At 73.1% G+C, this 54930-nt stretch carries 62 protein-coding genes and 4 tRNA genes (2 of these 66 running past the window's edge); 30 read left to right on the forward strand and 36 right to left on the reverse strand.

What is annotated here, in order from left to right; genetic code table 11:
* Both JN535_RS08130 and JN535_RS08135 read right to left on the reverse strand, forming a co-directional pair.
* On the reverse strand, window positions 1-451 hold the 5' portion of the coding sequence (locus JN535_RS08130) for an ArsR/SmtB family transcription factor (RefSeq protein WP_205204902.1). The gene continues 227 nt to the left of window position 1, outside the view; the window shows 451 of its 678 coding nt (coding positions 1-451); the start codon lies at window positions 449-451; the stop codon falls past the left edge of the window.
* 44 nt (window positions 452-495) lie between these two features.
* Window positions 496-1233, reverse strand: a complete 738-nt coding sequence (locus tag JN535_RS08135; RefSeq protein ID WP_205204904.1) for a phosphatase PAP2 family protein — start codon at window positions 1231-1233, stop codon at window positions 496-498.
* A 221-nt stretch (window positions 1234-1454) separates the two neighbouring features.
* On the opposite strand from JN535_RS08135, the gene JN535_RS08140 reads away from it, so the two are divergent.
* From JN535_RS08140 to JN535_RS08150, 3 genes are all read left to right on the forward strand, one after another.
* Window positions 1455-1595, forward strand: a complete 141-nt coding sequence (locus JN535_RS08140; protein ID WP_205204906.1) for a hypothetical protein — start codon at window positions 1455-1457, stop codon at window positions 1593-1595.
* A gap of 139 nt (window positions 1596-1734) precedes the next feature.
* Window positions 1735-2427: an oligoribonuclease gene (gene orn, locus JN535_RS08145; RefSeq protein ID WP_205204908.1), complete on the forward strand. Its 693-nt coding sequence runs from the start codon at window positions 1735-1737 to the stop codon at window positions 2425-2427.
* Window positions 2428-2502: 75 nt separating this feature from the next.
* Window positions 2503-2578 (forward strand) — tRNA-His (locus JN535_RS08150).
* Between the two features lie 109 nt (window positions 2579-2687).
* On the opposite strand, the gene JN535_RS08155 is transcribed toward JN535_RS08150, so the two are convergent.
* The gene (locus tag JN535_RS08155) at window positions 2688-3329 is read right to left on the reverse strand and encodes a LysE family translocator (RefSeq protein ID WP_307868423.1); all 642 of its coding nucleotides are present in this window, start codon (window positions 3327-3329) and stop codon (window positions 2688-2690) included.
* 217 nt (window positions 3330-3546) lie between these two features.
* Between JN535_RS08155 and JN535_RS08160 the strand changes: the two genes are divergently transcribed.
* The 4 genes from JN535_RS08160 to JN535_RS08175 all read left to right on the forward strand — a co-directional run bounded on the left by JN535_RS08160 (window position 3547) and on the right by JN535_RS08175 (window position 6757).
* On the forward strand, window positions 3547-4380 hold the full coding sequence (locus JN535_RS08160; RefSeq protein ID WP_205204916.1) for an ABC transporter ATP-binding protein: 834 nt from the start codon (window positions 3547-3549) through the stop codon (window positions 4378-4380).
* A complete protein-coding gene (locus tag JN535_RS08165; protein ID WP_205204918.1) occupies window positions 4377-5018 on the forward strand; it encodes an ABC transporter permease in 642 nt (213 codons plus the stop codon). Before JN535_RS08160 ends, JN535_RS08165 begins: the two co-directional genes overlap by 4 nt.
* A complete protein-coding gene (locus JN535_RS08170; protein WP_205204920.1) occupies window positions 5015-5749 on the forward strand; it encodes an ABC transporter permease in 735 nt (244 codons plus the stop codon). Before JN535_RS08165 ends, JN535_RS08170 begins: the two co-directional genes overlap by 4 nt.
* 90 nt (window positions 5750-5839) lie before the next feature.
* Complete coding sequence (locus tag JN535_RS08175; protein ID WP_205204921.1) at window positions 5840-6757, forward strand: ABC transporter substrate-binding protein; 918 nt, start codon at window positions 5840-5842, stop codon at window positions 6755-6757.
* A gap of 97 nt (window positions 6758-6854) precedes the next feature.
* On the opposite strand, the gene JN535_RS08180 is transcribed toward JN535_RS08175, so the two are convergent.
* The 11 genes from JN535_RS08180 to JN535_RS08230 all read right to left on the reverse strand — a co-directional run bounded on the left by JN535_RS08180 (window position 6855) and on the right by JN535_RS08230 (window position 19814).
* Window positions 6855-7778 carry an ATP-grasp domain-containing protein gene (locus JN535_RS08180; RefSeq protein WP_205204922.1) on the reverse strand — a complete coding sequence of 308 codons (924 nt, stop codon included), beginning with the start codon at window positions 7776-7778 and terminating at the stop codon, window positions 6855-6857.
* 63 nt (window positions 7779-7841) lie between these two features.
* The gene (locus tag JN535_RS08185) at window positions 7842-9422 is read right to left on the reverse strand and encodes a dihydrolipoyl dehydrogenase family protein (RefSeq protein ID WP_205204923.1); all 1581 of its coding nucleotides are present in this window, start codon (window positions 9420-9422) and stop codon (window positions 7842-7844) included.
* Between the two features lie 53 nt (window positions 9423-9475).
* Entirely contained in the window at window positions 9476-10042 is a 567-nt protein-coding gene (locus JN535_RS08190; protein ID WP_205204924.1) for an AAA family ATPase, read from the reverse strand.
* 172 nt (window positions 10043-10214) lie between these two features.
* Window positions 10215-11861 (reverse strand): solute symporter family protein, encoded by a 1647-nt coding sequence (locus JN535_RS08195; protein ID WP_205204925.1) that lies wholly within the window; start codon window positions 11859-11861, stop codon window positions 10215-10217.
* Entirely contained in the window at window positions 11858-12208 is a 351-nt protein-coding gene (locus JN535_RS08200) for a DUF485 domain-containing protein (RefSeq protein ID WP_205204926.1), read from the reverse strand. The genes JN535_RS08195 and JN535_RS08200 overlap by 4 nt, the downstream gene beginning before the upstream one ends.
* Before the next feature lie 185 nt (window positions 12209-12393).
* Window positions 12394-13203, reverse strand: coding sequence for a tRNA (guanosine(46)-N7)-methyltransferase TrmB (gene trmB / locus JN535_RS08205; RefSeq protein WP_205204927.1), 810 nt, complete (start codon window positions 13201-13203; stop codon window positions 12394-12396).
* A 61-nt stretch (window positions 13204-13264) separates the two neighbouring features.
* Complete coding sequence (locus JN535_RS08210) at window positions 13265-14575, reverse strand: TrpB-like pyridoxal phosphate-dependent enzyme (protein WP_205204929.1); 1311 nt, start codon at window positions 14573-14575, stop codon at window positions 13265-13267.
* A 460-nt stretch (window positions 14576-15035) separates the two neighbouring features.
* The gene (locus tag JN535_RS08215; protein ID WP_205204931.1) at window positions 15036-18839 is read right to left on the reverse strand and encodes a metallophosphoesterase; all 3804 of its coding nucleotides are present in this window, start codon (window positions 18837-18839) and stop codon (window positions 15036-15038) included.
* A 218-nt stretch (window positions 18840-19057) separates the two neighbouring features.
* A tRNA-Lys gene (locus JN535_RS08220) sits at window positions 19058-19130 on the reverse strand.
* Window positions 19131-19255: 125 nt separating this feature from the next.
* Window positions 19256-19331: transfer RNA gene (locus JN535_RS08225), tRNA-Lys, on the reverse strand.
* A 102-nt stretch (window positions 19332-19433) separates the two neighbouring features.
* Window positions 19434-19814 carry a GroES family chaperonin gene (locus tag JN535_RS08230; RefSeq protein ID WP_374100488.1) on the reverse strand — a complete coding sequence of 127 codons (381 nt, stop codon included), beginning with the start codon at window positions 19812-19814 and terminating at the stop codon, window positions 19434-19436.
* Window positions 19815-19888: 74 nt separating this feature from the next.
* Between JN535_RS08230 and bcp the strand changes: the two genes are divergently transcribed.
* The gene (gene bcp / locus JN535_RS08235; protein ID WP_205204933.1) at window positions 19889-20365 is read left to right on the forward strand and encodes a thioredoxin-dependent thiol peroxidase; all 477 of its coding nucleotides are present in this window, start codon (window positions 19889-19891) and stop codon (window positions 20363-20365) included.
* Between the two features lie 97 nt (window positions 20366-20462).
* Window positions 20463-20544, forward strand: a tRNA-Leu gene (locus tag JN535_RS08240).
* 260 nt (window positions 20545-20804) lie between these two features.
* On the opposite strand, the gene trxA is transcribed toward JN535_RS08240, so the two are convergent.
* Window positions 20805-21188, reverse strand: coding sequence for a thioredoxin (gene trxA / locus JN535_RS08245; RefSeq protein WP_205204935.1), 384 nt, complete (start codon window positions 21186-21188; stop codon window positions 20805-20807).
* Window positions 21189-21318: 130 nt separating this feature from the next.
* On the opposite strand from trxA, the gene JN535_RS08250 reads away from it, so the two are divergent.
* From JN535_RS08250 to JN535_RS08270, 5 genes are all read left to right on the forward strand, one after another.
* Window positions 21319-22776, forward strand: a complete 1458-nt coding sequence (locus JN535_RS08250; protein ID WP_205204937.1) for an MFS transporter — start codon at window positions 21319-21321, stop codon at window positions 22774-22776.
* On the forward strand, window positions 22742-24355 hold the full coding sequence (locus JN535_RS08255; protein ID WP_307868425.1) for a pyridoxal phosphate-dependent decarboxylase family protein: 1614 nt from the start codon (window positions 22742-22744) through the stop codon (window positions 24353-24355). Before JN535_RS08250 ends, JN535_RS08255 begins: the two co-directional genes overlap by 35 nt.
* A 41-nt stretch (window positions 24356-24396) precedes the next feature.
* Complete coding sequence (locus JN535_RS08260) at window positions 24397-24966, forward strand: NUDIX hydrolase family protein (protein ID WP_047233227.1); 570 nt, start codon at window positions 24397-24399, stop codon at window positions 24964-24966.
* Window positions 24963-25625 carry a Pr6Pr family membrane protein gene (locus JN535_RS08265; RefSeq protein WP_307868429.1) on the forward strand — a complete coding sequence of 221 codons (663 nt, stop codon included), beginning with the start codon at window positions 24963-24965 and terminating at the stop codon, window positions 25623-25625. The genes JN535_RS08260 and JN535_RS08265 overlap by 4 nt, the downstream gene beginning before the upstream one ends.
* Before the next feature lie 125 nt (window positions 25626-25750).
* A complete protein-coding gene (locus tag JN535_RS08270; RefSeq protein WP_205204939.1) occupies window positions 25751-26293 on the forward strand; it encodes a flavodoxin family protein in 543 nt (180 codons plus the stop codon).
* A 33-nt stretch (window positions 26294-26326) separates the two neighbouring features.
* Here JN535_RS08270 and JN535_RS08275 read toward each other — a convergent pair whose 3' ends face one another.
* On the reverse strand, window positions 26327-27961 hold the full coding sequence (locus JN535_RS08275) for an ABC-F family ATP-binding cassette domain-containing protein (RefSeq protein WP_205204941.1): 1635 nt from the start codon (window positions 27959-27961) through the stop codon (window positions 26327-26329).
* Between the two features lie 110 nt (window positions 27962-28071).
* On the opposite strand from JN535_RS08275, the gene JN535_RS08280 reads away from it, so the two are divergent.
* A complete protein-coding gene (locus tag JN535_RS08280) occupies window positions 28072-28521 on the forward strand; it encodes a DUF3054 domain-containing protein (RefSeq protein ID WP_205204943.1) in 450 nt (149 codons plus the stop codon).
* Here the strand turns inward: JN535_RS08280 and rdgB are convergent.
* The 6 genes from rdgB to clpS form a co-directional block, all read right to left on the reverse strand.
* Window positions 28510-29193 (reverse strand): RdgB/HAM1 family non-canonical purine NTP pyrophosphatase, encoded by a 684-nt coding sequence (rdgB, locus tag JN535_RS08285; protein ID WP_205204945.1) that lies wholly within the window; start codon window positions 29191-29193, stop codon window positions 28510-28512. The genes JN535_RS08280 and rdgB overlap by 12 nt on opposite strands.
* A complete protein-coding gene (rph, locus tag JN535_RS08290) occupies window positions 29190-29960 on the reverse strand; it encodes a ribonuclease PH (protein WP_205204953.1) in 771 nt (256 codons plus the stop codon). The genes rdgB and rph overlap by 4 nt, the downstream gene beginning before the upstream one ends.
* Window positions 29961-29990: 30 nt before the next feature.
* The gene (locus JN535_RS08295; protein WP_205204955.1) at window positions 29991-30821 is read right to left on the reverse strand and encodes an MBL fold metallo-hydrolase; all 831 of its coding nucleotides are present in this window, start codon (window positions 30819-30821) and stop codon (window positions 29991-29993) included.
* Window positions 30821-31624: a glutamate racemase gene (gene murI, locus JN535_RS08300; protein WP_205204957.1), complete on the reverse strand. Its 804-nt coding sequence runs from the start codon at window positions 31622-31624 to the stop codon at window positions 30821-30823. Before murI ends, JN535_RS08295 begins: the two co-directional genes overlap by 1 nt.
* 125 nt (window positions 31625-31749) lie before the next feature.
* Window positions 31750-32427, reverse strand: a complete 678-nt coding sequence (locus tag JN535_RS08305) for a DUF2017 family protein (RefSeq protein ID WP_205204959.1) — start codon at window positions 32425-32427, stop codon at window positions 31750-31752.
* Window positions 32424-32711, reverse strand: coding sequence for an ATP-dependent Clp protease adapter ClpS (gene clpS, locus JN535_RS08310; RefSeq protein ID WP_307868531.1), 288 nt, complete (start codon window positions 32709-32711; stop codon window positions 32424-32426). The genes JN535_RS08305 and clpS overlap by 4 nt, the downstream gene beginning before the upstream one ends.
* Before the next feature lie 248 nt (window positions 32712-32959).
* On the opposite strand from clpS, the gene JN535_RS08315 reads away from it, so the two are divergent.
* Entirely contained in the window at window positions 32960-34243 is a 1284-nt protein-coding gene (locus tag JN535_RS08315) for a nicotinate phosphoribosyltransferase (RefSeq protein WP_240200889.1), read from the forward strand.
* Between the two features lie 894 nt (window positions 34244-35137).
* Here JN535_RS08315 and JN535_RS08320 read toward each other — a convergent pair.
* The 10 genes from JN535_RS08320 to JN535_RS08365 all read right to left on the reverse strand — a co-directional run bounded on the left by JN535_RS08320 (window position 35138) and on the right by JN535_RS08365 (window position 45529).
* A complete protein-coding gene (locus JN535_RS08320; protein ID WP_205204965.1) occupies window positions 35138-36991 on the reverse strand; it encodes a DEAD/DEAH box helicase in 1854 nt (617 codons plus the stop codon).
* Window positions 36988-37323, reverse strand: a complete 336-nt coding sequence (locus JN535_RS08325; protein WP_205204967.1) for a DUF3039 domain-containing protein — start codon at window positions 37321-37323, stop codon at window positions 36988-36990. The genes JN535_RS08320 and JN535_RS08325 overlap by 4 nt, the downstream gene beginning before the upstream one ends.
* Window positions 37324-37493: 170 nt before the next feature.
* On the reverse strand, window positions 37494-37781 hold the full coding sequence (locus JN535_RS08330; protein ID WP_205204969.1) for a hypothetical protein: 288 nt from the start codon (window positions 37779-37781) through the stop codon (window positions 37494-37496).
* 236 nt (window positions 37782-38017) lie between these two features.
* Window positions 38018-38800 carry a glucosamine-6-phosphate deaminase gene (gene nagB, locus JN535_RS08335; RefSeq protein ID WP_205204971.1) on the reverse strand — a complete coding sequence of 261 codons (783 nt, stop codon included), beginning with the start codon at window positions 38798-38800 and terminating at the stop codon, window positions 38018-38020.
* Complete coding sequence (locus JN535_RS08340) at window positions 38800-39828, reverse strand: ROK family protein (protein WP_307868432.1); 1029 nt, start codon at window positions 39826-39828, stop codon at window positions 38800-38802. Before JN535_RS08340 ends, nagB begins: the two co-directional genes overlap by 1 nt.
* 1 nt (window position 39829) lies before the next feature.
* Window positions 39830-40750, reverse strand: a complete 921-nt coding sequence (locus JN535_RS08345; protein WP_307868533.1) for a carbohydrate ABC transporter permease — start codon at window positions 40748-40750, stop codon at window positions 39830-39832.
* Window positions 40751-40755: 5 nt separating this feature from the next.
* The gene (locus JN535_RS08350) at window positions 40756-41709 is read right to left on the reverse strand and encodes a carbohydrate ABC transporter permease (protein ID WP_205204973.1); all 954 of its coding nucleotides are present in this window, start codon (window positions 41707-41709) and stop codon (window positions 40756-40758) included.
* A gap of 153 nt (window positions 41710-41862) precedes the next feature.
* On the reverse strand, window positions 41863-43152 hold the full coding sequence (locus tag JN535_RS08355; RefSeq protein WP_205204976.1) for an extracellular solute-binding protein: 1290 nt from the start codon (window positions 43150-43152) through the stop codon (window positions 41863-41865).
* A 197-nt stretch (window positions 43153-43349) separates the two neighbouring features.
* Window positions 43350-44510, reverse strand: coding sequence for an ROK family transcriptional regulator (locus JN535_RS08360; protein WP_205204978.1), 1161 nt, complete (start codon window positions 44508-44510; stop codon window positions 43350-43352).
* Between the two features lie 131 nt (window positions 44511-44641).
* Window positions 44642-45529, reverse strand: coding sequence for a PfkB family carbohydrate kinase (locus JN535_RS08365; RefSeq protein ID WP_205204980.1), 888 nt, complete (start codon window positions 45527-45529; stop codon window positions 44642-44644).
* 149 nt (window positions 45530-45678) lie between these two features.
* On the opposite strand from JN535_RS08365, the gene JN535_RS08370 reads away from it, so the two are divergent.
* The 3 genes from JN535_RS08370 to JN535_RS08380 all read left to right on the forward strand — a co-directional run bounded on the left by JN535_RS08370 (window position 45679) and on the right by JN535_RS08380 (window position 48401).
* Window positions 45679-46662 carry a DUF4349 domain-containing protein gene (locus JN535_RS08370; protein ID WP_205204981.1) on the forward strand — a complete coding sequence of 328 codons (984 nt, stop codon included), beginning with the start codon at window positions 45679-45681 and terminating at the stop codon, window positions 46660-46662.
* Window positions 46655-47017, forward strand: a complete 363-nt coding sequence (locus JN535_RS08375) for a hypothetical protein (RefSeq protein WP_205204983.1) — start codon at window positions 46655-46657, stop codon at window positions 47015-47017. Before JN535_RS08370 ends, JN535_RS08375 begins: the two co-directional genes overlap by 8 nt.
* Window positions 47018-47276: 259 nt before the next feature.
* Window positions 47277-48401, forward strand: coding sequence for a tyrosine-type recombinase/integrase (locus JN535_RS08380; RefSeq protein WP_205204984.1), 1125 nt, complete (start codon window positions 47277-47279; stop codon window positions 48399-48401).
* Here JN535_RS08380 and JN535_RS08385 read toward each other — a convergent pair.
* Both JN535_RS08385 and JN535_RS08390 read right to left on the reverse strand, forming a co-directional pair.
* Window positions 48398-48763 (reverse strand): ImmA/IrrE family metallo-endopeptidase, encoded by a 366-nt coding sequence (locus JN535_RS08385; protein WP_374100489.1) that lies wholly within the window; start codon window positions 48761-48763, stop codon window positions 48398-48400. The genes JN535_RS08380 and JN535_RS08385 overlap by 4 nt on opposite strands.
* 95 nt (window positions 48764-48858) lie before the next feature.
* The gene (locus JN535_RS08390; protein ID WP_205204988.1) at window positions 48859-49245 is read right to left on the reverse strand and encodes a helix-turn-helix domain-containing protein; all 387 of its coding nucleotides are present in this window, start codon (window positions 49243-49245) and stop codon (window positions 48859-48861) included.
* A gap of 348 nt (window positions 49246-49593) precedes the next feature.
* Here JN535_RS08390 and JN535_RS08395 point away from each other — a divergent pair, with 348 nt between their 5' ends.
* From JN535_RS08395 to JN535_RS08430, 8 genes are all read left to right on the forward strand, one after another.
* Window positions 49594-49737, forward strand: coding sequence for a hypothetical protein (locus tag JN535_RS08395; RefSeq protein WP_205204990.1), 144 nt, complete (start codon window positions 49594-49596; stop codon window positions 49735-49737).
* Window positions 49734-49925, forward strand: a complete 192-nt coding sequence (locus JN535_RS08400; protein WP_205204991.1) for a hypothetical protein — start codon at window positions 49734-49736, stop codon at window positions 49923-49925. The genes JN535_RS08395 and JN535_RS08400 overlap by 4 nt, the downstream gene beginning before the upstream one ends.
* A complete protein-coding gene (locus tag JN535_RS08405; protein WP_205204993.1) occupies window positions 49922-50164 on the forward strand; it encodes a hypothetical protein in 243 nt (80 codons plus the stop codon). The genes JN535_RS08400 and JN535_RS08405 overlap by 4 nt, the downstream gene beginning before the upstream one ends.
* Window positions 50161-50400 carry a hypothetical protein gene (locus tag JN535_RS08410; RefSeq protein ID WP_205204995.1) on the forward strand — a complete coding sequence of 80 codons (240 nt, stop codon included), beginning with the start codon at window positions 50161-50163 and terminating at the stop codon, window positions 50398-50400. The genes JN535_RS08405 and JN535_RS08410 overlap by 4 nt, the downstream gene beginning before the upstream one ends.
* A complete protein-coding gene (locus JN535_RS08415; protein WP_205204997.1) occupies window positions 50397-51293 on the forward strand; it encodes a YqaJ viral recombinase family protein in 897 nt (298 codons plus the stop codon). Before JN535_RS08410 ends, JN535_RS08415 begins: the two co-directional genes overlap by 4 nt.
* A 4-nt stretch (window positions 51294-51297) precedes the next feature.
* Window positions 51298-52161, forward strand: coding sequence for a hypothetical protein (locus JN535_RS08420; protein ID WP_205204999.1), 864 nt, complete (start codon window positions 51298-51300; stop codon window positions 52159-52161).
* A 411-nt stretch (window positions 52162-52572) separates the two neighbouring features.
* On the forward strand, window positions 52573-52818 hold the full coding sequence (nrdH, locus tag JN535_RS08425) for a glutaredoxin-like protein NrdH (protein WP_205205001.1): 246 nt from the start codon (window positions 52573-52575) through the stop codon (window positions 52816-52818).
* Window positions 52819-52820: 2 nt separating this feature from the next.
* Window positions 52821-53279, forward strand: a complete 459-nt coding sequence (locus tag JN535_RS08430; RefSeq protein WP_205205003.1) for a single-stranded DNA-binding protein — start codon at window positions 52821-52823, stop codon at window positions 53277-53279.
* A gap of 115 nt (window positions 53280-53394) precedes the next feature.
* Here JN535_RS08430 and JN535_RS08435 read toward each other — a convergent pair whose 3' ends face one another.
* Together JN535_RS08435 and JN535_RS08440 are read right to left on the reverse strand one after the other, a co-directional pair.
* A complete protein-coding gene (locus tag JN535_RS08435; RefSeq protein ID WP_205205004.1) occupies window positions 53395-53532 on the reverse strand; it encodes a hypothetical protein in 138 nt (45 codons plus the stop codon).
* Window position 53533: 1 nt separating this feature from the next.
* Window positions 53534-53722 (reverse strand): hypothetical protein, encoded by a 189-nt coding sequence (locus tag JN535_RS08440; protein ID WP_205205006.1) that lies wholly within the window; start codon window positions 53720-53722, stop codon window positions 53534-53536.
* Window positions 53723-53858: 136 nt separating this feature from the next.
* On the opposite strand from JN535_RS08440, the gene JN535_RS08445 reads away from it, so the two are divergent.
* The 3 genes in view from JN535_RS08445 to JN535_RS08455 are tightly spaced (each overlapping or abutting the next) and all read left to right on the forward strand, a layout consistent with a single transcriptional unit that may run on beyond the window.
* Window positions 53859-54380, forward strand: a complete 522-nt coding sequence (locus tag JN535_RS08445) for a hypothetical protein (RefSeq protein ID WP_205205008.1) — start codon at window positions 53859-53861, stop codon at window positions 54378-54380.
* Window positions 54377-54763 (forward strand): hypothetical protein, encoded by a 387-nt coding sequence (locus tag JN535_RS08450; protein WP_205205010.1) that lies wholly within the window; start codon window positions 54377-54379, stop codon window positions 54761-54763. Before JN535_RS08445 ends, JN535_RS08450 begins: the two co-directional genes overlap by 4 nt.
* Window positions 54760-54930, forward strand: the beginning of a protein-coding gene (locus tag JN535_RS08455) for a hypothetical protein (RefSeq protein WP_205205012.1). It continues 306 nt past the right edge of the window; 171 of the gene's 477 nt are visible here — the first part of the coding sequence; its start codon is at window positions 54760-54762; its stop codon lies off the right edge, out of view. Before JN535_RS08450 ends, JN535_RS08455 begins: the two co-directional genes overlap by 4 nt.

Consider the following 54930-nt stretch of genomic DNA (forward strand, 5'->3'; position numbering starts at 1 on the left):
GCCACGCCCGGACGCGCGCCGCCTCCTGCTCCAGCATGAGGGTCGCGACCGCCCCCGCGGCGTGCAGGGACTCCGGGACGTCGGGGTCGAACGTCGTCTGCCGACCGCGCCCGACGGAGCGCCAGGGACGCTCCTTGCCGCGCCGCTCCGCGGGCTCGACGTACCCGTACTTGGCGAGCATGCGCAGGTGGAACGAGCAGCTCGCGACGGACTCGCCCGTGACCTCGGCGCAGCGCGTCGCGGTGACCTCGCCCTCGTCGTCGAGCAGCGCGAGGATCCGCAGGCGCAACGGGTGGGCGAGCGCCCGGATGGTCGCCGGGTCGCTCGCGACGACCTGCCCGGGCCCGGGCCTCGGGCCGCGCGGGAGGCGTCCCGCCGGCGTCAGGTCGGGGCCGACCGGTGCGACCGGGACGTCCGGCGGGCCGGCGTGCGGGTCTGGTGGCGTGCTCATGCCGACCACCGTATTTCGCGAAAGACTTCTTGCGCAAGAGTCCTTTAGCGAGAGTCGACGGCCGCGCCGGGAGCCGCTTGACGCGCGACCACGAGGTCGCGGACGCGGCTCACCGCGACCACGACGCCGAGCACCGCCACGGCGAGCGACAGCCCCGCCAGGACGTCGGTGAGGAAGTGGTACCCGAGGTAGAGCCGGCTCAGCGCCACGGCGCCGGTCACCACCACCGACGCGGCCGCCCAGACCGCCAGGACGCGGCCGTCATGGTGGCGGTGCCACACCAGGTAGCCGCCGACGAGGACGAGCGTCGCCGCCCCGATCGTGTGCCCGGACGGGAAGGAGAACGACCGCTCCACCCCGGCGACCACCATCGACACGTCGGGCGGACGCGGCCGCGCGATCAGCGCCTTGAGCACGGTCGAGACGAGCGTCGCGAGCACCATGGCCCCCGCGAGCAGCCCGGGTTCCCACCAGGTGCCCGCGCGCCGCGCCCACACCACGCACCCGAACGCGACGAGGACGGGCAGCACGAACGGCCCGGACACGGTCGTCACGACCGTGAGGACGCCCGTCGCGACCGGCGTGCGGTGCGCGACCATCCACGCGAGCAGGGGGTCGTCGAGCCGCCACAGGTCCTCCTGGTCGCGGACCGCGTCGAGGAGGAGCGCGAATCCCGCGACGCCGACGAGCACCAGGAGCAGGCCCGGCCACACGCGCGCGAGGACCGCTCGCGCGGACCCGCCGCTCGTCGTCGCGCGCTCCACCTCGCCCCTGCGTCCCATCCCCGGAGGCTACGCACGGCGGGCCGACGGCGCAGCGCGGCCGACCGCCGTCGCCCACCGGGCACCGCCCGACGCCCGTGGCGAAAAAGGAGTGCACCACCCGCCACGACCGTGGTCGTATGGACCCACACCGCGGTGACGTCCGTCCGGTCCGTACCGGGCGGTGGAGGGTCCGGCCAGACCCACGAGCCCAACGTCACGAGAGCAGCACCATGCATCCCTTGATCACGTACGACGTGGCGGCCCTCAGCCGTCGCGAGCAGCTGCAGGAGCAGACCCTGCGCCGGTCGCAGCTGCGCCGCACCACCACCCGCGTCCCGGCGCACACCCGGCAGGCCCGCCTGCCGCGTCGCACCGCATGACGCGCACCGACCGTTCGCCGGGCCGGGGACCCTCCCCGTCAGGCGACGGCGCACCTCGCCGAAGGCCCCGACCGTCCGGACCCGTGTGGAACGGACAGTCGGGGCCTTCGTCGTGTGCACCACGGATAGGCTGGGCGCCGTGAGTCCTGTGAACGCGAACGAACGCATCGTCTGGATCGACTGCGAGATGACCGGGCTCGACCTGGGCGCCGACGCCCTCGTCGAGGTCGCCGCCGTGGTCACCGACTCCGAGCTCAACGTGCTCGGCGACGGGGTCGACGTCCTCGTCCGGCCCCCGGCCGAGGCGCTCGCGCAGATGGGCGACTTCGTCCGCCAGATGCACACGACCTCCGGCCTGCTCGACGAGCTCGACGAGGGCCTGACGCTCGCCGAGGCGGAGCAGCAGGTCCTCGACTACGTCCGCACCTGGGTCCCCGAGCCGGGCAAGGCCCCGCTGGCCGGCAACTCCGTCGGCACCGACAAGGGCTTCCTCGACCGTGACATGCCCGCGCTCATGGGCCACCTGCACTACCGGATCATCGACGTGTCCTCCGTCAAGGAGCTCTCGCGCCGCTGGTACCCGCGCGCCTACTTCTCGTCGCCCGAGAAGCACGGGGGGCACCGCGCGCTCGCGGACATCCTCGAGAGCATCGACGAGCTGCGCTACTACCGGGCCGCCGTGTTCGTCCCCCAGCCCGGCCCGGACTCCGCCACGGCCCGCAAGGTCGCCGAGCAGGTCGTCGCGACGAGCGTCGCGCGCGGCCTGACCCGGCCCGCGGACGACGACGCCGGGACCTCCGTGGCCACCGTCACAGGGTCCGCCGACTCCTGACCTCGAAAAGCGGTCCGGGAGCCCCTCCGGGACCAGGTACACTTTTCGACGGCCGGTGCTTCACGCCCGGTCATGGTGGGTATAGCTCAGCTGGTAGAGCACCTGGTTGTGGTCCAGGGGGTCGCGGGTTCAAGTCCCGTTACTCACCCCAGACGGACGAGGCCCCGGCCGCACGACGACGAACGCGGGACGCGGGGCACGGACATCTCCCCCGGCGGTGCGACGGCACCGGGGCCGACCGTAGCCGACGCCCCGGGTGCTCAGGTCGTGCGGTGCGAGGCGACGGCGAGCACGCCTCCCAGGCCGATCATCATGCCCCCGCCCGTCGCGCGGACCGCGCTCAGGCGCCGCGGCGAGGAGGCGAACCACGACCGTGCGGCTCCCGCCGCGAGCGCCCACGCGCTGTCGCAGACGAACGCGATCAGCGTGAAGACCAGCCCGAGCACCATCATCTGGGCCGGGACGCGCCCGGCGTGGAAGTCCGTGAACTGCGGGAGGACGGCGACGAAGAACACGATGGTCTTCGGGTTCGTCACCCCGACGACGTAGCCCTGCCGCACGACGCGCCACCGCGGCTCGCGCACGGGCGCGACCGCGACGTCGACGGCGCCCTCCCGCCGGTGCCGGACCGCCTGGACGCCGAGGTAGACGAGGTAGGCAGCGCCGACGAGCTTGACGACCGTGAACACGGCGACGGACGTCGCGACGACCGTGCCGACACCGAGCGCCACGGCCGCGGCCAGCGTCAGAGCACCGAGCTCGTTGCCGAGGACGCTCAGCACCCCGCCCCGGTGCCCGAGCGCGAGCGAGCGGCCGACGACGAAGAGCACGCTCGGCCCGGGGACGACGACGAGCACGAGCGAGGCCAGCGCGAAGGCGAGCAAGGAGTCGAGGTGCGGCACAGCGCCACGATAGGGCCGCAGCGTGACGCGCGTCACGGGAGATTCCGCCGTGGCGTGCGACGGCCCCCGACGGCGCGAAGCCGACGTACCGGTGCGAGTGCGGCGTGTCGGTGGTCCGTCGTACCGTCGGTACGACGCGTGGCACTGCGCTCGCTGGCCGCACCGCGGTCGTGGTTGGGTGAGAGGCCGTACACCGACTGTCGGGAGGCAGCGCCCCATGATCGAGTTCCGATCGGTCACCAAGACGTACCCGGACGGCACGGCAGCGGTCGCGGACTTCGACCTGGTGATCCCACCGCACCGCACGACCGTGCTCGTCGGGTCGTCCGGGAGCGGCAAGACGACGCTCCTGCGCATGATCAACCGCATGGTGGAGCCCACGTCGGGCACGATCGAGATCGACGGCGCCTCCATCCTCGACCGGGACCCCGTGAAGCTGCGCCGCAGCATCGGGTACGTCCTGCAGAACGGCGGGCTGCTCCCCCACCACAAGGTCGTCGACAACGTCACGACGGTCCTGCGTCTCGAGGGCACGCCGCGGCGCCAGGCGCGCGAGCGCGCGCTCGATCTCCTCGACACCGTGGGTCTCGACCGGGCGCTCGCGGACCGCTACCCGAGCCAGCTCTCCGGGGGCCAGCAGCAGCGGGTCGGGGTGGCGCGCGCGCTCGCCGCGGACCCGAACATCCTGCTCATGGACGAGCCGTTCGGTGCCGTCGACCCGATCGTGCGCGCAGAGCTCCAGACCGAGACCATCCGGCTGCAGCGCGAGCTGGAGAAGACCGTCGTCTTCGTCACGCACGACGTCGACGAGGCGTTCCTCCTCGGGGACCAGGTCGTGATCCTCGAGAAGGGGGCGCAGGTCGCGCAGATCGGGTCTCCGAGCGAGATCCTGGAGAACCCCGCGAGCGACTTCGTGGCGAGCTTCATCGGGGCGGAGCGCGGCACGCGGGCGCTGCACACCAAGCGCACGGACCGCGGGACCGTGCTCGTGGACGGCGCCGGCCGCACGCAGGGCGTCCTGGTCGACGACCTCGTCGAGGGCAGCGCATGACCTGGGTCCTGGACAACCTCGACCTCATCGGCCGCCTCACCGTCGAGCACCTGCGCCAGTGCGTCGTGCCCGTCGTGCTGGGGTTCCTCGTCTCGATCCCGCTGGGCTGGCTCGCGTTCCGGTTCCGCCTCACGCGGGGGCTCGTGCTCACCCTCGTCGGGCTGCTCTACACGATCCCGTCGCTCGCGCTGTTCGCGCTGCTCCCGCCTCTGCTCGGCATCAGCTTCCTGTCCGAGGTGAACCTGGTCGTCGCGCTGACGGTCTACGCCGTGGCGATCATGACGCGGTTCGTCGCCGACGCCCTGGCGTCGGTCGACCCGACGGTCCGGCAGGCGGCCCTCGCCGTGGGGTACGGGCCGTGGCGGCGCTTCTGGCAGGTCGACCTGCCGCTCGCCGGCCCGGTCGTGCTCGCCGGGCTGCGCGTCACCGCCGTCTCGACCATCTCGCTCGCGACGGTCGGCATCCTCATCGGGATCGACAACCTCGGCTACCTCTTCACCAACGGCTACCAGCGGCAGATCGTCGCGGAGATCCTCGCCGGCGTCGTCGCGGTCGTCGTCATCGCCCTGCTGGTCGACCTGCTGCTCGTGCTCGCCGGGCGAGCGGTCATGCCCTGGTCTCGGAAGGCGCGCGCATGAACCTCTTCTCCGACGCGATCGCCTGGATCTTCTCGCCCGACCGGCTGACCGGCGCGCTCCCGCTCCCGGAGGCGATCTGGACCCACCTCGCGTTCACGTTCGTCTCGGTGCTCATCGCCGCGGTGATCGCGATCCCGGCGGGCTGGGTCATCGGCCACACGGGGCGGGGCCGGGAGCTCGCGGTCGCCCTCTCGGGCGCGGCCCGCGCCGTGCCGTCGTTCGGGCTCGTCCTGCTCCTCGTCCTCCTCCTCGGCGTGACGCACAAGGTCGCCGCGTCCACGACGGCGTTCGTCCTCCTCGCGATCCCGCCGATCCTCGCGGGCGCGTACGCGGGCGTGGAGGCCGTCGAGCGGCGCGTGGTCGACGGCGCCCGCTCCGTCGGCATGACCGGGTGGCAGGTGCTCTTCCAGGCCGAGGTGCCGCTCGGGCTCCCGCTGCTCATCGGCGGGCTGCGCTCCGCGACGCTCCAGGTCGTCGCGACCGTGACCCTCGCGGGGTACGTCGGCAACTGGGGCCTGGGCTTCTACATCGTGCAGGGCATCCAGATCCGCGACTTCTCCCAGATCCTCGGCGCCGCCCTCGTGATCGTCGTCCTGGCCGTCGTGCTCGACGCGCTCTTCGCGATCCTCCAGCGCGTCGTCGTGCCGCGCGGGGTGACTGCCGGCCGCTCCCCGGACGACGACCCTGCCCGGCGACGGCGTCGCCGAGCGCCCGAACCGACCACCGCCTGACACGCGCGGAGCCCCGACCGCACCGCCCTGCCCCAGCAGACCCACCCAGAACCTCCCGGCCCCCGGGACGGCCCTCAGAAAGGCAGACACATGCGCACCACCCGACGCACCGCCGCCCTCGTCGCCGCCGCGGCGACCGCCGTCCTCACGCTCACCGCCTGCGGCGGCGGGTCCGACCCGCTCGACGCGGGCACCGGGACGTCCGACGGCGGCGCCTCGTCCGACACCATCGTCGTCGGCTCCCAGGCCTACTACTCGAACGAGATCATCGCCGAGATCTACGCCCAGGCCCTGGAGGCCGAGGGCTTCACGGTCGAGCGCAACTTCTCGATCGGCCAGCGCGACGCCTACATGCCCGCCCTGGAGAGCGGCGAGGTGCAGCTCTTCCCCGAGTACACGGGCAACCTGCTGCAGTTCTTCGACCCGGAGACCACGGCGACGTCGCCCGACGACGTGTACGCCGCCCTCCAGGAGGCGCTGCCCGACGGGCTCACGGTCCTCGACCAGTCGAGCGCGACGGACCAGGACTCCTACAACGTCACCGAGGCGTTCGCGACGGAGAACGACCTGACGAGCATCGCCGACCTCGCGGGCCTGGACGTGCCGCTCACGCTCGGCGGTCCCGCGGAGCTCGAGCAGCGGCCCTACGGCCCGCAGGGGCTCAAGGACGTGTACGGCGTCGACGTCTCGTTCGTCGCGACCGGCGACACGACCGTGCAGGACCTCGTCGCCGGAACGGTGAACGTCGCGAACGTGTTCAGCGCCGATCCGCGCATCCAGACCGAGAAGCTCGTCACGCTCGAGGACCCCGAGGGCCTGTTCCTCGCCTCGAACGTCGTGCCGCTCGTCAACGCGGACATCGCCGACGAGATCGCGGACGTCATCAACCCGGTCAGCGAGGCGCTCACGCCCGAGGGCCTCGTCGCCCTCAACGTGGAGTCCACAGAGGACCAGCGCTCGCCCGAGGACATCGCGGCCGACTGGCTGTCCGAGAACGGCCTCGCCTGAGCTCCGGCCCCGCCTCACCTCCGGCACCGCGCGACCGTGGCCCCGTCCCGACGTCGGGGCGGGGCCACGGTCGCACGCCTCGGAGGGACCCGACGGATCAGCGCGCGACGCGCGCGGCGATCGCGTCGGCGAACCGGTCCAGCGACCCGGGCGCGAGCGCGAGGAACAGCGACGGCTCCGTGAGCTCGAGCTCGATGACGACGACGCCGCCGTCGTTGCCCGTCACGACGTCGACGCGCGCGTAGAGGAAGCTCGCCACGTCCCCGCCGCCGACCGAGCCGGCGGCGACCGCGAGCGCCCGGCGCGCGACGTCGAGCTGCTCCTCGGTCGCGGTGAACGGGCTCATCTCCTCCTGCTGGTACAGGCCGCGCGTCGGGCGGTGCGGCCCGGTGAGCAGCGCGTTCTTGCGCACGGCGTGGGAGAACTCGCCGTCGACGAAGACCAGCCCCGTCTCCCCCGCGGTGTCGACGCTCGTCACGTACGGCTGGACCATGACCTCGCGGCCCGAGACCAGCAGGTTCTTCGCGTGCTGGATCGCCAGCCCGCGCGAGTGCGCCTCGCCCGCCTGGTACCGGCCCGTGTCCTTGGCACCCGCGCTCACGACGGGCTTGATGACGAAGTCGCCCTGGGCGGGCAGACGCGTGTGGATCGCGCGCGAGGAGAGGTTGCGCGCGGGGTCGAGCCACAGCGTGGGGATGACGGGGATGCCCGCTCCCTCGAGCTCGCGCAGGTAACCCTTGTCGGTGTTCCAGCGCAGCACGGCTTCCGCGTTGAGGATGCGCGGGACGCGCGCCGCCCACGCGACGAACTCGTCGCGGCGGGCCGAGTAGTCCCACGTCGAGCGCACGACGACGGCGTCGAACGCGCTCCAGTCGACGTCCGGGTCGTCCCAGACGGCGGGCTGCGCGGCGACGCCGCGGGCGTCGAGCGCGCGCACGAGCGGTGCGTCGTCGGGGTCGAGGTGCGGCAGGACGGAGCACGTCGCGAGGGCGACGCGCGGGGCGGAGGTCTCGGTCGTCACGCCCCGAGCCTAGGCGACCTCGCCCGCGCACGGGCAGCGTTCCCGTGCGACGCGCTTGAGCTGCTACAGCCCGTACTCCTCGAGGAAGCGCAGCCAGACCTCGCTCACCGTCGGGTACGACGGCACCGCGTGCCACAGGCGACGCAGCGGCACCTCGCCCACGACGGCGATCGTCGCAGCGTGCAGCATCTCGGCCGCGTCCGGGCCGACGAAGGTGGCCCCGACGACGACCTCCCGCGCGGCGTCGACCACGAGCTGGGCGCTGCCGGCGTAGCCCTCGGCGCGCACGGCGGCGCCGGAGACGTTCGCGAGGTCGTACCGCACGACCCGCACGTCGATCCCGGCCTCGCGCGCGGACGCCTCGGTGTGCCCGACGGCCGCGACCTCGGGGCGCGTGAACACCACCTGCGGCGACGCGACGCCGTCGGCCGTCGCGGCGAACCGCGACCACGGGTCGGGCGTCGACCCGACGGCGGGCGGGCGCTCCCCCGCCGTCGGCGCCCCGTCGGCGTCCGGGTCGCCGAAGCGGGCCGCGACGACGTCGCCCGCGACCCGGGCCTGGTACTTGCCCTGGTGCGTGGTCGCGACGCGTCCGGTGACGTCGCCCGCGGCGTACAACCAGCCGCCGCCGTCCTCGGAGCCGGCCGGTGCCACCCCTCGGACGAGCATCGTGTCGTCGACGTCGAGCGCGCGCCCCGGGACGAGCCCGACCGCCTCGACGCCGAGGTCGTGGGTCCGCGGGACCCGGCCGGTCGCCACGAGCACCCGCTCCGCGGTCACAGGCGACACGTCGGGCGCCTCGTCGGCGCCGGCCTCGCTCCGCCGCGACCCGACGGCCGAGAGCGTGAGGCGCACCCCGCCGTCGGGCAGCGCCTCGGCCGACTCGGCACCCACGCCGAGCCGCACGTCGACGCCGAGCTCCCGCAGCGACGCGGCCACCGCTTCGCCCGCCCAGGGTTCGGTGCGCCCGAGCAGGCCGCCGCGCGCCAGGACGGTGACGCGGGACCCGAGGTCGGCGAACGCGACGGCCATCTCCGTCGCGACGACGCCCCCGCCCACGATGGCGATCGACTCCGGGACCTCCTCGACCGCCGTCGCCTCGCGGCTGGTCCACGGGTTGACGTCGGCGAGGCCGGGCACGTCGGGGAGCACGGGCACGCTGCCCGTCGCGACGACGACCGCATGCCGGGCCGCGAGGCGCCGTGCGCGCGGGAGGTCGTCGGGGTCGGCGTCCGACTCCTCCGGGACGACCTCGACGAGGCGTGGCCCGACGAGACGCCCGAGTCCGCGCACGAGCGCGATCCCCGCCCCTTCGACCCAGGAGACCTGCCCCGCGTCGTCCCAGTCCGCGACCATGGCGTCGCGACGCGCGAGGACCGTGCGGACGTCGAGGTCGTCCTCGACGCCGACCCCGGGCACACCCTGCGCCTCGGCGCGTACCGCGCCCGGGCGCAGGAGGGTCTTGGAGGGGATGCACGCCCAGTACGAGCACTCGCCCCCCACGAGCTCGGCCTCGACGAGCGCGACGCTCAGGCCCGTGCGCCCGGCACGGTCGGCGACGTTCTCGCCGACGGGCCCGCCGCCGATCACGATCACGTCGTAGGTCTCGTCGCGCGCGGTCTCCTGCTGCGGGTCGGTCGTCATGGGGCCATCCTCACGCGGGCTCGCGCTCGCTGCCCAGCGGGACGGCAACGGGATCAGGCGACGCGTGCCTCCTCGAGCCGGTCGAGGACCTGCCGCACGGTCTCGGCGACGGTCCACCCCGTGGTGTCGAGGTGCAGTCCGCCCGGCGTCGCGCGAGCGGCCGCCGCGAACTCGTCGGGCGTCCAGGCCCCGTACGCCTGCTTGTGCCGGCCCGCGTCGCGCGCCGCGAGGGTCGCGGCGTCAGGCGTGAGCACGACGGCGTAGCACGGGCGCGTGCGCACGCGCGCCGTGAAGCGCTCCAGGTCGGGACCGAGCAGGATGTCTTGGACGACGGCGGCCACGCCCGCAGCCGCGTACGTGTCCGCGGCCTGGGCCGCCAGCGCCTGCCGCAGGTCGAGCTGGGCTCGGGCCGTGGCCGACAGGGGCGGCGCCATCGAGGCCTGCCCGCTCACGAGGAACCGACGGAACATGTCGCCGCGCACGTGCGCCGCCAGCGGGAACGTCCGGGCGAGCGCGTCGGCGACGGTCGACTTGCCCGAGGCCATCGCCCCGGTGACGACGAGGACCGGCGCCGGCGCGCCCGCCGGACCGACGAGGGCGGGCGGGGTCGCGGACGTCATGGCGCGACCGTACGTCGCGGGGCGTACCGACGGCGACGGGATTGCGGCGGGAGGCGACGTCGGAGCGGCGGGTTCGCGGCGCGAGGGTCGCGCGGGCGCGGCCCAGGTGCGGGATGCCCCCGGTCCGGACACGACCGGGGGCATCCGTCGAGCGGAGAGAGGAGCGCCCCCGCTAGTGCGTGACCGCCTTCTCGGCACCGGCGCCCGTGAGCGAGCGGACCTCCATCTCGGCGAACTTCTCCGGGTGCGGCTTCTCCTTACTGAGCAGCGTGCCGAGGATCCCGAGGAGGAAGGCGAGCGGGATCGAGACGATGCCGGGGTTGCTTAGCGGGAAGATCGCGAAGTCGATGTCGGCGTTCTTGATCATCGACAGGCTCGCGCCCGTCACCGGGTCCACCTTGCCCGAGACGACGGGCGAGAACGCGATGAGCACGACGCACGAGATCAGCCCGCCGTACATGCTCCACAGCGCCCCGGACGTGTTGAACCGCTTCCAGAACAGCGAGTAGAGGATCGTCGGCAGGTTGGCGCTCGCCGCGACCGCGAACGCGAGTGCCACGAGGAACGCCACGTTCTGGCCCTGCGCGAAGATGCCGCCGAGGATCGCGAGGATCCCGATGACGACGACCGTGATGCGCGCGACCTTGACCTCCCCGTCCGGCTTCACCTCGCCGCGCTTGATGACGTTGGCATAGATGTCGTGCGCGAAGCTCGCCGCCGCGGTGATCGTCAGGCCCGCCACGACGGCGAGGATCGTCGCGAACGCGACGGCGGAGATGAACCCGAGCAGGATCTCGCCCCCGAGGGCGAACGCGAGCAGCGGCGCCGCCGAGTTCACGCCGCCTGGTGCCGCGCTGATGGTCTCCGGCCCCACGAGCGCCCCGGCGCCGTAGCCGAGGACGAGCGTGAACAGGTAGAAGATGCCGATGAGCCAGATCGCCCAGACGACCGAGCGGCGCGCCTCCTTGGCCGACGGCACGGTGTAGAAGCGCATGAGCACGTGCGGCAGCCCGGCCGTGCCGAGCACGAGGGCCAGGGCGAGCGAGAGGAAGTCGAGCTTGGTCGTGCCCGTCGCGCCGTACTGCTTGCCCGGCTCGACGAGCGCCTCGCCACCCGGACCGGCCTTGTCGATCGCTCCCTGGAGCAGGTCGGACAGGTTGAAGCCGAACTTGGCGAGCACCCACACCGTCATGACGGCGGCGCCCGCGATGAGCAGCACGGCCTTGATGATCTGCACCCACGTGGTGCCCTTCATGCCGCCGACCAGGACGTAGAGGATCATGAGCGCCCCCACGACGGCGACGACGACGCTCTGTCCCGCGGTGGAGTCGACGCCGAGCAGCAGGGCCACGAGCCCGCCCGCGCCGGCCATCTGCGCGAGCAGGTAGAAGAACACGACGGCCAGGGTCGCGATCGCCGCCGCCATGCGCACGGGGCGCTGCCTGAGCCGGAACGACAGCACGTCCGCCATCGTGAACTTGCCCGTGTTGCGCAGCAGCTCGGCGACGAGCAGCAGCGCGACGAGCCACGCGACGAGGAACCCGATCGAGTAGAGGAAGCCGTCGTACCCGTTGATCGCGATGGCGCCGCAGATGCCGAGGAAGCTCGCGGCGGAGAGGTAGTCGCCCGCGATGGCGGTGCCGTTCTGCGGTCCGGTGAACGATCGTCCGCCCGCGTAGTAGTCCGCGGCGGACTTGTTCTGCCGCGACGCGCGCAGCACGATGACGAGCGTCACGGCGACGAAGACGCCGAAGATCGCGACGTTGACGACCGGGTTCCCGACGTCGGTGGCCTCAGCGGCCAGGAGGTGAGCGCTCACAGTCCGTCCTCCTCGATCTCCCGGCGCAGCTCGTCCGCCGCGGCGTCGAAGCGCTTGTTGGCCCAGCGCGCGTAGATCATGGTGATCGCGAACGTGGACACGAACTGGCCGAGGCCGAAGAGCAGCCCCACCGTGATGTTCCCCCACACCCGGATGCTCATGAAGTCGTGCGCGTAGTTCGCCAGCAGGACGTAGACGAAGTACCACACGAGGAACAGCGCCGTCATCGGGAACACGAAGTTCCGGAAGCGTCGGCGCAGGTCCTGGAACTCGGGCGAGCGTTGCACGCGCTGGTAGTCGGTCTCGTCGGCGGGCCCCGTTCCGGGGACGGCCGTCACGTCGGTCATGACGCCTCCGTTGGCTCATTCCGTGGACTGACACAGAGCCCGCACCCGCAGACGGCCACCTGTCGACGCGACCGCACGCGACACTGCGTGCCCGGGGCGACGTTCCGCCCCCGGCACAATGTGCCGTAGATCACTTCTGTCCGCAAGGACTCCGCGCGGCCGGTCGGGAGCCGGGCCCCGACGCGTCAGACGCGCGCGTACTCCAGGTCGGTGATGACGCGGCCCGCCTTCTCGCCCTTGCGCTCGAACCCGGTGAGCACGCGCCCCGCGAAGCGCGGCGCGACGCCCCCCGGGCCGTGCACGTTGCGCAACCCCGGCGCGGCGTCGAGCACGTCGATCATCTGCTCGGCGTACTCGGCCCAGTCCGTGGCGAGCCGCAGTCTGCCGCCGGGCCGACCGTCGTCGCCCTCCTCCGGCGACCGCAGGACGCGCTCGGCGAGCGCCGCGAACGACGGCGTCACGAGGCGGCGCTTGTGATGGCGGGACTTGTGCCACGGGTCCGGGAAGAACACCCACAGCTCGTCGACGCTCCCCGCGGGCAGCGCCGTCGCCAGCAGCTCGGCCGCGTTCGCCTGGACCAGACGCACGTTCGTCAGGTCGCGCTGCGACGCGCGCAGCACGGTCTGCGCGAGGCCCGGGGTGTAGACCTCGACGGCGAGGAAGTTGGTGTCCGGCTCGCGCTCGGCCGCCGCGACCACGGCCTCGCCCTGGCCGGACCCGATCTCCACGACGAGGCGCGCGTGGCGACCGAACGTCCCCGCGACGTCGAGCACGAAGTCGGGGTCGACGGACGTGCGCGCGACGTCGCGCGGCACGTCGACGACGTAGCGGTCCCGGTGGGCGTCCCACGCGCGCTGCTGGCGCGGCGCGAGGCGCCCGCTGCGCCGGACGAACGACACGGGCTGGGTCCGGTAGCGCGGTCGGTCGCCGCCGGGCGTCACGGACGGCGCGTCGGTCGCGTGGGCGTCGAGGGTCTCGGGGGTCGGCTCGGGCACCGCACCAGGGTACGGGCGCCTCGCGCGGGGACGTACCGCGCGAGGCGCCCGGCGGCGCCCGTCAGACGTACGCCGCGTACGCGGGCAGGTCGAGGACGCCGTTCCCCGACAGCCCGAGCACGATCACCTCGGGCTCGGTCGCCGCGCGCGCGTGCACGACCGCGGCCGCGACGGCGTGCGTCGACTCGGGCGCCGGGATGATGCCCTCGCTGCGCGCGAACAGCGTCCCGGCCGTGAACGCCTCGTCCTGGTCGACGGCGACCGCGTCCATGAGCCCGAGGTTCACCGCGTGCGACACCATCGGCGACATGCCGTGGTAGCGCAGGCCGCCTGCGTGGATCGCCGGCGGGACGAAGTCCTTGCCGAGCGTGTGCATCTTGAGCAGCGGCGTGAGGCCCGCGACGTCACCGAAGTCGTAGCGGTACTCGCCCTGCGTCAGCGACGGGCACGCGGCCGGCTCGCACGCGACGAGCCGCGTCGTCGTGCCCTCGCGCAGGTTGCGCCCCAGGAACGGGAACGTGAGGCCCGCGAGGTTGGACCCGCCGCCCGCGCACCCGAAGACGACGTCCGGCGCGCCCTCGCCCGCCTCGTCGAGTTGGACGAGCGCCTCCTGGCCGATGACGCTCTGGTGCAGCATGACGTGGTTGAGCACGCTCCCCAGCGCGTAGTGCGCCGCCGGGTCCTTGGCCGCCGTCTCCACCGCCTCGCTGATCGCCATGCCGAGCGAGCCCGTCGTCCCCGGGTCGGCGGCGAGCATCGCGCGACCTGCCTCGGTGAGGTCCGACGGCGACGGGTGGCAGATCCCGCCGTAGACCTCCATCTGCGCGCGGCGGTACGGCTTGGCGTCGTACGACGCACGCACCTGCCACACCTCGACGTCGAGCCCGAGCAGCGCACCCGCGAAGGACAGCGACGCGCCCCACTGGCCCGCGCCCGTCTCGGTCGTGAGCTTCGTCGTGCCCTCGATCGCGTTGTAGTACGCCTGCGCGACCGCGGTGTTCGGCTTGTGCGACCCGACCGGGCTCACGCCCTCGTACTTGTAGTAGATCCGGGCCGGGGTGCCCAGGGCCCGCTCGAGGCGTCGCGCGCGCACGAGGGGCGACGGCCGCCAGAGCGCGTAGATCTCGCGGATCGTCTGCGGGATCTCGACGTAGCGCTCGGTCGTCACCTCCTGCTGGACGAGCGCGAGCGGGAACAGCGGCGCGAGGTCGTCGGGCGTGAGGGGCTCGCGCGTTCCGGGGTGCAGGTGCGGGGGCACGGGCTCCGGCAGGTCCGCGGCGAGGTTGTACCAGTGCGTCGGGACGGTCGAGGGCACCTCCGCACCGGTCGGCTCGAGGGACCGGACGGGGACGGGAGACTGCTGTGTCGTCATTCTGGGGGCTCCAGCTCAGAGGGAACTCGGGGTTCTCGGGAGGGAGGGCCGCTGGGCCGACGACGCGTGCACCGGGGTCCCCGAGGCCGCCCACGTCGTCGGGGCACGGCCGGTTCAGGTCACCGGCCGTCAGGCGGCCGGCCACCAGAGGGTCACGGACGGGTGCGTCACGTCGCCGACCCTACCCCGGCGCGCGCGGGTCGGGACACCGCCTGCGGGGCCACCGCACCGGCTCGGGGACGATCGCCCTCGCGCGCGGGTGCCGGCACACGGCTCGCGCGCGGTGCTGCCCCTCATGCTCGACCCCGGGAAGGGGTCGATCGTCGACGCCGGATCGGGGCGGGGTCGCGCGGACGACGGACCGGCCCCCGAGCACGTGTGCTCGGGGGCCGGTCCTCACCTGGCGTCGTGCGGCATCACCCGGTCGACCGAGCCGCCCGGGTCACGGCGCGTCGCCGTGTCAGCCGCACGCGAGCGCGTCGTACGCGACGTCGCCCGCGAACGTGCGGCCGTCGCCCGTCGCAGCGACGTGCGCGCTGCCCGCCGCGACCTGCGGCGAGCGGACAGCGAAGGCCTGGTACGCCGACGCGCCGGGCCGGACTCCCGTCACGGTGCGCTCGCCGTACGGCGTGCTCAGCGTGACGTCGACGGGCACGGTGTCCGCGTTGAGGGCGCGGACCGCGACGTAGGCCTTGCCGGCCAGGCACTGGCTGCGCGCCGTCGTCTCGACGACGAGCCCGCTCCCGGCGGGCGCCGTCGTGAACGTGCTCACGGGCGAGACGGCGGTGCCGCCGCCCGCGCTCGTGGCCGTGACGGTCCACGCGTGGAGCGCGCCCGGCTCGAGCCCGTCCCAGGTGACCGTCGCGACCTCGCCCGAGGGCACGGTCGCACGGCCGATCTCCTCGCCCGGCGCGGAGAGCGACACCGCGTCGGTCGCGAGGGTCGTGACGCGCGACGTGAGGTCGACGGGGACGGTGAAGTCGTCCTCGCGGCCGTCGTAGCGCTGCTCGTCGTCGTACTCGGTGGCGCCGAAGTTCTCGAGCCACGGCGAGTAGGTGTCGACGATCATCTCGGAGCGGTCGACGTCGAACTGGAGCAGGCGCAGGAAGCTTGCGCCGAGCCGCAGGCCCTCCTCGGGCGTGTACCCGCCGATCTCGGTGAGCCCCGCCTCCTCGGCGGTGACCTCGTAGAACTGGTAGTCGGCGAGCAGCTCGACGACGCCGCTGCCCGGCGCCCCGACGTCCTGACGCACGTTGATGCCCACGCCGTGACGGTGACCCGCGAGGACGAGGAACACGTTCGGGTTCGGCTCGACGACCTTGGCGTGCACGAGGCGGCCGTCCGGGGTCGAGATCTCCGAGTCACGGCCGTCGGGGTTGGTGCTCGGCACGAGGTAGTCGTGCGTGAGGACGACCGCGTTGCGGTCGGGGAACTGCTTGAGGACGCCGTCCGCCCAGGCCGCCTCCTCGTCCGTCACGCCGTACGACAGGTACACCGCGACGAAGTCGAGCCCACCTGCGGTGAACAGGTCGTAGTGGTTCTGGTTGTCGCCCTCGCGCCAGGGGCCGCCGTAGGAGGCGTCCTCCCAGCCCGCGGACAGGGCCTCGTACCGCTCGGGGCCGTAGAACTCGTTGAACAACGCCCCGGGCCCGTTGTCCTGACCCGTGAGGTTGTCGTGGTTGCCGGCGAGCACGCCGTTGGGGATGTTCGCCTCGTCGAGGATCCTCTGCGCGGACGACGAGAACTCGTACTCGCCGCGGATCTGGTCCGCCATCGCGTCGTCGGCGGGCACACGGGTGTAGTTCTCGTTCACGTCGCCCGTGTGCCCGACGTACGCGATGCCGCGCTCCTCGGCGTTGTCCACGACCCACTGCGTGAGGTCCGTGTAGGCCTTCGCCCACACGGCACGCTCCTCGGCCGTCTCCTGCTCGACCGCGCCCTCGGAGAGGTACTGCGTGTCCGTGAAGTGCACGAGCGAGAAGTCGTAGTCCTCGCGCGGCGCGAAGTCGGTCTCGTCGCGCGAGCCGCCGGCGGCGATGTCGTCGGCGAACGGGTCGGTCCCGGTCACGAGGACGTGCACCGTCCCGTCGATCGCGGCACCGCTCCCCAGCACGGCGCTCAGCGACGTCGTCCCCTCGGCGGCGCCGCGCGCGGAGGCGAGCGCCTCCCAGCGCTCCCCGTCCCACAGGTGCAGCGTCGCGAGCCGCTGCGGGTCGACGACGCCCTCCCAGCGCGCGACCTGGCCGGCCGTGTCGCCGTCGGCAGGCAGCTCGAAGCGCTGGTAGGTGACGTCGCGGCTCTGCGGGGAGTCGAGGGTCAGGTCGTCGCCCGGTGCGAGCGCATCCGCCGCGGCGGGCTGCTCGCCCTCGACCGGGAGCGTCGTCGGCACCTCGGCCGACTCGCCCTGGGCGACGAGCGTGGGGGCGGTGACGTCGGCGCGGGAGAACGTGGCGGTGACGTCGCCGCCGCCGGGCGCCGTGACGCGCGCCGACAGGTCGACGCTCCCCGCGACGTCGCGCGTGCCGTGCGCCGGGGCCAGGTCGGTCGGGACGTCGGGCACGCCGAGGCTCGTGAAGGCGATCTCGTGGGTGCTCGCGTTGCCGAGCACGTCCGTCGCGGTCACGACGAGCGTGTGCGCGCCCGGGGCGAGCCCCGGGCCGACGGGTGCGCCGAGCTCGATCGGCGCGCCGTCGAGCGTGACGTCGGGGCCGGACAGGACACCGGACGCGTCCGCGAGCTCGACCGCGAGGCTCGTCGCCGTGGCGAGCTCCGCACCCGCGGCAGGGGTGCTCGTGACGACCGCGGGACCGGTGTTGTCGGTCGTGACCGTGCGGCGCGCCGCGGCGCCGGCGGCGGTCGCCGCCGTGATCGTGTGCTCGCCGTCGGCGAGCGTCGTCGTGTCGACGTCGGCGCGCAGGCCGGTCGCGGGCGCGTCCGCGTCCCGCGCGACGTCGAAGACCAGGTCGACCTCGCGGGGCTTCGTCGTGCTCGTCCCGCAGTCGCCGTCGCCCATCGAGTACGACGGCGCGATGCCCACGCCGGTCGCCGTGCCGTCGGTCACGTCGAGCGCGATCCCGGAGATCGCGAAGTCGTCTCGGTTGTCGCCGCACGACGTGGGGTACGTGCCCGTGACGAAGCGGACCGTGTTGCGGCCCGGTGACAGGTACGCGTTGGGGACGTCGATCCGCACCGTCTCGCTCACGTAGTCGCGGTCCACGAGGTCGATGCGCTGCCCGTTGACGAGCAGGTGGTTGGTGTAGCGCGCCTCGATCGAGTTCGAGCCCACGGTGAAGACGAACTGCGACGCGCCCGCGCCGAGCGTCTCGGCCGTCGTCAGCGGGGCGCCGTCGAGCTCGATGCCCGCGGGCGCGTCGCCACCGGCGGGCGGCGTCGCGAGGAGGGTCTGCGGACCGTGCAGCAGCGCACCGTCCGCGGGCACGATGACGGGGGCGCCCGGCGTCCCGTTGTTCACGGTCACCGCGCTCGACGCGGTCGCGCCGCCGACGGTCGTCGCGGTGAGCGTGTGGGCGCCGTTCTCGAGCGTCGTCGTGTCGAGCTCCGCGGCCAGACCGGTCGTGGCCGCCGGGTCCTGCTCGAGGTCGAACACGAGGTCCGCCGAGAGCACGCGCGACGTGTTGGTGCCGCACGAGCCGTCGCCGAACGCGTAGGAGAAGCTGTTCGCGGAGCCGTCGGCCGTCTCGCCCAGGAGCTCGAGCGACACGTCCGTGAGGTCGTAGTCGTCGTAGTTGGTCCCGCACGACGTCGTGATCGCGCCGACGACGAACCGGACCTCGTTCTCGCCCGGCACGAGCCACCGGGCCGGGACGTCGAGCACGACACGCTCGGACACCATGTCGCGGTCGAGCTCGAGGCGCTCGCCGTTGACGAGCACGTGGCTGCCGTAGCGCTTCTCGATCGAGTTGCTGCCGACGTCGAACAGCAGGCGCGCCGTCGCGGGGGTCGCGGTGGCGTCGAGCGCGGTGCCGTCGACCGCGAGAGTCGTGACGGGGTCGCCCGCGCGGACCGGGTCGGCCGCGACGCGCACCGTGCCGTCGAGATAAGTCCCCGCGGTCGGGTGCAGCACCGGGGTGCCGCTCGGCTCCTCGGCACCGGCCGCGGCGGCGGCACCGGATCCCGGCGCCGTGGCGGCGGGGGCCGCGGCGGCCAGCGGGACGGTCGTCCCGACGGCGAGGCTCGCGCCGAGCACGGCGGCGAGCGCGCGTCGTCTTCTGCGGGTACGGGGCGTGTGCACGAGGTCGTGCATCGGGGTGTCCTTTCGTCGTCGACAGGCGCGGGTGCGGCCGGCCACCGGCCGGCGACGGCCGCACCCGTACCGGACCATCCCGGGCACGGGTGAACTCTCGGACGAGACGGGACGAACGCGGACCGAACGACGGGAGACGTTCCGGTGCCCGGGCGGGTCAGCGCCCCGAGGACGACGAAGGCCGCCCACCGGAGGGTGGACGGCCTGGTCACGAAGGGTGCGCCATCAGGGACTCGAACCCCGAACCCGCTGATTAAGAGTCAGCTGCTCTGCCAATTGAGCTAATGGCGCGCGAGAGGGAACACTACCAGCGGGCCGCGGGGCCTCCTGCACGAGGAGTCCCGCTCTCGCCGCCGCCCCGGTCCCTCGACCGGCACGGCTCAGGCCGCCCGGTAGACGGACGGCCCGATCGGTGGTGGTGCGCCATCAGGGACTCGAACCCCGAACCCGCTGATTAAGAGTCAGCTGCTCTGCCAATTGAGCTAATGGCGCGCGAGAGAAAACACTAGCAGCCGTGGGCGCGCCGGGAAAATCCGTTCCGCCCGCCCCCATGTGACGTCGGCGACAGCACCGGACGGCGCCCCACGACCACGCCTAGAGGTACAGCCCCGTCGGACCGTCCTCCTCGAGCTCCTGGGAGACGGCGTGCACGTCACGCTCGCGCAGCAGCACGAGGTCCCGTCCCCCGAGCTCGACCTCCGCACGGTCGTCCGGGTCGAACAGGACGCGGTCACCCACCGCGACCTGGCGAACGTGCTCACCAGCGGCGACGACGACGGCCCACGCCAGACGCTTGGGACCGACGGCCGTCGCGGGGATGACGAGGCCCGCCGAGCTCTGCCGTTCGCTCGCGTCGACCTCGGGGTCGACGAGCAGCCGGTCGTGCAGCATCCGGATCGGCAGGTCACGGGCCGCCGGCCGGGCCGAGGACGGACGGGACGAGGACGTGGAGGGTGCGGACGTCGTCTTGCTCACAGCCACAACGCTACCGGTGCCGCGACGCCTCACCTACGCTCGAACCCACACCCTGGCCGGACCGAAGGAGATCTATGTCCACGCGCCTCACCGTCGGCGACACCGCTCCCGACTTCACCCTGCCCGCCGCCGACGGCAGCACCGTCACGCTCTCGGACCTGCGGGGCAAGCACGTCGTCGTCTACTTCTACCCGGCCGCCGGCACCCCCGGCTGCACCACCGAGGCGTGCGACTTCCGCGACAACCTCGCCTCGCTCCAGGGCGCCGGGTACTCGGTGGTCGGGGTCTCCCCTGACCCCGTGGACAAGATCGCGGCCTTCGTCGAGGCGGAGCACCTGACCTTCCCGCTCGTCTCGGACGCGGACAAGAGCGTCCTCGAGGCCTACGGGGCATGGGGAGAGAAGAAGCTCTACGGCAAGACGGTCGTGGGGGTCATCCGCTCGACGGTCGTCGTCGACCCGGACGGCAAGGTCGAGCTCGCGCAGTACAACGTCAAGGCGACGGGGCACGTCGCGAAGCTGCGCCGCGACCTGGGCATCGACCCGAAGTAGCCGCCACGGCCGAGCGCTGCGTCCCCGCGCGGGCGCTGCGTCCCCGGACGCGCCACTCGACCGGGGGCCGGCGCTCGCGCCGTAGACTGACCTCCGCGCGCGAGTGGCGTAACTGGCAGCCGCGCCAGGTTTAGGTCCTGGTGTCCTCGGACGTGCGGGTTCGAGTCCCGCCTCGCGCACCGACGCGTGGTCGCGCCCGTCCGCGGGTCACCGAGGCCCGGCGACCGGATTCACCCGGCCAGCAACTGGACGCACGTCCAGTTGGCCGCCTAGCCTGAGGTCATAGCCGGTGCCCGCACCATTGCCCCCTGCCGGTGCGGGCACCGGCTTCCACCGTCGAGGCGCGTCCCGCACGCCCGAGACGGCCTCTGACCGAGACGCGAACGGCCCGGCACCTCGAGGGTGCCGGGCCGTTCCGTGTACGCGCGGGCGGTGCCGGTCAGGCGTCCTGCGCCGGGGAGCCGTCGTTCGCCGCGGCGATCTGGCGGCGGACGTCGTCCATGTCGAGGCCCTTGACCGCGTCCACGACCTGCTTGAGCGCGGGAGCGGGGAGCGCGCCGGGCTGCGAGAACACGAGGATGCCCTCGCGGAAGGCCATGAGCGTCGGAATCGACGTGATGTTGGCGGCCGCCGCGAGACCGCGCTCCGCCTCGGTGTCGATCTTGCCGTGCACGACGTCGGGGTTCTCCTCCGACGACGCCTCGAACACGGGCGCGAACATCTTGCACGGACCGCACCAGTCGGCCCAGAAGTCGACGAGCACGATGTCGTTCTCGGTGATCGTCTGCTCGAACGTGGACTCGGTGAGCGTCTGCGTGGCCATGCGTGATCCTCCTCGGACGTGGGGTTCTGCCTCGTAGAGCACCGATCCGCCGGCAGGTATTCCCGCATCGCTCCCCGCGGGACCCGTGCCCCTGCCGACCCGGGGCGCCACCAGCCTCTACGCTGCCCCTGTGACGAACGCCACCACCGTCCCCCGGCTCTCGCGCACCACGATCGCGGGCTACGCCGCCGGCTCCGTCGGCACCGGGGGCTTCGGCACCCTGCCCGGGCTCGTGCTGCTCGTGTACCTGACCGACGCGCTCGCGGTCCCCGCGGCGGTCGCGGGGCTCATCGTCACCGGCACGAAGGTCTGGGACGTCGTCATCGACCCGTTCATCGGGTACGGCTCCGACCGTGACCTCGCCCGCACCGGCTCCCGCCGGCGCTTCATGACGATCGGTGCCCTCACGCTGCCGGTGTTCTTCGCACTGACGTTCGCCGCGCCCGGCGCGGCGGGACCCACCGCCGCCGCGATCTGGGTGCTCGTCGCGTTCCTCCTCGCCGCCACGGCGTTCTCCCTCTTCCAGGTCCCGTACATCGCGCTCCCCGCGGAGCTGGATCCCACCTACGACGGCCGCACGCGCCTGCTCGCGTGGCGCGTCGCGGCGCTCGCGTTCGCCATCCTCCTGTTCGGCGCCGGGGGCCCGGCTCTGCGTGGAGGCGGCGACTCGACCTCCGGCTACCTCGTCATGGGCGTCGTGTCCGGGGTTCTCATCGGCGCGGGCATGCTCGTCGCGTCCCGCGTGGCTCCGCGCGTCGCCGCGCGCACGCCGACCGCCCGGGGCGGTGGCTCGCCCGCCCGCACGACGACGGCGCTCGCGCCCGCCGCCTCGACGTCCGCCTCGCGTGCGTGGACCCTCGCTGTCCGCGAGGCCTTCGACGCCCTGCGCCGCTCGCGGCCGTTCCGTACGCTGCTCGCCGCGTTCTTCCTCCAGGCGGTCGCGACGGGCCTCATGCTCGCGGGCGCGGCGTACGTCGCCCGGTACGTGCTGCACGCCGAGGCCGCGGTGAGCTACCTCTTCGCCGCGCTCATCGCCCCGGCGCTGCTCTGCATGCCGCTGTGGACCCGGCTCGCGCGCCGCGACGGGAAGGAGCGCGGGTTCGTCGTCGCCACGGTGCTCTTCGCGGCCGCCGCGCTCGGCATGGTCCCGCTCCTGTGGGCGCCCGGTCCCTGGGTGTACGTGCCGACCGCGCTCGCCGGGATCGCCTACGCGGGCATGCAGGCGCTCCCTCTCGCGATGCTCCCCGACGTCATCGCGCACGACGCGCGCACGCACGGCGAGGGCCGCGGCGGAGCGTTCAGCGGCGTCTGGACGGCGGGAGAGACGACGGGCATGGCGCTCGGCGCCGCCGTGCTCTCGCTCGTCCTCGGCGTCACGGGGTACGTGTCGACGCGGGCGGGCGAGACCGTCACGCAGCCGGCCGCCGCCGTCGACGGCATCGCCCTGTCGTTCTCGGTCGTCCCTGCCGTCCTCGTGCTGGCGAGCCTCGCACCGCTCGTACGGTACGGTCTGCGCAAGGGGGACATCGACGACACAGCACCGGAGCTGCCGCGTGACCACGCCCCCACCGACCGAGCCCGCGACTGACCCCTCCTCGGAGTGCCTGTCGGCAGCCCCGACCGGCGACGTCCCCCTGCGCACCGACGGGATCCTCGACCGGCTCGCCGCACTCCGCGCCGCCGACGCCCCGACGCACGGGGGCCGCGTCCTGTCCTACGTCTACGACCCGGGCCTCGCCGAGCTCGACGAGCTCGCCGCCGCGGCCGCCCGCGCGGTCCAGCCCGTCAACGGTCTGGACCCGACGACGTTCACGTCGGTCGCCGTCATGGAGTCCGAGCTCGTCGCGTTCGCCCGGACCATGCTCCGCGGTCCCGCGACGGGGCCGGACGCGGTCGTGGGCTCGGTGACGTCCGGCGGGACCGAGAGCTGCCTGCTCGCGGTGAAGATCGCCCGCGACACCGCCCGCGCGGCCCGGCCCGACCTCCGCCCGCGCGTCGTCGCCCCGGTGAGCGTGCACGCCGCGTTCCGCAAGGCCGCGCAGTACCTCGACGTCGACCTCACGCTCGTGCCGGTCGACCCGGCGACCGGGACCCTTGCCGCCGCCGACCTCGTCGCGCAGCTCGACGACGACGTCGCGCTGGTCGTCGTGTCCGCGCCGTCGTACCCGCACGGCGTCGTCGACCCGGTCGCCGAGGTCGCCGCGGCGGCCGCGGCGCGGGGCGTGCCCGTGCACGTCGACGCGTGCGTGGGCGGCTGGGTCCTGCCGTTCTGGGAGGGCGCCGGCGGCGAGGACGTGCCGGCGTTCGACTTCTCGGTCGCGGGCGTGACGAGCATCTCCGCCGACGTGCACAAGTACGGCTACGCCCCCAAGGGCACGTCGGTCCTGCTCGTCCGCGGCCGCGACCGGCAGCGCCGCCAGTTCTTCGCGACCACCGGCTGGCCGGGCTACCCCGTCGTGAACCCCACGACGTCGGGCTCGCGCTCGGCCGCCCCGCTCGCCGCCGCCTGGGCCGTGAGCCAGGCGCTCGGCGTCCCCGGCTACACGGCCCTCACCGCGCGCTGCGTGCGCGCGACCCGGGTCCTGCGTGACGCGATCGAGGGGATCGACGGTCTGCGCGTCGTCGGCCACCCGACCGGTCCCCTGGTCGCGGTGGCCTGCGACGAGTCCGTGCCGTCCCCGCGGCAGGTCGACCCGCACCACTGGGCCGACGCCGTCCGCTCGCTCGGGTGGGTCCTCCAGCCCCAGCCCGGGCTCGCGCAGGACGACGGCACGCGCCTGCCGCACACGACCCACCTCACGGTGACCCCCGTCACGGAGTCCGGCCTCGACGACCTGGTGGCGGCGCTCGTCCGGGGCGCCGACGCCGTGCGCGGCGAGCCGCGCCCAGACGTGGGCGCCGTCCTCGGCGCGCTCGGCGGGGCCTTCGCCGCGGCCCCGGGCGACGCCCCCGCGGAGCCCACCGCGGACGCCGTCTGGGAGGCGCTGCTCGCGGCGCTCGTCGCGGACGGCGGACAGCGCCACGAGGAGAGCCGCTCGGTGCTGCCCGACCGGCTCGCGCCGCTCATGGCCGTGATGGAGGTGCTGCCGGCGCCGGTCGCGGAGCGCGCCCTCGTCGAGATCGTCGCGCGGGTCGCCGAGCCGCCCTCCGCGCCCGGCGCGCCGTGAGCGGACTCGCCGCCGCGCACCGCACGGGGTAGAACAGTCGCGTGACCGACACCGCCGACTTCACGCCCGACGACTTCTCCCACGAGAACCCGCGACCCGCGGGATGGCTCAGCCCGGAGGAGATCGCGGTCGCGCGTGCGCAGCTCCCGCTCGTCTACGTCGACGCCGTCCCGGTGCGGGTCGACGACTCGGGGGACGTGGTCGCCGTCGGGCTCCTGCTGCGCGTCACGCCCGAGGGCATGATGACGCGCGCCCTCGTCTCGGGCCGCGTCATGTTCCACGAGCGCATCCGCGACGCCCTGCTGCGGCACATCGAGAAGGACCTCGGCCCGGTCGCGCTCCCCCAGGTCCCCGCGTCGCCGCAACCGTTCACCGTCGCCGAGTACTTCCCGACGCCGGGCATCACCTCCTACCACGACCCCCGCCAGCACGCGGTGTCCCTCGCGTACGTCGTGCCGGTGACCGGCGACTGTCGCCCGCAGCAGAACGCGCTCGAGCTCGCGTGGCTCACGCCCGAGCAGGCGTGCAGCGACGAGGTGCAGCTCGAGATGCGCGGTGGCCAGGGCGTGCTCCTGCGCCAGGCGATGGCGTACGTCGGCCGCCTGCCGTGAGCGGCGCGCCCCGCGTCCCGGCGCGAGCGCGCCGGACCGCGGTCGCGCGCGCGCTGCACGCTCTGGTGGCGCTCGCCGCGCTCACGGGCGTCGTCATGGAGCTCGTCATCGCGCTCGTCGACGGGCCCGGCACCGCACCGAGCCAGGCCGAACGTCTCGTGCGCCTGTTCTCCTACTTCACGATCCAGTCGAACCTGCTCGTCGGGGTCGTGTCGCTCCTCCTCGCGATGCGGCCCGAGCGCGACGGTCCGGTGTTCCGCGTCGCCCACCTCGACGCGCTGCTGTGCATCGCCGTCACCGGCATCGTCTACAACACCGTGCTCCGCGGCCTCGCCGAGCTGAGCGCCGCGGGCCAGGTGTCGAACCTGCTGCTGCACCTGCTCGCGCCGCTCCTCGCGGTGGCGGCGTGGTTCCTCGTCGGGCCGCGCCCGCGGGTCGACGCCGCGACGGTGTGGTGGTCGGTCGCCTACCCCCTCGCGTGGATCGCGTACACGTTCGTCCGGGGCGCCCTCGTCGGCTGGTACCCCTACCCCTTCCTCGACGTGGGAGAGCTCGGCTTGGGCCGGGCGCTCGTGAACACGGCGGTCGTCGCCGTCGTCTTCCTCGTCCTCGCGTGGCTCGTGCGCGTCGTGGACGCGCGGCTCCGCCCGGCGCCCTGACGGGGCCGCCGGGACCAACGGCCCCCGTCCTCCGTCCTCCCGACCCTGGGCTCGGCGCTCCCCTTCCCGGACGCTGGTGGGAGGGGACCCGTCCGGTCGGGCGGGCGCACACGAAGGGGCGCGCCATGGAAGCCGCAGTGGTCTACGAGTCGATGTACGGCAACAGCGAACGGGTCGCGGAGGCCATCGCCGAGGGCCTTGGCGAGACGGTCCGCGTGACGGTCGTCGACGTGGCGGACCCGGCCGCGAGCCACGAGGCGCTCCGGCACATGGGCCTCGTCGTCGCGGGCGGCCCCACCCACGCGTTGGGCATGACCCGGTCCGCGACCCGCGCCGAGGCCGTGCAGCGGGCGACCGGCGCCGTCTCGGACCGCGCGACCGGTCTGCGGGAGTGGGTCGAGGCGATCCCGCGCCAGGGCGAGTCCCGACTCGCCGCGACGTTCGACACGCGTGTCACCAAGGTCGGGCCGTTGCCGGGCTCCGCCGCGCGCGGTGCGGCCAAGGTGCTGCGCCGCGCGGGCTTCCGCCTGGTGACGCCCCCCGCGTCGTTCTCCGTCGGCGACGTCGAGGGGCCGCTCGACGACGGCGAGCTGGACCGCGCGCGGGCGTGGGGCCGACAGCTGGGCAAGGTCCTCGTCCCGGCGGTGAGCCCGGCCGAGGGCCGCTGACGACCGCCCGGCCGGGCGGTGCCGGGCGGGTGCTCAGCCCTCGAGCTCGAGCCGCGGCCAGTCGTCCAGGTCCTCGCGCATGCGCCGGTCGTGCGTCGCGACGACGACCGCCGCGGGCGTGACCCGCAGCGCCTGCGTGAGCTCGTCGACGAGGTCGATGGAGAGATGGTTGGTCGGCTCGTCGAGGAGCAGCACGTGCGGCGCGGCCAGGAGCGCCCGGGCGAGGTCGAACCGGCGTCGCTGCCCCGCGGACAGCTCTCGCAGCGGCCGCTCCAGGTCCTCGTCGGCGAGCAGGCCGAGGAACGCCACGGGCACGAGGTGGTCCGGGTCCAGGCGGCCCGCGTCGAGCAGGTCGAGCGCCTCGCGCGCGTACTCGTCGAACCCTGTGCGGTCCTCGGCGTCGGGCGGGAGGGCCGGGCCCTCCTGCGCGACGACGCCCAGGCGCGCGCCGTCGACCACCCATCGCGTGCCGCGGTCGAGAGGCACCAGGCCCGCGAGCGCCGCGAGGAACGTCGACTTCCCGCTCCCGTTCGGCCCGGTCACGAGGAGCCGCCCGCTGGGCGGGAGCGCGACCCGGGTCCCCGGCAGGTCGAGGCGCGCGCCGCCGTCGGGCCCGACGCGCGGGCTGCGCAGCTCGAGCACCGGCTCGCCCGGGTCCCAGCCCGGGGACATCGCGGGGAGCTCGGGGAAGACGAGCTGGAGCGGCGGCACGGGGACCTCGACGGCCTCCGCCTCGAGCTGCTGGAGGCGCCGGTCGGCGGCCTTGACGTGGATCCGGGCGCGCGTCGCGCGGCGGTGCTTCTGGCTGCCCTTGGGCGGGCGCCACTCGTCGGACAGGCCCTCGTACGACGCGTCGAGCACCGCGGCGAGCTTTTCCGCGCGCTTCTGCTCCGCCCGGAACCGCTGGCGCCAGCGGTGAAGGGCCTGGCTCTTGGCGAACCGGTAGGACAGGTAGCCCGGCTGCCCGTAGAGCACCGGCTTGCCGTCCATCGCGGGGTCGAGGTCGAGGATCTCGGTCGCGACGTCGTCGAGGAGCTGCCGGTCGTGCGTGACCATGACCACCCCGCCGCGCCACGCGACGAGCTCGCCCGTGAGGAAGTCGATCCCGCCCGTGTCCAGATGGTTGGTGGGCTCGTCGAGGAGCAGCAGGTCGGCACGCTCCGCGAGCCGGCACGCGAGCCGCACGCGGTAGCGCTCGCCGACCGACAGGGTCGCGAGCTCGCGGTCGCGGTCACGGCACGCGCCGAGGCGCGAGAGCGCGACGTCGACGCGGCGGTCCGCGTCCCACACCGCGAGGTGCTCCGCCCGCGCGAGGCTCTCCGTGAGCTCGGCGAGGTCGCCGGCCTCGTGGTCGAAGTCCCGGGCCGCGGCCTCGAGCTCGGCGGCGACCGCCCGCAGTCCGCTCAGCGTCGCGGCGACGAGCGTGCCGACCGTCTGGCCAGGCTCGATCGCGAGCTCCTGCTCGACGAGCGCGAGGGAGCCCGCACGGCGCACCTCCCCGCGGCTCGGGACGAGGTCGCCCGAGAGCACGTGCAGCAGCGTCGACTTGCCCGTGCCGTTCTCCCCCACGACCCCGAGCCGCGTTCCACCGGCGACGCGCAGGCCCACGCCGTCGAGGACGGGACGTCCGGGGTAGGCGAAGGCGAGGTCGTCGGCCGCGAGATGCACGGGGACCACCCTATGTTCCACGAGGTCGACCCCCGCGTCGCGAGCTCGGCCTCCTGAGGGTCGACCTCGGCCGCGCGGGGCGATCTCGCGGGCGGGGTACCGTCGGGAGCATGACCGACCTCACGCCCACAGGACCGTCCCCGCGTCGTCCCGGGCTCGTCCTGCTCGCCGCGCTCGCCGACGTGGCCTGCGTCCTCGCGCTCGCGAGCGGGGGCCTCGCGACGCACTCCGCGGACGAGGGCATGGCCCGGCTGCTCGTCGTCGCGTGGCCGTTCGCGGCGGGCACCGCGCTGGGTTGGCTCGTCACGCGCGCGTGGCGCCGCCCGTGGGCCCTGTGGCCCACGGGCGTGGTCGTCTGGGGCTGCACGTGGGCGCTGGGCGTCCTGCTGCGCGTGCTCACCGACCAGGGCGTGGCCCTGGCGTTCCAGCTCGTGTCCTTCGGGTTCCTCGCGGTGACCATGCTCGGCTGGCGCGGCGTGGTCGCGCTCGTCGGCGTCCTGCGGCCGGGCGACCGCCGACGCCGCGCGCGCGAGCTCGCCGGCCGCCCCCTACCGCGCTGAGAGCGCCGCGACGACGTCCGGCGCGAGCGCGCGGAACGCCTTGCCGCGGTGGCTGATGGCGTTCTTCTCCGCCGGGCTCAGCTCGGCCGCCGACCGGGCGCCGCCCCCGGGCTGCTCGTCGGGCAGGAGGATCGGGTCGTACCCGAACCCGTTCTCCCCGCGCGGCGCGGTGAGCAGGGTGCCGCGCATCTCCCCCGTCCGCACGACCTCGGTGCCGTCCGGCGTGACGAGCGCCGCCGCGCACACGAAGCCGGCCGCGCGGTGCTCGGCGCGCACGTCGCCGAGCTGCGCGAGCAGGAGATCCAGGTTGGCGACGTCGTCGCCGTGCCGCCCGGCCCAGCGGGCCGAGAAGATGCCCGGCGCCCCGCCCAGCACGTCGACGGCCAGACCGGAGTCGTCCGCGACGGCCGGCAGCCCGGTGGCCGCGACGAGCGCGCGCGCCTTGATGAGGGCATTCTCGGCGAACGTCACGCCGTCCTCGACGGGCTCGGGTGCACCGACGTCGCCCGCGCCGACGATCGCGTCGGGCGCCAGCTCGAGGCCCGGGTGCGCGTCGAGCTCGGCCGCGAGGATCGCACGCAGCTCCGCGATCTTGCCCGGGTTGTGCGTCGCGAGGACGAGGCGTGCGCCGTCCGGCACGACGACGCCCGTCGCCTCGGTCGCGCCGCTCACCGCGCGCCCGCCGCGAGCGCCGCGCGCTGGATCGCCGCGAGGTCGGCGGTGCCCGCGACGGCGAGGTCGAGCAGGGCGTCGAGCTCGGCGCGGTCGAACGGGGCGTGCTCGGCGGTGCCCTGCACCTCGACGAACGTGCCCGAGCCCGTGACGACGACGTTCATGTCCGTCTCGGCACGCACGTCCTCGACGTAGGGGAGGTCGAGCATCGGCGTGCCGTCGATGATGCCGACGCTCACGGCGGCGACGGAGTCCGTCAGCACCGGCTTGCCGCCCGTGATGTGGCCGTGCCGCTGGCCCCACGCGACCGCGTCGGCGAGGGCCACGTAGGCGCCCGTGATCGCGGCGGTGCGCGTGCCGCCGTCGGCCTGGAGGACGTCGCAGTCGAGCACGATCGTGTTCTCGCCGAGGGCGGAGACGTCGATGATCGCGCGCAGGGACCGGCCGATGAGGCGCGAGATCTCGTGCGTGCGGCCCCCGATCTTGCCCTTGACCGACTCGCGCTGGCTGCGCTCGTTGGTCGCGCGCGGCAGCATCGCGTACTCGGCGGTGACCCATCCCTCGCCGGACCCCTTGCGCCAGCGCGGCACGCCCTCCGTGAACGACGCCGCGCACAGCACGCGCGTGCGGCCGAACTCGACGAGCACGCTCCCCTCGGCCTGGTCGAGCCAGTGGCGCGTGATGGTCACGGGGCGGAGCTGGTCGGGCGTGCGGCCGTCGGCGCGCACGGGCGCGACCGCGTCCGAGGACGATGCGGAGATGGTCATGCCGCCACCCTACCGACCTCCCGCCACCCGCTAGAGGTCGAAGACCGCACCCGTCGTCGCCACGTCGACCGGGCCCTCGTACGTCTCCCGGGCCTCCGCGCGCGAGCGCTCGGGGTCGTTCCACGCAGGGAGGTGCGTGAGCACGAGCCGGCGCGCGCCGGCCGCCGTCGCGACCTCCCCCGCGCGGCGGCCCGTGAGGTGGATGCCGCGCTCGACGCCGTCGTCGCGGCCCTCGTGGAACGCGGCCTCGGACAGGAGCAGGTCGGCGTCGCGCGCGAGCTCGACGACGCCGTCGCACGCGTCGGTGTCGCCCGTGTAGGCGAGCACGGCCTGCTCGCCCCGCCGCAGCGACGACGGACCGGTGACCCGCACCCCGTACGCCTCGACGGGGTGGAACACGCGGTACGGCTCGAGCGTGAGCGGTCCCACCCGCACGGGCGTGCCCGGCTCCCAGACCCGCACGTCGAGCTCCTCGCGCATCCCGTCGCCCGGCTCGGCCCCGTAGGCCGCCTCGACGCGCGCCGCCGTGCCGGACGGGCCGAGCACCGCGAGGCGGCTCGGCACCCCGGTCCGGGTCGAGCCGCGCTCGGGGTGGTAGCGCAGGTACACGTACAGCCCGCACACGTCGACGAAGTGGTCGGGGTGCAGGTGCGACAGGCCGACCGCGTCGAGGTCGAGCGGGTCGACGAACCGCTGGAGGGCACCCAGCGACCCGTTGCCGAGGTCGAGCACGACGTTCCAGTCCCGCGCCTCGAACCCCGCGTCCGCCGCCTCGGCGGCGGGGACCTGGACGAGGTACGACGACGCGGGCGACTCGGGCCCCGCGAACGACCCCGAGCAGCCGACGGTGACGAGGCGCATCAGGCGGCCTCCACGCTGAGCACCTCAGGGCCGAGGAACCGGCGCGCGAGGTGCTCGAACGGTTCCGCGCTCCCGGTCGCGAGGAAGCGGTGCTGCGGCGGGCCCGCGGCGCGCGAGCGCTCGAGGTCGTGCGCGACGAGCGTGCGGTAGACGTCCTTGGCGGTCTCCTCCGCGCTCGACACGAGCGTGACCTCCTCTCCCATGACGTAGGAGATCGCGCCCGTCAGCAGCGGGTAGTGCGTGCACCCCAGCACGAGCGTGTCGACGCCCGCGGTCTTGACCGGGTCGAGGTAGCGGTGCGCGACCTCCAGCACCTCGGGCCCCGACGTCACGCCCTGCTCGACGAGCGGCACGAAGTCCGGGCACGCCTGCGTCGTCAGGCGCAGGCCCGGCGTGACGGCGAACGCGTCCTCGTAGGACCGCGACGTGATCGTGGCGCGCGTCCCGATGACCCCGATCCGTCCCGAGCGCGTCGCCGCGACGGCGCGGCGCGCCGCCGGGAGGATCACCTCGACGACCGGGAGCCCGTGACGCTGCGTGTACCGCTCGCGCGCGTCGCGCAGGACCGCCGAGGACGCCGAGTTGCACGCGATGACGAGCATCTTCACGCCGTCGTCGACGAGCTGGTCCATGATCGCCAGCGCCATCGCCCGGACCGCCGCGAGCGGCTTGGGCCCGTAGGGGCCGTTCGCGGTGTCCCCGATGTAGAGGAGGGACTCGTTCGGGAGCTGGTCCAGGATCGAGCGCGCGACGGTCAGCCCGCCCACGCCCGAGTCGAAGATCCCGATGGGAGCGTCGTTCACCCGCCCGAGCCTACTGGCGCGCCCGCGCGCGAGGCGCACCGAACCGCGGCTCCCGCCTGTGGCAGCGCCCACAGGCTGCCCGAGTCGCCCCACCACCGCCCTGCATGGGCGCGTGGGGCCGACGGTCAGGGCCGACCGCCGCGGCCCGCGCGCAGGTCGGCGAGCATGCCGTCCACGAGCGACTCCTGGAGCAGCCCCGTGAGGAGGAACACGCTCACGAGGAACCGCCGCGGCGCACCGCCACCCTCGCCGTCGTCGGGGCCGTCGTCCCCCTCGCGGTCCAGCTCGTCGTACAGGCCCTCGACCTGCTCGTCGGTGCGCAGCCCGAGCCGTTCCGCGAGCACGAGGCGCACGTCGGTCAACGCTCCCGCGACATCCTCGGCATCCTCCCGCGTCACGACGAACGGCGCCGCCTCCGTGGGCTCGGAGTCGACGAGCGTGCGGCCCAGCAGGACGAGCCGCCCGACCTTCCGCGCCGCGAGGTCGTCCTGGGTGAACCGCCGGAACTCGGCGGCGACCTCCACGTCGTCCGACGCGTCCGGGAGCAGACGGCTCACCGCCGGGTCGGGCGGCGGTGTCGCGCCCGACCCGTGACCACCCGGCACGGGCCCCGTCCAGCCAGGAGGCGACCACGCGTCGTCGGGCGCCCCCTCACCGGGCTCCCTGTGGGCGCCCGGCGCCCGGCCGGGCAGGCCCTCCTGGAGCATCTGCGCGACGTCACCGGCGAGCTGCGCGAGCACGATCCGCTCCGACGGCTCGAGCTCCGCGACGTACCCCTGCGCCTCGGCGCGGAACGGCCTCACTGCTCGCCGTCCTTCTGGAGCGTCGCCCACAGGCCGAACCCGTGCATCGCCTGCACGTCCACCTCCATGCGCTCACGGTCACCCGTCGACACGACGGCCCGGCCCTCCTGGTGCACCTGGAGCATGAGCTCGTGCGCACGGGCGGAGGAGTACCCGAAGTAGGACTCGAACACGTAGGCGACGTAGCTCATGAGGTTGACCGGGTCGTTCCACACGAGGGTGACCCACGGGCTGTCGGGGAGGACCGCCTCGTCGGCCCGGGTCGCCTCCTCGGGCACGGTCACGGACGCCCGCGCACCGCCGGCGCGGGTGAAGATCGGCTGGGGGCTCACGACACCACTGTATTCGCGGGCCTGTCGGCGCCCACGTCGCCGACGGCTGCCCTACCGTATTCCGCATGAGCCTCGCCGACCCGGGCAGCGTCGCCCTCTCCCTCACCGACAGCGCTGCCTCGCCGCAGGTCGGCACGCAGCGGCCGCCCTACCAGCCGACGGCGTCGACCGCGCTCCTCACCGACCGGTACGAGCTGACGATGCTCCAGGCCGCGCTCGCCGACGGCACCGCCGACCGGCACTGCCTCTTCGAGGTCTTCACGCGCCGCCTGCCCCCGGGTCGGCGGTACGGGGTCCTCGCCGGGACCGGACGCGTCCTCGAGGCGCTGTCGTCGTTCCGGTTCTCCGCGCACGAGCTCGACTGGCTCCATGCGCAGTCCGTCGTCAACGACCGCACGCTCGCGTTCCTCGAGGGCTACCGGTTCACCGGCACGATCTCCGGGTACGCGGAGGGCGAGGTCTTCTTCCCCCAGTCGCCCGTCATGACCGTCGAGGGCACCTTCGCCGAGGCGGTCCTCCTCGAGACGCTCGTGCTGTCGATCCTCAACTACGACTCCGCCGTCGCGTCCGCTGCCTCGCGCATGACGAGCGCCGCCGTCGAGCGCCCGTGCCTCGAGATGGGCGCGCGGCGTGCGCACGAGCAGGCCGCCGTCGCCGCGGCACGGGCCGCCGTCGTCGGCGGGTTCGCCGGGACGTCCAACCTCGAGGCGGGCCGTCGGTACGGCCTCGAGACCATCGGCACCGCCGCGCACGCCTTCACGCTCCTGCACGACGACGAGGAGTCGGCCTTCGCGTCCCAGGTCGCCTCGCTCGGGCCCGGGACCACGCTCCTCGTCGACACCTACGACGTGCGCAAGGGCGTCCAGAACGCCGTCCGCGCCGCCGGCGGGCGCCTCGGCGCCGTGCGGCTCGACTCGGGCGACCTCGGCGTGCTCGCCGTCGAGGTGCGCCGCCAGCTCGACTCCCTCGGCGCCCACGACACGAAGATCACCGTGACGTCCGACCTCGACGAGTACGCCATCGCGTCGCTCGCCGCCGCGCCGGTCGACTCCTACGGCGTCGGCACCTCGCTCGTCACCGGCTCCGGGGCGCCCACGTGCGGCATGGTCTACAAGCTCGTCGCCCGCGCCGACTCCTCCGGCGTGCTCCAGCCCGTCGCGAAGGCGTCCACGGCCAAGACCAGCACCGGCGGACGCAAGGTCGCCGCACGCCGCTACGACGTCGACGGGCGCGCCGTCGAGGAGGTCGTCGTCACCGGCCCCGACCTCGCCGTCCAGGAGTGGGAGCCCGACGACGGCGACCTGCGCCCGCTCCAGGTCCCGCTCGTCGTCGACGGCGCGGTCGACTCGCGCTGGGTCGGCTCGTACGGCGTCCAGAACGCCGCGCACCGCCACCGCGAGGCCCGCGCCGAGCTGCCCCGCGGCGCGCGCCGCCTCTCCGCCGGCGACCCCGCGATCCCGACGGTCGTGCACACGCTCCCCTGACTCCCGAGCACCACGGTCGCAGGCGTAGCCCCTCGGTCCCGCGAGATAGAACCCCGGTCGCGCGAGGTAGAACCGTGGCTGCCCGAGATAGAACCGTGGTCGCGCGAGATAGAACCGCGGTTTCGCGAGATAGAACCGCGGTCGCGCGAGATAGAACCGCGGTCGCGCGAGATAGAACCGCGGTCGCGCGAGGTAGAGCCGTGGTTCTTGGGCGCGACGGCGTGTGGTCGCCCTGGGTGGTCGGGGTGGGTGGTGGTGCCGCGTCTACCATCCGCCGCTCGTTCCTCGCGGCTCCCGCCAGGCCCGACCACGACGCGGCACCACCACCCACCCCGCCCTACGTCGCCTCACCCTGGTCGTCGCTCGCCCAGGAGACTGCCCGCGGTGCCAGGTTCGCCCGCGCCGCGCCACTGGGCCGTGCAACTGCTGTGCCGCACGGCGTGATCAGGTGCGACCACGGTTCCCCCTCGCATGACCACGGTTCTACCTCGGCAAGCTGGGCACTACCTCGACAAGCCAGGGTTCTACCTCGGCAGACCGGGCACTACCTCGACAAGCCAGGGTTCTACCTCGGCAGACCGGGCACTACTTAGGCAGACCAGGGTTCTACCTCGGCAGGCCAGGGTTCTACCTCGGCGGGGTGGGTGCCGGTCCGGTGCGGGTCGGCCGCGCCACACGCGAGCCGACGGCCGAGCGGTGGGGGTGGGCTCGGAGGCGAAGGGGCGTCAGAGCCGCGCTCCACAAGCCCACGCCCGACAGACCAGGGCGACGGCGCGGCAACCCCGAGCACCGAGGCCACCCGCACCGCGGACCCGAACCCGCGGGGCCCGAGACTCGACCCACGGATCCGGGACCCGGTCTGCGGATCCGACCAGCGGCCGTCGACCGCCGTCGCTAGCGCTTGCCGACGAACCAGCCGCGGACGGTCGCGACGCGGGCGTCGAGCTGCTCGACCGTCGCGAGCGGGACCTCGGGGCCGCCGCAGCGACGACGCAGCTCGTTGTGCACGGAGCCGTGCGGCTGGCCGCTGCGTCGGGCCCAGGCCGAGACGAGCTGCTGGAGCTCCTTGCGCAGCTCGGCCGCGCGGCGGTGGTCCATCTCGGCCCGCTCGCGCTCCGCGGACTGCGTGCTCTTCGACCGGGCGCTCAGCTGGTCGGCCTGGCGCTGACGGAGCAGCGTGGTGACCTGGTCGGCGTCGAGGAGTCCGGGGAGGCCGAGGAAGTCGAGCTCCTCGTCTGACCCGACGTCCGCGCCCGTGCCGAACTCGCCGCCGTCGAACAGCACGCGGTCGAACGACGCCTGAGCCTCGAGCGCCTCGAACGAGCCCTGGACGAGCTCGCCCGACGCCTTCTCCTCCCGGTTCGCCTCGGCGAGGAGCGCGTCCTCGGGGTTGAAGCCCTCGCCCTGCTCCTCGGCGGTGAGCGGCCGGTCGAGCGCGTGGTCCCGCTCGATCTCGAGCCCGTTCGCCAGCTCCAGGAGGTGCGGCACGCTCGGCAGGAACACCGACGCCGTCTCGCCGCGCTTGCGCGCCCGCACGAACCGCCCGACGGCCTGCGCGAAGAACAGCGGCGTCGCCGTCGAGGTCGCGTACACGCCGACGGCCAGGCGCGGGACGTCCACGCCCTCCGACACCATGCGCACCGCGACCATCCAGCGGTCGTCGCCGTCGGAGAACTCCTCGATGCGGCTGCTCGCCCCGTCGTCGTCGGAGAGGACGACCGTCGGTGACTTCCCCGTGATGCGGGCGAGGTGGCCCGCGTAGGCGCGTGCGTCGGTCTGGTCGGTCGCGATGACCAGTCCCCCGGCGTCGGGGATCGCCCGCCGCACCTCGGTGAGCCGCTTGTCCGCCGCCGCGAGGACCGACGGGATCCACTCGCCGTTCGGGTCGAGCGCCGTGCGCCAGGCCTGGCCGGTCATGTCCTTGGTGAGCGCCTCGCCGAGACGCGCGCTCACCTCGTCGCCGGCCTTGGTGCGCCAGCGCATGTTCCCCGAGTACGACAGGAACAGCACCGGCCGGACGACGTGGTCGCGCAGCGCGTCGCCGTAGCCGTACGTGTAGTCCGCGCGCGAGCGTCGGATGCCGTCGGGGCCGCGCTCGTACTCGACGAACGGGATCGCGGCGGTGTCGGACCGGAACGGCGTGCCCGTGAGGGCGAGCCGACGCGTCGCGTCCTCGAACGCCTCGCGCACGGCGTCGCCCCACGACAGCGCGTCGCCGCCGTGGTGCACCTCGTCGAGGATGACGAGCGTCCGGTCCGCGGTCGTGCGGGCCGCGTGCAGCGCGGGCTTCGCGGCGATCTGCGCGTAGGTCAGCGCGACGCCGTCGTAGTGGGCGCCGTGCCGACCCTGGCTGTTGCGGAAGTTCGGGTCGATCCGGATGCCGACGCGCGCGGCGGCGTCGGCCCACTGGTGCTTGAGGTGCTCGGTCGGCGCGACGACCGTCACCCGGCGCACGACCCCCTGCTCCAGCAGCTCGGTCGCCACGCGCAGCGCGAACGTCGTCTTGCCCGCTCCCGGCGTCGCGACGGCGAGGAAGTCGCGCGGCGCACGCGTGCGGTACAGCTCGAGGGCCTCCGCCTGCCACGCACGCAGCTTCGACGCCGAGCCCCACGGGGCGCGCCGCGGGAAGGCGGGCGAGAGGTGGGAGGCCGCGGCCGACGACGGGCTCTGCGGCGCGGGCGGGCTGGTCCTGCTACGCGTGTCGGGGACGGAGTGACCGGTGGACGTCGTGTGGTGCTCCCCGCTCACTTGCCGGAGTCACCCTCGCCGTCCTGCGGGTCGCGCAGACCGTCGTAGATCTCCTTGCACGTGGGGCACACGGGGAACTTGTTCGGGTCGCGGCCGGGCACCCACACCTTGCCGCACAGCGCGATCACCGGCTTGCCGGAGATCGCGGACTCCATGATCTTCTCCTTGCGCACGTAGTGCGCGAAGCGCTCGTGGTCGCCCGGCTCGGGCTGCTCGCGCGTCTCCTCGCGCTCGAGCACCCCGGTCGACGTGCCGGTCGTCGGCTCGGTCGCAGGGTTCCGGAACGGGTCCTCAGGACCTCCGGGGGGCGTGCTCGCACGGAGTTCGGTCATGGGCGGAAGTCTACGTCGCGGAGGTGACAGCCGGGCGGGACGAGCCGCAGCTGACGCCCCCGGCGGGGCACACCGCTCCGGGTGTGACCGGTCCCACCCACCCCGGCGTACCGGCGATCGACCGCGGGCGGTGTCCGTGGGGCGGGCCTTCCGCCCCACGGACCACGACCTCAGGCGGCGCAGCTCACCGACGGGCTGCCGCTCACCGCGTGCCACTCGAGGATGCTCTGGCGCCCCGTGTAGACCCGATACTGCGTCCCCACCTTGGTGCTCGAGTAGAGCTGCCCGCCCTGGGGCGGGTACACCCTGACCTTGAAAGGTGACGAGGACGTGAAGGACACCGTCCGTCCGGACGGGCAGGTCACACCGCCGTTGGCGTGGGCTGCACCCACCGGCGCGACCGCGAGACCGAGAACGAGACCTGCGCCGAGCATCAACCCGGCGAGCTTCTGCTTCATGAAGTACCCCCAATCGGACGACACCGTCGTTGGTGCCACCTGAGACTCTGGCAGGCCCGCGTTCGGAGGGCAAGACTTTGTCAGGAGATTTTACAGACTGGACGTTCGCCGCTCCCCGGAAGGGCGGCGAGAGACCACGAAGCCCGTCGGCGCAGCGTTCCAGGGGCGTGGATCGCGCGCCGACGGGCGGCTCGGTGGTCGCGGTAGTTCCCGCGAGATGTCGCCGACCTGAGGCCCTAGAGCCCCTGCCAGTCCGGCTTGGACGCGTACGTCTGGCGGTAGTAGTCCGCCAGCTGCAGGCGCGAGGCCGCGGCGTCGTCGACCAGCACGGTGGCGTGCGGGTGCATCTGCATGATCGTCGCGGGCCACAACGCGCTGATCGGGCCCTCCACGAGCTGGTGCACCGCCTCCGCCTTGCCCTTGCCCGTGGCCAGCAGCACCAGGTGCCGCGCCGACATGATCGTCGCCAAACCCTGCGTCAGGCAGTGCCGCGGCACCTGGTCCACGTCGTCGTCGAAGAACCGCGCGTTGTCCTCGCGCGTCTGCGCCGTGAGCGTCTTGATCCGCGTGCGCGACGCCAGCGACGACCCCGGCTCGTTGAACGCGATGTGCCCGTCCGTCCCGATCCCCAGGATCTGCAGGTCCACGCCCCCGGCCGCCGCGATCGCCTCCTCGTACGCCGCGCACGCCGCCACCAGGTCCTCGGCGTTGCCGTCCGGACCCTGGACCGCACCCGGGGCGAAGTCCACGCGCGAGGCGATCTCGGTCTCGATCACGTTCCGGTACCGCTCGGGGTGCTCGGCGGGCAGACCCACGTACTCGTCCAGCATGAACGCCCGCACCCGGGCGAACGACAACCCGTCCTCGCGGTGGCGGCGCGCCAGCTCGTCGTAGACCTTCAGCGGTGACGACCCCGTCGCCAGACCCAGGACCGCCTCCGGACGCGACCGCACCACGCTCTCGATCGCGTCCGCGGCCAGCACCGCCAACCGCTCCGCAGGAGCGATCACGACCTCCATCACTTCACCTTTCGACGGCCGACGAGGGCAGCGCCCACCGCGGCGACGGGAACGTCCGCCGGAGCGAGCGAGACCCGCTCCGCGAGACGCAACGAGGACAGGAACGGGGACGGGCTGGACTGCGCGTCGAGCGCGGCGCGCACGGCGTCGAGGAGCGGCTGCCCGAGGGCGGAGACCCCGCCGCCCAGCACGACGTGCCGGACGTCGACCGTCAGCTCGAGGATCCGGACCGCGGACGCGACGGCGGACGCGAACTCGTCCTTGATCCGGATCGCCTCCGGGTCACCGGCCGCGGCGGCCTCGAAGAGCTCCGCGGGCGCGGGCCGACCGTGGCGCGACGGCCACCGGGCGGACACCGCGGACCCCGAGGCGTAGACCTCGACGCACCCGCGCTGGCCGCACGCGCACTCGGGGCCGCGCGGGTCGATCGGGATGTGCCCGATCTCGCCCGCCGCGCCGGTCACACCCCGCCGCAGCTCGCCGCCGAGCACGATCCCGGCGGCGAGACCGGTTCCCAGCGCGAGGAACGCGAGGTCCGACCCGTCGTCCCCGCGCAGGTGCGAAGCACCGAGCGCGGCGACGTTGAGGTCGTTGTCCACCTGGACCGGAAGGCCGCCGAGCTCCGCCGACAACGCCTCCGCCAGAGCGAAGCGCCCGCCCTCGATGCCTAGGTTGACGGCGTGCATGACGGAGCCGTCCTCGGGGTCCACCAGCCCCGGCACGCCGACGCCGACGCCGTCGACCTCGGCGAGCTCGACGCCGGCACGACGCACCACCTCGCGGACGGCGCGGGCCGCGCTGGACACCACGCCCTGCGGTCCGCGCACGGTCGGCAGGCGCAGGCTCTCCCGCGGGACGCCGTCGGGTCCGAGGAAGGCGGCGAGCACCTTGGTCCCACCGATGTCGAGACCGACCGCGTTCCCGGTCGCCGGGGAGTCGCACCGCGACGTGCCGTCAGGACCGGGGCTACCGGCCAGGGCTGCGGCCGCCTCGCCGTTCAGCGAGGCGGCCGTGCTCAGGTCGCTCACGTCAGCCCTTCACCGCACCCGAGACGAGACCACCGGTCATCCTGCCCTGGACGATGACGAAGAAGATGACCACCGGGATCGCCACGATGACCGAACCGGCCATCAGCGCTCCCCAGTTCGTCGCCATCGTCGCCTGCTGGAAGGTGCGCAACCAGACCGGGAGGGTCATGGACTCCGGCCTGGACATGATGATCAAGGCCATGAGGAACTCGTTCCAGGCCTGGATGAACGCGAAGACACCTGTCGCGACGAGCCCGGGCGCCAGGAGCGGGAAAGTGATCTTCCAGAACGCCCTCGGGCGCGAGCACCCGTCGATCATCGCCGCTTCCTCGAGCTCTGCGGGCACGCCGTGCACGAAGCCTCGTAGGGTCCAGATCGTGAACGGCAGCACCGCCGAGATGTACACGAAGGCCAGGCCCGTGATGGTGTTGAGCATCTGCCAGCCGTCGATGATCCGGAAGATCGAGATCATCATGGCCTCGCCCGGGATCATCTGGATCACGAGAAGCGCGACGATGAACGACCGACGCCCCTTGAACGAGAACCGCGTGATCGCGAGCGACGCGAGGAACCCGAGGATCATCGACACGACCAACGTGATGAGCGTGACCGTGATCGAGTTGACCATCGCGGGCGGCAGCGGCGCACGACGGTCGTCCGTCCACACGTTGACGTAGTTGCCGAGCGTGAAGACGTCAGGTGTGGGGAAGAAGTGCAGGTCGGTCCCGCGGATGAGGTTCGTCGGCAGGAACGACGTGTTGATCATCCAGTAGACGGGGAACGCCGACGCGACGAACACGATGACGGCGATGATCGAGTACCCGATGTTCGCAGCCTTCTTGCGCTGCGTCTCGCGGCTCTTGCGCGGGGCGGGGCTGCCCGGCGTCACGGCGTGACGAACAGGCGCCGTCGGAGTGGAGATGGCGCTCACAGTTCTTCCTCCCGGACCGTCCGGCGCACGTAGTAGAACGAGATGCCGAGCATGATGAACACGAAGATGACCGCGATGGCACCGGCGACGCCGTAGTGCCCTTGCGCCATACCCATCTGGTAGATGTACACGCCGATGGTGTTCGTCTTCTCGCGGTCGCCGCCGATGCCCTGGAGCGCGTATACCTGCGTGAAGACCCGCAGGTCCCAGATGATCGACAGGACGATGAGCACCGTGTAGATGCTGCGGACGTACGGGACCATGATGAGCCGGAAGCGCTGGACCGGGGACGTGCCGTCGAGCTGGGCCGCCTCGAGGACCTCGCCAGGGATCTGCGTCAGGCCGGCGTAGAGCGTGAACGCCACGAAGGGCACCGCACCCCACACGATGATCAGCGTCAGGATGAGGAAGAACTGGAGCGGGTTCAGGAGCCACGGGTGCCCCATCCAGTCGTTCCCGGTGATCCTGGTCAAGAAGTTGTTGACGACGCCGTACTCGGTGTCGAAGAGCCAGCCCCAGACGATGGTGCCCGCGAGCGGGGGCATCGCCCAGGCGAGCAACAGTCCGACCGAGACGAGCAGGCGGAAGCCCTTGTTGAGCCGCATCATGAGCAACGCGACCAGCGTGCCGAGCAGCATCGTCAGGGCCACCCAGATGATCATGAGGACGAAGCTGCGGAGCAGGACCGTCCAGAACCCGTCGACGTCCGTGAGGACCTTGACGTAGTTGTCGAAGCCCACCCACTCGGCGGGCACGCCCATGAGCTGGGCGCGCTCGTACTCCTGGAAGGACATCACGAACAGCCGGACCAGCGGGTAGCCGACCATGACGCCCAGCACGATGAGGCTGGGGACCAGCAGGGCCCACGGCAGGACAGGTGGCCGCTTCTTGCGTGACCGCACGGCCGCGCGCGGCGACGCGGTCCGGGGTTCGAGGCTGGTAGAGCTCATTTCCTCACTCCGTCGGGTGGTGCGCGGTGGTGCGCAGGGTGACGTGCGGGGACGCGCGTCATACGAAGGGGTGGGGACCCCGAGAGGAGTCCCCACCCCTGACGAGCGCCGCCCGGTGCCACCGCGTCAGAGACGCGGCGGCACCGGAGTGACTCAGCTGTTGAGGATCTCCTCGATCTTCGCGTCGAGCTCCTCGGCGACGGTCTTGACGTCCTCACCGTTGGCGATGCGCGTGAACGCCGTCTGGAGGACGTTCTGCGCCTCGACGTCCGCCCAGCGCGGCGAGACCGGCGTGACCTGCGTGTTCATCGCGGCCTCGACGCCCGCCTGGGCGATCGGGTTGTCCGTCGGCACCTTCTCGGCGAGCGAGGTCTTGGCCGGGATGAGGCCGTTCTCGGCGAGGATCGTCTGGTACTCGTCGCTCATCATGATCGCGTACGCCTTGACCGCGAGCTCCGGGTTGTTGGACTTCGACGCGACGGCGATGTTGGAGCCGCCGCCGAAGACCGTCGCGGTGCCGCCGTCCTTGCCGGGCAGCGGGAGCGCGGTGAGGTCAGAGCCGTACGTCGTCTCGCAACCCGGCGTCTCCGCGTCCTCCGGGGCCTTGATGGACCACTGGATCCACGTCGGCGCCGAGAGGTACGCGACCTTGCCCTCGCAGAACGGTACCTGGAGGTCGGTCTCCTGACCGTCCTTGGGTGCGTGCGACGCGGTGGTCATGAGGTCCTGCACCTGAGCAAGACCGGCGAGCCCGCCCTCGGACGAGAAGCCTGCCTCCCACGTGCCGTCCTCGCCCTGCTCGGCGATGAAGCCGCCGTTCTCCCAGACGAACGGGAGCGCGTTGTACCAGTCCTGGCCCGGCCAGTAGAGACCGGACACGGTGTCGGTCGTGAGCGCCTTGGCGCTCGCGACGTACTCGTCGAGCGTCGTCGGCACCGGGGCGTCGCCCGTGATCTGGGGCGAGTAGAAGACCACGCGGGAGCCCGCGTAGTACGGGAGCGCGTAGTGCTTGCCCTCCCAGTCGCCCGCCTCGACGAACGCGGGCAGGAGGTCGTCGCCGCCGTACGACTCGAACTCCTCGTCGGTGATCTCGCGGAAGTATCCGGCGGAGGTGAACGCAGCGGACTGGGTGTTGCCGACCTCGACGACGTCCGGGCTGTCCGAACCCGAGAGCGACGTCGTCAGCTTGTCGACGAGGCCGGTCCAGGACTGCTCCTCGATCGTGAGGGTGCTGCCCGGGTTCTCCTCCTCGAAGGTCGTCTTGAGGTAGTCGCGCGCGGCGTCGGGCGTGTCCGAGCCGACCAGCCAGACGCGGATGTCGCCGGTGGCGGCCTCGTCCGACCCGTTGTCGTCGCTCCCGCCGCCGGTGCTGCAGGCGGTCAGCGCGAGCGCCAGGGTGATCGTCGACGCCACGGAGGTGGCGACGAGACGGTTCCTCTTCACTGGGTGCTTCCTCTCGGTGTTTCTAGGTGGTGGCGGCGATGCCCCCACCGGAGGTGTGGCAGGAGTCCTGCGTAATCGAGCGCATGCAGGGGTACTGCGTTCCTGGGGGTGCTGCTCTGGGGTTCCCAGGGGGTCGGTGGGACGGGTTGGCACCCTGTCCCGGTCGGGCGGTGAGGGTCAGTCGGAGCGTCGTCGGCTCATGAGACCCCCAGCTGTCCGGACAGGACGAGGACGGCTGCCCCGGCGAGGACGACGTCTTCGTCGAGCGTGGCCATCCGCACCTGGAGCCCGCTGCCGATGACCGGCATCGTGCGGGAGCGGATGGTCTCGAACGCCGCCTCGCGCAGAGGCCCGTCGAGCAGGTCCGCGGGACCGCTGACGAGCACCTCCGCGAGGTTGAGCGCACTGACGACAGGTGCCAGAGCGATGCCCAGCGTCCTGCCCACCGACGCCAGGACGGCGTCGGAAGCCTCCGTGTCGAGCCCGTCCACCGCGCGGCGCAGCGCCGGCACCGACAGCACGGTCTCCAGGCAGCCACGGCGCCCGCAGGCGCACGGCTCGCCGTTCTCGACGACGGTGACGTGACCCAGCTCGCCGGCCGCGTCGGCGTGCCCGCGCACCCGTGCGCCGTCGACCATGATCCCGGCGCCCACACCCTCGCCCACCGTGAGGACGAGCAGGCCGTCGCCGGCCGCGCCGCCGAACGTGAACTCGCCGAGCGCGGCGATGTTCGCGTCGTTGGCCACGTGGACGGCGAGGCCGAGCCGCTCGGTGAGCTGTGCGGCGAGCGGGACGTCGTACCAGCGGCGGTTGGGCGCCTCGATGACACGGCCCTCGGCGTCGACGACGCCGGGCGACCCGATCCCCACACCGATGACCGGCTGGGTGGCGGACGCGATGAGGCCGCGGCAGAAGCGCGTGAGGAGGTCGACCAGCTCGGTCCCGGTGCGCCCGTCGACCGCCAGGCTCTGCCGGACGACGAAGTCGCCGGTGAGGCTGAGGACGGCGCCGCGCAGGACCTCGTCGTCCGTGAGGTCCACGGAGACGATCTGGTAGGCGCTCGTGCGCATCCCCACGAGGATCGCCGGCTTGCCGACGCGCTGGCCGGGACGGACGCCGAGCTCCTCGACCAGGCCCTCCGCGATGAGCACGGACACGAGGTCGGAGATCGTCACCCGGGTGAGGGACGTGGCGCGCGCCAGGTCGGCGCGCGACGTGGGTCCCTCGTGGAACAGGTGCTGCAGCACGAGGGACCGGTTGTGGGCCCGAGCATGCTCGGGCAGCACCTTCGAGGTCGGCCTGAGCCCTGTGCTCAGACGCCTCCTCGGTGCGCCGGTCCCGGTGACTGCCGTTGTCATGTTTGTTAGTAGACTGCCTTTACTAAGTGGCTGTCAACTTCCTCGCGGCTTCGTGACCGAAATGTTGCCGATCGGTCCTCACCACAGGACCTGGGTCCCGGTTCGAGCCGCCCGTCGACCGGCCGTCCGGGTCAGGGCGGCGAGCCTGCCGCGCCGGCCCAGCCGCGCGCACCCGGGTGCGCCACCGAGCGCGACGCGACGACGACGGCCTGCTCGAGCGCGACCCGCCACGACGCCCCGCGCGCCGCCGCTGCCGCGAAGGCCCCGTGGACCACGTCCCCCGCGCCGAGCGTGTCGACGACGCGCTCGGGGCGGGGGACCACGACGTCGTACCGCTCCCCGGCGTCGAGCACCTCGACCGGCCGCGGACCGCGGGTGCGGGCGACGAACCGTGGGCCGAGCGCGGCGACCGCGGCGAGCACGTCGCGCGCCTCGATCCCCGGCGGCCGGAAGTCCGCGGACACCACGACCGCGTCGCACGAGCCGATCATCTCCGCGGCGTCCGGCTTCCACGACCCACCGTCGAGCACGACGGCCGCACCCCGCTCGCGCGCCTCGCGCGCCACCGTGAGCGCGAGGCCCGGCAGGTGCCCGTCGAGCAGCACGACGTCGCTCGGCCCGACGCCGTCGAGAAGCCCGCGGCCGCCCGTCGCCGCGCGCACCGCGAGGTCGCCGAACCCGGACGCGTTGGTGCTCACGACGGCCCGTTCACCGGTGGCCCGGGTGACGAGCACGGTCGAGACGGCGAGGCGCCCGCCGGTCGTCCCGTCCGCGGCGTCGACGACCTCGACCCCGCAGTCCGCGAGCTCGCGACGCACGAGCTCCGCGAAAGGCCCGTCCCCGACGGCGGTGACGAGCCGCGTCGGGACGCCCAGCGCGACGGCGGTCGCCGCGGCGTTGGCCGCCGGCCCCCCGAACGTGGCGGAGACGGACCGCGCGACGATCTTCTCGTCGGGTCGCGGCAGGGCGTCGACGACCTGGACGACGTCGAGGGTCACGAGACCGCAGCACACGAGCACGCGACCATCCTGCCGTGCCGAGGCCCCGGGCCGCGCTGGCGTCCGCGGTCGGGGCGTCGCGCTGCGGTTGGATCACGGCCAGTTCACAAGACGGTCACGATGTCGCACGCGGTGTCCGGTTCGCACGCTTGGCCCCCTACTCTCGCAGCATGCGGACCACTCGCCCCCTCGCCGTCGCCGCGGCGCTCCTGCTCGGCGGCGCTCTCCTGGCGGGCTGCTCCGCGTCCTCGGGCGACATGGCGTCCCTCTCCGAGGACGCCGGTGGCGCGGTCTCGGAGGTCGCGGAGGGCGGCGTCGCGGACGCCGCCGAGGACGTGTCCTCGGGGATCGCCCCGGGCGACGAGGACGCCGTCGCCGCGGCGGAGCGGGAGATCGTCACCACGGGGTCTGCCACGGTCGTGGCCGACGACCCGGCGGTCGCGGCCGACGCGATCGCCGACCTCGCGGAGAGCGCGGGCGGCCGGGTCGAGAGCCGGCGGCAGTCGGAGCCTGAGGGCGACGCACGCGCGTCCGCGGAGCTGACGATCCGGGTGCCGTCGACGCAGACGACCGCGACCGTCGACGCGCTCGACCAGGTGGGCGAGGTGCGCGACCTCTCGATCGAGGCCGTCGACGTGACCGGGACCGCGCGTGACCTCGACGCCCGGATCGACGCCCTGACGACGTCCGTGGAACGGCTGCGCACGCTCATGGGCGACGCCGCCTCGACCGCGGACCTGCTCGCCGCGGAGCAGGAGCTGACGACGCGACAGGCCGAGCTGGAGTCGCTCCAGTCGCAACGGGCGGCGCTCACGGACCAGGTCTCCATGTCGACCCTCCACGTCACGGTCGTCGAGGTCGCACCGACCGAGCGGCTCGCCCCTGGCGGCTTCCTCGGGGGTCTGCAGAACGGCTGGAACGCCCTGCTCGCCACGCTCAACGGGCTCGTCGTCGTGCTCGGAGCCCTGCTCCCGTGGCTCGTGGTCGCCGGGGTCGTTCTGCTCGTCGTGCGCTGGGTCCTGCGGCGGTTCCGGCGTCGCGCCCAGGACGGCGGCACGTCGCCGGAGGACGCCGACCGCCCGGGGCCCGACGACGGCCCCGACGCTCCCGCCGCGAGCCGCGAGCCGCTCGTCGGAGCGTCCACCCATGACTGACCCGACGATCGCCGACACCCCGCCGACCGGGCGCGTCGCCCGCCTCTGGCACGACCCGGACGACGGCGTGCCACGACCGGTCGGGCACCTCGTGACGCGCGTGTGCACGCACTGGGACACCGTCGGGCCGCAAGCCTTCCGGCGGCACGTGAACCCCGAGCCGCGCGTCCAGTGGCGCGCCCACCTCGACGACGCCGACCCGGCCCTGGCCGAGGACCTGTACAGCGACGACCCCGAGGCGCCACCGCTCCCCCGCGAGGACGACGACGGACTCGTCGTGCGCGGACGGCGGCTGCGGGTCGAGTGGCTCGACGGCGAGGAGGCGGCCGCCGCCTGGGCGCAGCACGGGTGGTGACGGACGACCCCTTTCGGCCCGCGAACCACCTTCCAGGACGACGACGGCCCGCACCCTCGAGGGGTGCGGGCCGTAGCCGCAGGGGTGGAGGTGCGGGGAATCGAACTCCATACGGAACACCTATGTGTTCCGCGGAATACCGCCGATTTCCGGCCCCATAGCACCACTGGACTTGATGGAACAATGTACCTAAGATGTAGGAACATCGAGCATCGCCGTTGACGACGTCAACACTCGTCAGCGCGTCCAGGGAGACCCCATGGCCAGCATCCGACCACGCACCCTCCGCGACGGCAGCGTCACCTGGCAGGTCCTGTTCCGCGCCGCCGACGGCCGCCAGACCTCCGAGACCTTCGCCCGCGACAAGGCAGCCCGAGACTTCAAGCGCCTCGTCGACGACCTCGGCCCCGACGAGGCTCTGACCATCCTGCGCGAGCGCGAGGGCACCGGCGCCGACACCCCCACCCTGCGCGAGTGGGCGCTCGAGCACATCGACGACCTGTCCGGCGTCACCGACGGCACCCGCGGCCGCTACCGCCGCTACCTCGACACCCACCTCGCCCCGCTCGCCCCCGTGCCCCTGGACGCCATCACCCCCGTACGCGTGTCCCGCTGGGTCAACTCCCTCGAGCGCAAGGGACTGTCGGGCAAGACCATCTCCAACCTGCACGGCTTCCTGTCCTCGGTCTTCAAGGGCGCCATGCGCCGCGGCCTCGCCGACACGAACCCGTGCGCCGGGACCCGCATCCCCAAGACCGAGCGCGAGGAGATGGTCACCCTCACCGACACCGAGTTCGCGACCTTCCTCGAGCACGTCCGACCAGACGCCCGCGACCTCGTGACCTGCCTCCCCCTCACCGGGCTCCGCTTCGGCGAGATCACCGCACTGCAGGTCCGCGACATCGACTTCAACGGCGGCAAGCTGTCCGTCACCCGGGCATGGAAGTACGCCGAGGACAACGCCCGCACCCTGGGCCCGCCGAAGTCGCGCCGGTCGCGCCGCATCATCCCCCTGCCGCCGCGCGCGCTCGAGGCCCTCGCGCGGGCGTGCGCAGGGAAGGGCCCCACCGACTTCGTGTTCACCAACACCTCCGGCGCACCCTGGACGCGGCCCCGCTTCCACGAGGGCGTGTGGCAGCCCGCGGTCCGGTCCGCGTTCCCCGAGCTCGGGAAGCGCCCCCGCGTGCACGACATGCGGCACACCTGCGCGTCCTGGATGCTCAACGGCGGCGCCCCGATGTTCGTGGTGCAGCGCCACCTCGGGCACGAGTCCATCACCACGACCGAGGGCACCTACTCCCACCTAGACCCGTCCCTCGCGTACACGGCCACCACGGCGCTCGAGAAGGCGTCCGCCGGCGCGTTCCCAGAGATCGAGTCCTAGCAGGGGTCGAGACGGTCCAGGCGGTCGACGATGACTGCCTGCTCGACCCGCGTGAGCGTCGAGATGCGGCGCATCAACACCTCGGGTGTGACCTCGAGGTACTCGGCGGCCGAGGCGAGGTCCTGCGGGTGCAGCGCCATCGCCTCGGCGACCTCGTCGACGTCGTGCAGCAGACGCCGCGCGGCCAGCGTGTCGGCCTCGACCTCGAACCGGGCGGCGAACCACCGACCCGGCGGGGTGTGCTCATGGTGGCGCAGATCGATATGCGCGAGCTCGTGCGCGAGCGTCGAGTTGCGCTGCGGCCGGTTCAAGGATCGGTCGATGAGGATCACCGACACCTCCTGGACCCAGGCCCCGCGCACGGGCGCGATGTCGCACCGCTCGATCTGGACGTCTGGGTACCGTGCGGCGGCGTCACGCCACGGGCTATACCGAGCCAACCTGCCCCCTTCCTCCGTCAACTGGCGCGCAGCTCCCTCGCCTTCTGCAGGAGCGCCAGCTTGGTGGCCGTGAGCGCTTCCTCGCGTTCCTCCGGGCTGAGGTCTTCCAGCACCTTGGGGTCGACGTCGAGGTAGACGCCTTGCCCAGTGTGGGCCGGGTCGGGGACGCCCGCCTCTTCGATGCCGCGTGCGACACGGTCGATGCGTCCGGTGGGCCAGCCGAAGTGGTCCTCGATCTTGGCGAGGCTGGTGGCACGGGGCCACCTGTTGCCGTGGAGGAAGTCGCGGATGGTGTCGACGTGGACACCGGTCTCCCGGGACAGTGCGGCGGCCGTGAGGTCGCCCTCGGTGAGGGCTACGCGGACGAGCTCGATCGCGTTCTGCCGGGAGTTGTCGGCGGGCATGGGGATCCCCTCGCTGTAGTCATGTCGTCGCTGCCTTTCTGGCATCAGTCCTGATGGAACACCCCAGGTCACCTAGTTGTACACGGTGGAACTTGGGTGGGTGCGACGCTACACGACGCGGGCAACGGTGCCCGAACACTCCCGGAGGCACCCGATGTAGTTTCGTGCCCTGTTCCACGCTGTCCTGTTGACACTTCCACGGCGGCGTGGAAGACTCTGGAACACGACACCGGAACATCGGCCGGGTGAGTTCCAGACTCACCCTTTCCGATCCGGGAACAGCAGCGGGGCCCCCGGTCTATCCACCACAGACGTTCCGGGGACCCCACTACAGACAGGAGCCTACCCGTGGACGCCTACGAGCGTTACCTCGCCAACCACACCGACCTCCTCGCCGCGCGCGAGCTGCCCCGCGAGTGCGTCGAGTGCGGCGACCCGGCCGACGACCGCGAGCTCTGCGACACCTGCGCCGTGCAGGAGGTCGCCGCGTGATCCGGAACCCGATCGTCGCCGCCCTGTCGTTCGGGCTCGCGTTCCACCTCATCGCAGGCGGCCTCGTCGTCGCCTGGGTCGCGCGCCCGTTCGACGGCGCACACCTCATCCTCGCGCCCGCCCTCATCCTCGCGGGCGCCGCCATCCTCGTCCGCTTCCACGTCGTGTCCGGGAGGACCCCACGATGAGCCAGACCACCAGCACCACCTGGGCCGTGTGCCTGTGCACCGACTCCCAGCACGCGGAGTTCGACCATCACGCCTTCACCCCCGACCGCGCCGAAGCGGTCCGCCAGGTCTCCGGGTACGAGCCCACCGCACACGTCATCGAGCGGCAGACCGTCGAGGCCACGCGCACCGTGTTCGCCGGCGCCGCGTCCCCCCTCAACCCCACCTTCCCGCTCGCGTTCGAGGGAGCGACCCTGTGACCGCCACCGCCGAGATGACCGCCGAAGGGTTCTTCGACTGGCGCGAGATGGCCAAGCGCATCAAGCGCACCCCCGACTGGGTCCGCCGCCACACCAAGGAACTCCCCCACCACCGCCTCCCCGGCAACCGCGTCATGTTCTCCGACGAGTGCGTCCGCATCTACAAGCAGTCCACGCTCGTCGTCCCCACGGGCCGCACCTCCGGCTCCCGAGCACGAGACAAGGGCAACCGATGAGCACCGCCAGCGTCGAGACGCTTGAGCCCGGCTCCGCGCCCTGGCTCCGCACCATCACCGCGTCCAAGCTCGCCGCGATCCTCGGCCACTCCCCCTGGGCCTCGCCCCTCTCCACCTGGCAGCAGATGAAGGGACTCGACCCGGGCGAGCCGCAGACCGCCGCGCAGTCCCGCGGGCACTACCACGAGCCCGGCGTCCTCGCGTGGTGGAAGGACCAGCACCCCGAGTACACCATCCACCGCGACAAGGTCGTGCTCCGCCGCCGCGGCCTCCCCTGGGCCGCCGCCACCCCCGAACTCGTCGTCGAGGGCCCCGGCCAGCCGATCGCCGGCGTCGAGGCGAAGACCGCAGCCGACACCCGCGGCGCCTGGGGCAAACCCGGCACCGACGAGATCCCGATCTACTACGCCGTCCAGGCCATGTGGCAGATGCACCTCGGCGGGTACGAGAAGACGTTCGTGCCCGTGCTCGGCGAGTACCTCACGCACTCCGAGTACGTCGTCGAGTACGACCCGATCCTCGGGATGCAGTTCGAGCTCGCCGCGTTCGAGTTCTGGGAGTCCCTGCAGGACGACGTTCCCCCGGACCTCGACGACCACCCCGCGACGCTCGAGTCCCTGCGCCGCACGTACCGCGAGATCGACCGCGACGACGCCATCTACCTCGACCACGCCACGGCCGCCGACATCATCGACGCCGTCAGGAGCGAGAAGGCCGCGACCGCGCGCCTCACCGGCGCGAAGTCCCGGCTCGCCGCCGACATGGGCAAGGCCCGCACCGCCTACGTCGTCATCGACGACACCCCGGTCCCGATCGCGTCCCGCGTCGCGTCCTCGACCGGCAAGCCCTACGTGAAGTTCGCCAAGACCCTCCCGACCATCCCGAAGGACTGACACCGTGACCGAGCTCATCCACACCACGTCGACCACGTCCGCGCCCCTGCCGGACAAGATGCGGTACGCGCAGGCCCTCGCCGGGTCGAACCTGCTCCCGAAGCAGTACCGGGAGCAGCCCGCCAACCTCCTGTTCGCGCTCGAGTACGCCGACGCCCTCGGCGTGTCCCCGATCCACGCCATCACGTCGATTCACGTCATCGAGGGCAAGCCGTCCGCGTCGGCCGACCTCATCGCGTCCCTCGTGCGCCGCGCCGGGCACCGCCTGCGCATCACCGGCGACGACACGTACGCCGAGGCCACCATCCTCCGCGCCGACGACCCCGACTTCCCGTTCACCGTGCGCTGGGACATGGCCCGCGCCCGGCAGGCCGGCCTCGCGGGCAAGGCCGTGTGGAAGCAGTACCCCGCGGCGATGCTCCGGTCCCGCGCCATCACCGAGGTCGCGCGCCAGGCCGCGCCCGACGCCCTGTTCGGGGTCGTGTACACGCCCGAGGAACTGGGTGCGGAGGTCGACGCCACGGGCGAGCTCGTGCACACCGTGACCCAGGTCCCCGCCTCGCCCGCCCCGGCCTCGGCGCCGGTGTCCGAGCGGTCCGGCGTGGCACGCCTGCGCGAGGCGCACCCCGACCCGGCCGCACCGCCGGCGGAGGACGTGCACGACGCGGAGGTCGTCGACGAGGGCCCGGCCCCGGCGACCACGGAGCAGCGCAAGGCCGTCATCGCCGCGCTCGACGCCGACGGCGTGGACGGCACGAACAAGCAGGCCGTGCTCGACGCCCTCACCGAGCGCCTCGGCCGCCCGATCACGTCCACGTCCGAGCTCACCGCGGACGAGGCCGACCAGATCACCGGCGGCACCCAGTGACCAAGCTCAAGCGTCACCGGTGCGTGCGGTGCGGCATCGCCGTCCACCTCCCCCGCTCCGCATGCAACGACTGCCGCTACGTCGACCCCGACACCTGCAAGCAGCTCACATCCACCGGACCCCGAAGGAAGGCCGCCGAATGACCACCGCCCCGACCGCGTGCCGATGCGGCACAATCCGCGACGACCGCGACCTCTGCCCCCACTGCGACTACCCCGAGCCGATCACTGGCTGGGTCATCTACGACGGTGTCCGGACCCCCGTCCGGTCGTGCCCCGTCGGCTGCGTCCCATGCAGGACCCGGGACTCCAAGTGCGAGGTGTGCCGTACCGACTGCGCCACACCCGTCGCCGCCACCTACCACCAGAAGCAGTGCCGCAAGGCCGAGAACTACCTGAGGAACAACCCCCGATGAGCGCACCCGTCACCGTCTACACCAAGCCACGCTGCGTCCAGTGCGACGCCACCAAGCGCCACCTCGACAAGCGCGGCACCGAGTACACCCCCGTCGACATCACCCAGGACCCCGCCGCGCTCGAGCACGTGCGCAGCCTCGGCTACCTGCAGGTCCCCGTCGTCGTGGCCGGCGACAACCACTGGTCCGGGTACTCACCGGACAAGCTCAACACCCTCACCACCACCAACCAGGAGAACTGACCATGGCAGGCGACACCGTCATCACCGTCATCGGCAACCTGACCGCCGATCCGGAGCTCCGTTTCACCCCGTCCGGGGCCGCCGTCGCGAACTTCACCATCGCGAGTACGCCCCGCACGTTCGACCGGCAGGCCAACGAGTGGAAGGACGGCGACACCCTGTTCATGCGCTGCTCCCTGTGGCGCGAGGCCGCGGAGAACGTCGCCGAGTCCCTCACCAAGGGCACCCGCGTCATCGCGCAGGGCCGCCTCGTCCAGCGCTCGTACGAGACCCGCGAGGGCGAGAAGCGCACCGTCGTCGAACTGCAGGTCGACGAGATCGGCCCGTCCCTCGCCTACGCCTCCGCGAAGGTCACCCGGTCCCAGCGCGGCGGCAACGGCGGGGGCCAGCGGCCGGGCGCCGGTGGGGACGCGTGGTCGTCGTCCGGCGGGTCCTCGTTCTCGGACGAGCCCCCGTTCTGACGGGCACCCACACCCAGCAGGAAGGCCCGCCGTACGCCCCGTGTGGGGCGTACGGCGGGCCTTCCGTCGTCCGGTACGACGAGGGCCCCACAGGCGATCCTGTGGGGCCCTCGCGTCACTTCTGGATGTACTCGACCAGTGCGCGCCGGATGACTTCGGACACGGTCTCGTCGTTCTCCGCCGCGCGTTCCTTCGCCGCCTCCCAGACCTCGTCGGCGACGCGGACGTTGCGCAGCGTGGTGCCCCGCGCCATGTCAGGCGCGGCCGATGCGGGCGCCGACCTTGGCGCGGGCCCCGGCCCGCTCGCGCGAGTCGGCGAGCGTACGGAGCGCGGCGGCCCCGGCGTGGTCGCCCTTGGCCTCGGCGGCGTCGGCGTCGGCGCGCATCTTCTTGACGATCGCGGCGGTGCGGGCGGCGATGCGGTCTGCCTGGGTGCTGGTCACGGTGTTCATGGTTGCTGCCTTTCGTCGTTCCGTTCGGTGTACCCACACCCTACGACGGCTCAAGTTCAGGTGTCAACACGTACACACCAACTCCTCTCCCTTGTTGTTCCACGTTCTGCCGGGTACAGTTCCACACATGACACCACAGACGCCCGAACAACCAGGAAGACCCCGACTTCTCGACCTCTTCTGCTGCCAGGGCGGCGCGTCCTCCGGGTACGCCCGCACCAACGCACAGAAGATCCGAGGCAACGAGCACCCGGACTTCATCCAGGCGACCCGGGCAGCGTTCGAGCTCATCGGCAAGCCCTATGTCATCGAGAACGTGCCCGGGTCGCCCGTCCGCCCCGACATCGAGCTCTGCGGAGCCATGTTCAGCCTCCGCACCTACCGGCACCGCCTGTTCGAGTCCAACGTTCCCCTCGCCGCGCCCACGCACCGCGCCCACCAAGCGCGCACAACCAAGATGGGCCGCCGCCCAGTCGATGGCGAGTTCATGCACGTCGTCGGGAACTTCTCCGGCGTCCAGGCCGCGCGCGAAGCCATGGACATGCCTTGGGCCACGCGCGACGGGCTCCGTGAGGCCATCCCACCCGCGTATACCGAGCACATCGGCGCCCAGCTCATCGCTCACCTCGCTGCGGAGGTCGCCGCATGAGCGCCGAGTCCCGAACCGTGTCCGTCGTCCTGCCCGTCGAGTGGGTCCTGACTGCGAACGGCCGCTACCACCACATGGCCCGCGCCGACCGCACCCGCCGAATCCGCGCCGCGTTCCTCGACGCCGCCGACGACATGGCACCCCTGCCCACACCCGTCACCGCTGACTACCAACTCGAGTTCAAGCGCGGGCACCGCCGCGACTCCCCGAACTGGTCCCCCACGTTCAAGGCCGCGCTCGACGGACTCGTCGACGCCGGCGTGATCGAGGACGACGACGACCGCCACGTCCGACCAACCGTGATCCAGCCCCACGAGGTCGACAACCAGCTCCCCGCCCAGCACATCCGCCTCACCATCACCCTCACGGAGGCACCCCAGTGACCACCACGACCAAGAAGCGCCGCACGACCGCGCCCGAGTTCTGCACGATCGACGGCTGCGACCGACCACACGCCGGCCGCGGCTACTGCCAGCCCCACTACAAGCGCTGGTACCGGTACGGCGACCCCCTCGGGCAGCCGGCCGGGCAGCCAGCCGTCCGACCACGC

The sequence above is a fragment of the Cellulosimicrobium cellulans genome, assembly GCF_016921195.1.
In the GTDB taxonomy this organism is placed as follows: domain Bacteria; phylum Actinomycetota; class Actinomycetes; order Actinomycetales; family Cellulomonadaceae; genus Cellulosimicrobium; species Cellulosimicrobium cellulans_F.

Excerpts from the sequence above, each read along its gene's own strand:
- JN535_RS08135 (WP_205204904.1), bottom strand. The coding sequence starts at position 1,233 with ATGGGACGCAGGGGCGAGGTGGAGCGCGCGACGACGAGCGGCGGGTCC.
- JN535_RS08160 (WP_205204916.1), top strand. The coding sequence starts at position 3,547 with ATGATCGAGTTCCGATCGGTCACCAAGACGTACCCGGACGGCACGGCA.
- JN535_RS08165 (WP_205204918.1), top strand. The coding sequence starts at position 4,377 with ATGACCTGGGTCCTGGACAACCTCGACCTCATCGGCCGCCTCACCGTC.
- JN535_RS08170 (WP_205204920.1), top strand. The coding sequence starts at position 5,015 with ATGAACCTCTTCTCCGACGCGATCGCCTGGATCTTCTCGCCCGACCGG.
- JN535_RS08175 (WP_205204921.1), top strand. The coding sequence starts at position 5,840 with ATGCGCACCACCCGACGCACCGCCGCCCTCGTCGCCGCCGCGGCGACC.
- JN535_RS08185 (WP_205204923.1), bottom strand. The coding sequence starts at position 9,422 with ATGACGACCGACCCGCAGCAGGAGACCGCGCGCGACGAGACCTACGAC.
- JN535_RS08190 (WP_205204924.1), bottom strand. The coding sequence starts at position 10,042 with ATGACGTCCGCGACCCCGCCCGCCCTCGTCGGTCCGGCGGGCGCGCCG.
- JN535_RS08200 (WP_205204926.1), bottom strand. The coding sequence starts at position 12,208 with ATGACCGACGTGACGGCCGTCCCCGGAACGGGGCCCGCCGACGAGACC.
- JN535_RS08210 (WP_205204929.1), bottom strand. The coding sequence starts at position 14,575 with ATGACGACACAGCAGTCTCCCGTCCCCGTCCGGTCCCTCGAGCCGACC.
- JN535_RS08215 (WP_205204931.1), bottom strand. The coding sequence starts at position 18,839 with ATGCACGACCTCGTGCACACGCCCCGTACCCGCAGAAGACGACGCGCG.
- bcp (WP_205204933.1), top strand. The coding sequence starts at position 19,889 with ATGTCCACGCGCCTCACCGTCGGCGACACCGCTCCCGACTTCACCCTG.
- trxA (WP_205204935.1), bottom strand. The coding sequence starts at position 21,188 with ATGGCCACGCAGACGCTCACCGAGTCCACGTTCGAGCAGACGATCACC.
- JN535_RS08270 (WP_205204939.1), top strand. The coding sequence starts at position 25,751 with ATGGAAGCCGCAGTGGTCTACGAGTCGATGTACGGCAACAGCGAACGG.
- JN535_RS08280 (WP_205204943.1), top strand. The coding sequence starts at position 28,072 with ATGACCGACCTCACGCCCACAGGACCGTCCCCGCGTCGTCCCGGGCTC.
- rph (WP_205204953.1), bottom strand. The coding sequence starts at position 29,960 with ATGACCATCTCCGCATCGTCCTCGGACGCGGTCGCGCCCGTGCGCGCC.
- JN535_RS08295 (WP_205204955.1), bottom strand. The coding sequence starts at position 30,821 with ATGCGCCTCGTCACCGTCGGCTGCTCGGGGTCGTTCGCGGGGCCCGAG.
- JN535_RS08315 (WP_240200889.1), top strand. The coding sequence starts at position 32,960 with ATGCTCCAGGCCGCGCTCGCCGACGGCACCGCCGACCGGCACTGCCTC.
- JN535_RS08325 (WP_205204967.1), bottom strand. The coding sequence starts at position 37,323 with ATGACCGAACTCCGTGCGAGCACGCCCCCCGGAGGTCCTGAGGACCCG.
- JN535_RS08330 (WP_205204969.1), bottom strand. The coding sequence starts at position 37,781 with ATGAAGCAGAAGCTCGCCGGGTTGATGCTCGGCGCAGGTCTCGTTCTC.
- nagB (WP_205204971.1), bottom strand. The coding sequence starts at position 38,800 with ATGGAGGTCGTGATCGCTCCTGCGGAGCGGTTGGCGGTGCTGGCCGCG.
- JN535_RS08350 (WP_205204973.1), bottom strand. The coding sequence starts at position 41,709 with ATGAGCTCTACCAGCCTCGAACCCCGGACCGCGTCGCCGCGCGCGGCC.
- JN535_RS08360 (WP_205204978.1), bottom strand. The coding sequence starts at position 44,510 with ATGACAACGGCAGTCACCGGGACCGGCGCACCGAGGAGGCGTCTGAGC.
- JN535_RS08370 (WP_205204981.1), top strand. The coding sequence starts at position 45,679 with ATGCGGACCACTCGCCCCCTCGCCGTCGCCGCGGCGCTCCTGCTCGGC.
- JN535_RS08375 (WP_205204983.1), top strand. The coding sequence starts at position 46,655 with ATGACTGACCCGACGATCGCCGACACCCCGCCGACCGGGCGCGTCGCC.
- JN535_RS08380 (WP_205204984.1), top strand. The coding sequence starts at position 47,277 with ATGGCCAGCATCCGACCACGCACCCTCCGCGACGGCAGCGTCACCTGG.
- JN535_RS08390 (WP_205204988.1), bottom strand. The coding sequence starts at position 49,245 with ATGCCCGCCGACAACTCCCGGCAGAACGCGATCGAGCTCGTCCGCGTA.
- JN535_RS08405 (WP_205204993.1), top strand. The coding sequence starts at position 49,922 with ATGAGCCAGACCACCAGCACCACCTGGGCCGTGTGCCTGTGCACCGAC.
- JN535_RS08415 (WP_205204997.1), top strand. The coding sequence starts at position 50,397 with ATGAGCACCGCCAGCGTCGAGACGCTTGAGCCCGGCTCCGCGCCCTGG.
- nrdH (WP_205205001.1), top strand. The coding sequence starts at position 52,573 with ATGAGCGCACCCGTCACCGTCTACACCAAGCCACGCTGCGTCCAGTGC.
- JN535_RS08430 (WP_205205003.1), top strand. The coding sequence starts at position 52,821 with ATGGCAGGCGACACCGTCATCACCGTCATCGGCAACCTGACCGCCGAT.
- JN535_RS08435 (WP_205205004.1), bottom strand. The coding sequence starts at position 53,532 with ATGGCGCGGGGCACCACGCTGCGCAACGTCCGCGTCGCCGACGAGGTC.
- JN535_RS08445 (WP_205205008.1), top strand. The coding sequence starts at position 53,859 with ATGACACCACAGACGCCCGAACAACCAGGAAGACCCCGACTTCTCGAC.
- JN535_RS08450 (WP_205205010.1), top strand. The coding sequence starts at position 54,377 with ATGAGCGCCGAGTCCCGAACCGTGTCCGTCGTCCTGCCCGTCGAGTGG.